This window comes from Rhodopseudomonas sp. BR0M22, from assembly GCF_010907035.1.
Classification (GTDB): Bacteria; Pseudomonadota; Alphaproteobacteria; order Rhizobiales; family Xanthobacteraceae; genus Rhodopseudomonas.
The window spans coordinates 1-56,900 of the sequence record NZ_QUMK01000018.1 but is presented as its reverse complement, the minus strand read 5'-3'; the positions used below and the strand labels follow the sequence as shown (position 1 = coordinate 56,900).

The following is a 56,900-nucleotide window of genomic DNA, read 5'->3' as shown; positions in this document are numbered from 1 at the left end:
CCGCGCCAGAATCCAGACGCGGGTATCGGTCCAGCCCGGCAGCAGGCTGGTGACGATGTCGCTCATCACGCCGTGCGGGATCACCGCATAGGCCTCGGTGAACACCGCGCGGCCGGTGTGGAGCGCGGTCTGAGGCGGCAGGCCGCCGCAGGCCGGGTTGTAGTTCGGGGCGTTCATCGGGCCTCTCCCATTGTTTCTTATTAGCAAGCCCCGCGATCAGGCGGAGGCTTCCGCGACCGGCGCATCCAGAATCGCCGCGGTGTCGGTGGTGACCTCGCCGTTCAGCACGCGCTTCGCCTGGGCCCGGTCGATGTCGCCCTCCCATGCGGCGATCACCACGGTAGCCACGCAATTGCCGACCAGATTGCCGAGCGCGCGGGCGATGCCGACGAACCAGTCGACCGACAGCACCAGCACCAGGCCGATCAGCGGAATGTCCGGCACCGCCGACAGCGTTGCGGCCAGCACCACGATCGCCGAGCCGGGGACGCCGTGAGCGCCCTTGGAGGTGAGCAGCGCGATGCCGAGGATCACCAGCAGATGGCCGAACGACAGCGGCGTGTTGGTGGCCTGGGCGATGAACACCGTCGCCAGCGTCAGATACAGCGAGAACGCATCGAGGTTGAACGAGTAGCCGGTCGGAATCACCAAACCGACGGTCGAGTCCTTGATGCCGAGCCGCTCCAGCTTGCGCATCACCTGCGGCAGCACGCTGTCCGACGACGCCGTACCGGCCACCACCGTCAGTTCTTCGCGCAAATAGGCCAGCAGCTTTATCAGGCTGAAGCCCGCCAGCCGCATGATGGCGCCGAGGATCACGAACACGAACAGCGCGACACCGGCATAGAACAGGCCGACCAGCATGCCGAGCTGCTTGAGCGAGCCGATGCCGTATTTGGCGACCGTGAACGCCACCGCGCCGAGCACGCCGAGCGGCGCCAGCCGGACGATGATGCCGATGATCTTGAACAGCACTTCGGTGATCCGCTCGATGCTGTCGGCCAGCGGCTTGCCGCGGTCGCCGAGCAGCGACAGCCCGGCGCCGAACAGGATCGCGATGATCAGCACCTGGAGTACGTCGCCTTTGGCGAACGCGTCGACGAAGGTGGTCGGCACCAGGCGCATCAGGAAGTCGGTGAAGCCGGTGACTTCCTTGACGTGGCTGCTGTAGCCGGCGAGCAGCGATGCATCCAGCGTCGCGGTGTTGACGTTCATGCCGGCACCGGGCTGGAACACGTAGGCCAGCACGATGCCGAGCGCGAGCGCCACCGTCGTCACCGCCTCGAAGTAGATCAGCGATTTCAGCCCGACCCGCCCGACCTTCTTCAGGTCGCCGGCGCCGACGATGCCGTGGACGACGACGCCGAACACCAGCGGCGCGATCGCGAACTTGATCAGTTTGATGAACAGGTCGCCGAGCGGCTTCAACGCGACCCCGACTTCAGGCCACAGCGCACCGACAACGACACCAAGCACGAGGGCGGCGACCACCTGCCCAAACAGCGACGCGAAAAACCGCTTCATCGGAATGTTCCCGGATCTGGAGCCTGCGAAACAATCACTGCTGAGTTTCTAGACGTCAAATATTTCGTCTGTCTTTATTGAGACGATCTGCATATCATTGGCCGATGGAAATCCGCCATCTCCGCTATTTCGTCGCCGTGGCGCGCCACCTGAATTTCACCGCCGCCGCGGACAGCCTCGGTGTCGCGCAACCACCGCTCAGTCAGCAGATCAAGGATCTGGAAGCCGAAATCGGCACCGCGCTGTTCGAGCGGACCACCCGCCGCGTCGCGCTGACACGCGCCGGCGAAGACTTCCTGAAGCAGGCACTCGCGATTCTGGACCGCGCCGAGACCGCCGTTCAGCGCGCCCGCTCGATCGGCGCCGGCACGGCGGGCATCCTCAATGTCGGACTGACGGGATCGGTGCTCACCGGCCCGCTGGGACGAGCGATCCAGCAGTTCTCCCTGAGCTGCCCGGACGTCGACCTCCGAATCCATGAGATGTCGCCGGACCGGCAGATTGCGGCGCTGAAATCCGGGCAGACCGACGTCAGCTTCCTGCGCACCCCGCCGCAGGACGTCGATATTTCGAGCGAACTGGCATGGCGGGAGTCGGTGCGGCTCGTCCTCCCGAAAGGCCATGCATTATCGTCGAAGAAGGTCACGCTCGCCGACCTCAGGAACGAGAGCTTCGTGTTCCTGCGCCTCCAGGACTCGCTGTTCGCGAAATATCTGTGGCAGTGCTGCTTCGAGGCGGGCTACGCGCCGCGCGTGACCCATCAGGCGATCGAGTCGGCGTCGCTGACGAGTCTGGTCGCGGCGGGCCTCGGCATCGCCATCATCCCGGAATTCGTCAGCAAGCTGGCGCATCAGGATGTGGTGTATCGGCCGATCGCCGGTCCGCCGATCCGGGCGGACGTCCACGCGCTGACCACCGGCGCCGCCAACGCACTCGCACGCCAGTTCGTCGCGCTGGTCCAGACCTTGGCGGGGAAGGAGCCCCGGACAACCGATCGCCCGCAGCGCCGTTGACATCGCCGAGGTCGATCACAGCTCGGCACGAATTCAGGACGGCTTCGCCGGTCCGCCGCCACCGCGATTCGATCGTCAAGCCGCAGGTGGCGTAGCCCGATCGGTCGGGGCTGGAATAGCAGGCGCCGACTTGCCCCCTGCCGAACCGATGCTGGGAGCCGGGTTGCCGATTTCCTGACGCGCCGAGGAGTAGATATCCCAAGTGGCGATGAACATCGCGGCGATCACCGGACCGATCACAAAGCCGTTCAGCCCGAACACTTCGATGCCGCCGAGCGTGGAAATCAGCACGACATAATCCGGCATCCGCGTATCCTTGCCGACCAGGATCGGACGCAGGAAGTTGTCGACCATGCCGATCACCAGCGTCCCCCACACGATCAGCCCGACGCCGTGCAAGAGCGAACCGGTGGCGATCAGATACAGCGCCATCGGCAGCCAGACGATGCCGGCGCCGACGGCCGGCAGGAGGGATAGAAACGCCATCACCACCGCCCACATCAGCGCACCGCTGATGCCGAGCACATAGAAGGCGAGCCCGCCGAGCGCGCCCTGGATCAGGGCGATCAGCATGTTGCCCTTGACGGTTGCGCGGATCACGACGGTGAATTTGTCGAGCAACCTCGTCTGGTGGTCGACGCCGAGCGGCATCGCGCGGCGAATGCGTCCTGCCAGGAGATCGCCGTCGCGCAGCAGAAAGAACAACAGATACACCATGACGAACAGATTGACCGTGAAGTCGAAGGTGCTCTGGCCGATGTCGAGCGCCTGCCCCGCCAGATACTGACTGCCGCGCAGCAGCACCGCCGACAGCCTCTCCTGCAGATCTGACAGATTGCCGACGCCGAACCGGCTGAGCAAATCGCCGACCCAGTCCGGCCGCGCCGCCATCAATTCGCGCATCTTGTTGAGCAGATCGAGATTGCCGGATTCGATCTTCGCGTATGTCGCCGCCGCTTCCCGCGCCAACGCCGCGCCGATGAGCGACAGCGGCAGCAGCACCATCAGCACGATGATCGCGACCGACGTCAGCGCCGCGAGATTACGCCGGAAGCCGAACGAGCGATTGAGGCCACGGTTCAACGGCGCGAACAGAATCGCGATCACAACGCCCCACAGCACCGCACCGTACAGCGGCCACAGGATCCAGCAGAACAGGACGGTCGCCCCGATCAGCAGCAGAATGAAGAAGCTGTTCTCCGAGGCACGCATTCACCGCATTCCCTTCACGACGTCGTTTAGCATAACGGTCGACACTGCCTTTGGCTCCGGCTGACTTACACAACTGGCGCGGCCAGTAAAAGTACTTGGTCTTGCGATCTGCGGCTCCGGCCCAGATCCACGCGCGCCGGCGGAGCCAGCTTGGCACATTCGCGGCCTGCTCTGACATGACCTTCCCCAGGGACGGTTCGGTGGCGAAAACCTCCGCCGAATTCACGCCCCGTATTGGTACGGAGTGCTGAATTAACGTTGCGACAAGCAGAGCGATCCAAAGCTTTTTTACACGCGACGACGTCGGACTGACGCTTCGTCCGAGGACAAGCGCACGCGGCCGGCATCCTCCCGCGTGCGGGCATCAACAATCACCAGCCCGCCGGGCAACTGGAAATCAGACCATGCTTTCAAGGTTCTCGATCCGGACCAAAATTACGTCGCTGGTAGCGACGTTGCTGATCGCTCTGTCCGGACTCGGCGGGCTCAGTCTGGTCAAGCTGAATTCGATGAACGCCAATACGGTGGATATCACCACCAACTGGCTGCCGACGGTGACGCTGCTGGGCCAGATGCGCGCAGAAGCCCTCGAATACCGGATAAAGCTGCGGGACCATCTCCTGGAGACCGACGACGCCACGATGGCTGCGATCGAAAAACAGATCGAGGCGACCGAAAACCGGATCAAGAGCGCACAGAAGCGCTACGAGGGGCTGATCTCATCACCCGAGGAGCGGCAGATTTACGAGGCCTGGCTCGAGGCCTGGAATCAATACCGGGCCGTTGTACCGAAGCTGCTGGAGCTGTCGCGCAAGGCCAACAACGGGCAGATTTCGGTCGAGGGCATGAGCCTGCTGAGCAAGACGCTGATGCCGCTCGGCGCGCGAATGGACGCTATTTTCCAGAAAGACATCGATCTGAACAACAAGGGCGCCGACGATGCCAGCGCCGCAGCTTCTGCGACCTATGGTTCGGCGTTCTTCATCGTTCTGACGATCCTCGGCCTGGCAATCGCAGTCGGCGTCATCTCCAGCGTGATGGTGATCCGCGACATCACATCCGGCATCGGTTCGATCATCAAGCCGATGCAGGCCCTGGGCCAAGGCGATCTCTCGGCCGACGTGCCCTATCGCGGCGTGCGCACCGAGATCGGCGCGATGGCGGATTCGCTGCAAATCTTCAAGGAGGCGCTGATCGCCAAAAAGGCCGCCGACGAGGCCGTCGCACACGAAGCCGAAGCCAAGATCGCGCGCGGCCAGCGTGTCGATTCCGCAACCCGGCAGTTCGAAACCGCAATCGGCCAGATCGTCGAGACGGTGTCGGCGGCTTCGACCGAACTCGAGGCATCCGCCGGAACGCTGACCGCGACCGCCGGGCACGCCGAGGAACTGACCACCGCGGTCGCGGCGGCATCCGAACAAGCCTCTGCCAACGTGCAGTCGGTGGCTTCGGCGACCGAGGAAATGTCGTCTTCGATCTCCGAGATCAGCCGCCAGGTGCAAGAATCCGCACGGATTGCCACCGATGCGGTCGATCAGGCGCGCAAGACCAACGACAGCGTCGGCATGCTGTCGACCGCCGCGGCCCGGATCGGTGACGTTGTCGAGCTGATCAACACCATCGCGGGGCAGACCAACCTGCTGGCGCTCAACGCCACCATCGAGGCAGCGCGCGCCGGCGACGCCGGCCGCGGTTTCGCGGTGGTCGCCGCCGAGGTGAAAGCGCTCGCCGAGCAGACAGCGAAGGCGACCGGCGAGATCGGCCAGCAGATTACCGGCATTCAAGCCGCTACCGATCAGTCGGTGTCGGCCATCAGGGAAATCGGCCTGACCATCGGGCGGATGTCCGAAATCGCCTCCACCATCGCGTCTGCGGTCGAGGAGCAAGGCGCCGCCACCCAGGAGATTTCGCGCAACGTCCAACAGGCCGCGCACGGAACCCAGCAGGTGTCGTCCAACATCACCGATGTCCAGCGCGGCGCGACCGAAACGGGCATGGCTTCGGGGCAGGTTCTGTCGGCAGCCAAATCGCTGTCGCAAGACAGCAGTCGCCTCCGAGACGAGGTCGCCCGCTTCCTCGAAACCGTGCGGGCGGCCTGAGCAAAGCCGTTCGCGGGATCAACCTGCGCCGCGCGACAGCCGTCGCGCGGCGTCTTTTTGATCCCCGACGATTTGCGGTTGTTGCATCGACGCTGACGACCGACACTCTCGACGCTTGCAGCCACGTCGGCGCCGTTCGTCGCCGACCGCTGTGGGCGATCGGGAGGTGACGCGATGAGTGAAGCTGTGGTGGACGATATCGTGGCGCTGCTGCCGCCGCTGCTGCAGACCCTCGAATCGCTCGGCTTCGTCGCGCGTTATCTGCACCCGCCGGAATTCAGCGACCTGCTGAAGCTCGCCGGCACACCCGAGGACGCGTTGCGCGCCGAGCTGCCGCGGCTTGCGAACTGGCCGGAGACGTTCACGCATCTCAGCATCCCGCTGCAGAGCGCTGGGGAGCAGGCGCTTGCCGCTTTTGCCGGCCTGCGTGCAGTCGACGCCGGCCAGGGCGACCTCGGTGACGTATTCCGGGCGCTCCGGCACCTGCCGCAGGCCTTGGAGGCGCTGTATCCGCTGGCGGCAACGCTGCCGCCGGTGTCCAGCTTCTTCCTCGAGCCGGCCAGCCAGCAGGACGAGGCGCTTCTGGCGCGGCTGACACAATCCAAGCATCCGGACAGCGGCGTGTTTCACCGGCTCAACGAGGTCGGCAGCCGCGGCGGTTATTCGCTTTATGTGCCGGAATATTACGACCCCGCGCGGGAATGGCCGCTGGTGATGGCGCTGCACGGCGGCAGCGGCCACGGCCGGATGTTTCTCTGGAGCTGGCTGCGCGACGCCCGCAGCCGCGGCGCAATCGTGGTGGCGCCGACTGCGAGGGGGCGAACTTGGGCGCTGAGGGGCGATGATGTCGACTCGCCCAATCTGGCCCGCATCCTCGACGAGGTGCGGGGGCATTGGCGGATCGATTCGTCGCGGCTTCTGCTCACCGGCCTCAGCGACGGCGGCACCTTCTGCTACGTCTCGGGCCTGACCAGCGACTCGCCCTTCACCCATCTGGCGCCGATCGCCGCGAGCTTTCATCCGCTGCTCGCCGGGCTAGCGGATTCCGCGCGGCTGAGCGGGCTGCCGATCCAGATCGTGCACGGCCGGCACGATTGGATGTTTCCGGTGGAAGTGGCCCGACAGGCGCACGAGGCGCTCGTCGCCGCCGGTGCCGACGTCAGCTACCGCGAAATCGCCGACCTCAGTCACAGCTATCCGCGCGAGGCCAACACCGCGCTGCTCGATTGGCTGAAGGTGCCGGCGGCGTAACGTTCAGATCGCGCGCCGCGCCAGTAGAGTCTGCCGGGCCAATTCCGATGCCCGGCCACGATCGGCGAATAGAGCCAGCAAAAATAGCACCAAACCACTGTGAAACAGGCCGGCGCCGAGAGCCGTCGGCGCGATCTGCCAGATCAGCACCGGTGCCGCCACCATCAGGGCAGGCGCCAGCACGTAGGCTGCACTCAGCAAAGGCGACGCAGGATATCCCAGCCGCCAGGCCACGGCGCCGAGCGCGGCAAACGCCAGCAGCGCCTTCACGCCGGCCATGAAGCGCAACAACAACACCAGCTCGGCATCACGCTGGGCCAGCCCAGCCGTGGCCGCATCGGGCGAGGCCAGCACCGCCGCGACAGCCGCGACCAGCGCTGCCGCGATCACCAGTACCGGACGCGGCATCGACCAGCACAACGGGGCGGCGGCGTGCGAGACGGGCAGCACAGAAGAATCGGACATTCGCGACATCCTCGGCTGATGATGGTGCTCGCAAGCGTAACGCGGCGGTTGCGGCGGCGGCAAATCACACTGCGGCGACGCGAACTTCAGCGTACCAACAGAGTCACCAGGACCGGCACCAGCAGAGCGGTGATCAGCGCATTCAAACTCATCGCGATGCCGGCGAACACGCCCGCGATGGCGTCGACCTGAAATGCCCGCGCGGTGCCGATGCCGTGCGAGGCGAGCCCCACCGCGAAGCCGCGCGCCCGGTAGTCGCGAATTCCCAGCCGGTTCATCAGCGGCGAGACCACGATCGCGCCGAGGATGCCGGTGAGGATCACCGCCACCGCAGTGAGCGACGGATCGGCGTGCAAGGACTCGCTGATACCCATTGCGACGCCGGCCGTGACCGATTTCGGCGCCAGCGACAGCACCACCGTCTCCGGCAGCCCGGCAAGCTGCGCCAGCCACACCACCGAAACGATCGCGGTGACGCAGCCGACCACCAGTGCCAGAGCCATCGGCAGGATCGCGGCCAGCACCAGCTTGCGGTTTTCATAGAGCGGCACCGCTAGCGCCACGGTGGCCGGGCCGAGCAGAAAGTGCACGAACTGCGCGCCGCTGAAATAGGTGGTGTAGGAGGTGCCGGTCGCCCACAGGAACACGCCGATGATCCACATCGCGTGCAACACCGGATTGACGAGCGGATTGCGCCCGGTCGCCTGCGACACCGCGTCGGTCGCCGCATACACCAGCAACGTCACCGTCAGCCACAGTAGCGGCGTCTGCGACAGGTACACCCACAGCGAGAACGGATTGGCGCTCATCGCGGCACCCACAGCGACAACAGCCGCGCCACCACCACGAACGTCACCACCGTCACCACCAGGGTGATCAGCACCGAGCCGGCCAACACCAGCATGATCGCGACGCCGTGGGCGGCGATCATGTCGAGCTGTTGGATCACGCCCACGCCCGCGGGCACAAACAGCAGCGACAGATGCGCCAGCATGCCTTTGGAGGCGTCTTCGACGCCTCCGTCAGCGAGTGGTCCGCGTGCCAGAGGCTTGATGTAATCGCGCGCCACCAACAGGCAGAACAGCAACATCAAGCCGAGCACTGGACTCGGCAACGGCAAGCCCAGCCCGCGAGCGATCACTTCGCCGGCGAGCTGGCACAGCAGAATCAGGCCGAGACTGGCGATCATCAGGTTCCCTCACGCGGAAAATCCGCGCGCACCGATGCGGGCTTCGCCGGAACCTGTCAATTGCGGGAGCCGGAACGGCTGCTATGCGGCCGGTCCCGGCGCCGTGGCATCCGGTATACGCCAGCCGCAAATCAGCTTCACCCGGTCCGCAGCCGAAGTCAGCCCTTCAGCCGCTTGTTGCACTCGCTCCAATAGCCGCCGCCTTTTTGAATCCAGCGCAGGCTGCCGGTGGTGTTGGCGGCCTTGTTGGCTTTCCATTGCTGCGCACAGGTGTGCAGCCGCGCGAGCGACGGCTTTTCCTGAGCGAACTTGGGATCGACCGCAGTCGGATAGACCGCGGGCCCCTGCGGCACCGCCGGCGCAGCGGCGCTGTTCGCTTTGGACTTCTTCTCGGGCTTGGCGTCGGACTTCGCCTCGGACGTGGTAGCCGCCGGCTTCGGGTCGGACTTCGACTCCGCGGGCTTGGCCTCGGCCGCCTTGCTGTCGCCGCTCGCGGCTGCGGCTGCGGCTGCGGCTGCGCAATGCTCCTTGCGGAAATCGTTCCACCCCTGCCCATTCAGGCTGCCGTCGGCCTTGGCCGCCTGATACTTCGCGCTGCACTCCTGCGCGGTCAGCGCCTGCGCAGGCGTGCCGGCGGACCACAACGTAAGCCCCGCCGCAATCAGTAGCGCCGCCCCGGTCTCGTACCTTCGAACTCTCATTGTCCCGTCTCCTTGGAATGCCACCCGCTGATATTCTATCCCGCGGCATGCAACTGACAATTGCGATCCGATTACCAGCGGCCATCGGCGACGAGCGCCATCGCGGCCGGCATGGCGATGCGCGCCGGACGCAATTGCCGACGGTATAATGATTTGCAATAAGGTCGCGTGCCTCAAAATCCAGCGCTCGCCGCCACGTCGTGGCGTTCCAAGACCTTCCAAGTGGTCGAGACCGTCGCGATCGGCTGTGCCGGCGGCGCCTTGTTCTATTGGGCACAACTCCCCGGCGGATTGATCACCGGCGCGATGATCGCAGTCGGCGCCGCCGGTCTTGCCGGACGCAAGATGGGGCTGCCGCCGCCGCTGTCGCACATCGTGCTGATGGCGCTCGGCGTCTCGCTCGGCTCGGTCGTCTCGCCCGCCATGGTGCACAATCTCAGCTCCTATCCGGTGACGATCGGCCTGCTCGCGGTGGCGACGTTCTGCGCCACCTTCGGCAGCAGCATCTACCTGCAGCGCGTCCATGGCTGGGACCGCACTTCGGCGCTACTCGCGGGCAGCCCGGGCGCGCTGTCGCAGATCATCATGCTGGCGACCGAACGCAAAGCCAACGTGCCGGGGATCGCCGTCGTCCAGGTGACGCGTGTGATCATCCTCACCAGCGCGGTGCCGATGTTGCTGGCACTGATCGGCATGGCCGGCCATGGCGCGCTGCCGTCGCGGGGGCCCGAAGCGACACCGCAGGTCTTGGCGATCCTGATCGCGGTCGCGGTCGGAGTTTCGATGCTGCTGCGGCTGGTGAATTTCCCCGCGAGTTGGATGTTCGGCGCCATGCTCGGCTCGTCGGTGCTGCACGGCGCCGGCTGGGTCGAGGGCACCCTGCCGCAATGGGCCTATCTGGCGGCGCTGGTCGGGATCGGAACCCTGATCGGGTCACGGTTCGGCGCCATCAAGCCGCGCACCATCCTCAGCTATATCGGAGCGGCGTTGGGATCGTTCGCGGTCGCGATCGCCATCTCGGCGGTGTTCGTGGTCGCCATCATGCTGACCACCCCGGTGAGGCTCAACGACCTGGTGGTGGCGTTTTCACCAGGCGCAATGGACGCCATGATGGCGCTGGCGCTGACCCTGCACATCGATCCGGTGTTCGTCGGCGCTCACCATTTGTCGCGCTTCATCTATGTGTCGATCGTCACGCCCGGCATCGTGCACCTGTTCGGCAAAAGCCCGGACGATCTCGACGACTGAAGATCACCGCCGCAGTCGCGCCAGGCCCCAGCCGCACAAGGCTGCCAGCGCCAGCGACATCAGCACGTTGTAGCCCGCGAAGGACAGGCCGAGAAAGCGCCACTGCACCTCGTCGCAGCGCACCACCTTGACCTTGTCGAGCTGCGCCAGCAGGCCGCCGGCCTTGCTGAGATCCAGGATCGGCCCCGAACAGTCGGACGGGCCGGCCCAGAAGCGCCATTCGACGCCGGCGTGATAGGCGGCGAGGCCTGCGTTGCCGAGCGCCATCAGGCCGAGCACCGCCAAGCCGGCGGCGAGCAACCAAACAGGCGCCCGGCGCCAGGCCAAGAAAGCCACCAGCAAACCGAGCGGAATATCGAGATAATAGGCATAGCGCTGCTCGAGACAGAGCTTGCACGGGGCCAGCTCCAACACCAGCTGCGAGAACCAGGCCAGGCCCAGCGCCGCCACGGCCACGACCGCCACGGTCAACGCAACGCCCCCGGCGATCCGGGCCGAATCAGCGCGCCGGGCGGTAGCCCCGCGAGTATCGAGAAGATCAGCGTTCACGGCGGTCTCCATCATCGGCCGGGGTCCTAACGCGGGGCCGAACGGCTGTCGAGACGAGCGCTGATCAAACCGCGGTGTTTCAGCGACGCTTGAAGGTCGGGTTGACCCCGACTCCGGGACCGCTATAGTCCGCGCGCTTCGCGGCCGGAACCAACCTTCGGCCGCGCAGGCCCCTGTGGCGGAACTGGTAGACGCGCTCGACTCAAAATCGAGTTCCGCAAGGAGTGCTGGTTCGATCCCGGCCAGGGGCACCATCGCGACGGCCGCACTATGCGCCTCTCCCTGACTTGGTGCCTCTTTCCTGACTCGTCTCCGCGCATGGCACCGCCTGCTGTCCGCGCAAGGTACCTCCGGCCGACCTTCTGTTGCACCGCGCAATGACCCTTGCGGCGCAGCATCGATCGTGGCGCTGAAGAGCGGCTTCGCGAGTGACATGCGGTTCCAGTTCAGTTATCCAATCAACTAAGTAATTCAATGAAGTCGATCGGGAAACTCGGGAGGGAGGTTCGCCGTCTTGCGACTCGACAGCGGCATTCAGGATCATTGCGACGTTCGGGGACTGCTCGATCATGACCAGTACAGTGGCGAATTCCGCAGATTGCTGTGCGTGGCCAAGAACGATGGCGTCAGTTACTCTGAATGCATCACCGCCGCCGAACTGATCCGTTCCAGCAGCGGGCCGGGCTGGCGGCAGGCCTGGGAAGAGCTCGCCAGATCGCATTTGCGGCGCGCCGAACAAACCCGTCGCAGCGGCAAGGACGCCGCAACCCAGAAGGCCTGGCTGCACGCGGCGAACTACTTCATGGCCGCGGCGATCGAAAGAACCCCCGAAGGCCCAGAACCTACGCTGCAGGCTTTGGCCCGGACCTGTCTGCGGCACTATCTCGAAAACCTGACGCCCCAGGGCGAAACGGTCGCGATCCCGTGGCTCGAGGGTCGCTCGCTCGAAGGCTTCTACCTGCCGATCGTGCCGCACGGCGCGGACCCTGGTCCGGTGGTGGTGTGTATCGCCGAGACCCGGCGTACCAAAGAAGAGATTCTGTCGCTGGTTCTGCGCTCCGCCCGACAACGCGGCATGGCGTTATTGTGTGTGGACCTGCCTGACGAGATGGCGGCGGGGTGCTGCGCCCCGGAAACCGGAATCACCGCGATCCTTGATTACCTGACGGACTCCCGCGGGATAGATGCGGCACGAATCGCGGTGATCGGAGACGGCAGCCCCTCTTCGCTGGTCACGCGGGGCATCGCGCGCGACGGTCGTGTCGCCGCCGCGGTCTGTGACGGCGGGTTATGGGACTTGTGGGCGACGCAGCAGACCGAGGCACGCGGCGCCGCGCTGGGCATGATGCAGAGCTGCGCCCGTCCCTCGGTACTGACCTGTCCGCTCCTGGTGCCACTGAGGGACGGCGACGGCATCGCCCCCGCCCACGCCCGGCATCTTTTGACCGAGCGTCATCCCGGTAATCGCGACATTCTGCTGAAAGTGTTCGGCGAGAACAGCGGGACGCCCTGGCCGATCGACGGCTATGATTGGATTCTGGTGGCCGATTTCGTTTTCGACTGGCTTTCTCGGCACCTGAAGGCCGATGACGCCGGGACCGGCCGCAGCCGCCCGATCGACACCCGCCTATAGGCCGCTGGCGAGTTTAACGGTCGCCTTTTCGAGGCGATTCTGCAGCTCGCCGAGCTGCAAGGTGAGCTGCTCCAGAGCCTCGCCGCCGGTCTCTTCGAAGATGAAACGATTGAGTTCCTGCTCTTCAGTCGCCAGCCCGGCGATCTGCTTGTAGGCCTTGTCGGAGAGAGACAGTTTGACCACCCGGGCGTCGTGGCTGTCGACCTGTCGCCGGATCAGACCTTTCTTCTCCAGCAGCTTGGACTGCGTGGTGATGAACGAAGGATCGACATGCACCGCCTTGGCGACATGTCGGATCGACACGCCCTCGCCCTGCTCGAGGTCCATCACAGCCATCAAGAGCGCGAATTGGGGTCCGCTGATACCCAACGACTTAGCCCGGAACTGGCGGATTTCATCCAGGAATATCGCGACGCTGGACACCGTCGAGGCAAAACGCCTCGCGATGTCCGGGTCGATCGTTGAGGCGCGTGACGCACGGACCTCGCGTTTGTTCTTCGTCGTCTGCATTGTCCGGCACGTCATCCCGCACGAGCACGGCCGCTCGTGCATAGCTCATCGCTCGATTAGGTTTCTACTGTACACAAATTCTTCAACTTATCATATCAATTCCGAACAAACTAAGCCCCCGCGAGCATTCGCCGTTCGCCCGGCAGGATTCTATAGTCCGTTTGCGTGCACAATGCTGCACGGACATCTGCATCGAGACAGACTGTTGATGCATGACTTGTGGGTTGGTCCGCATCGCCGCAAGGCGCACCGAGCCGCCGGCAACGCCTGTGTGATCGGGTTGCATCACTAGGCGGCCATCTCCGACGCCGTCGGTTCGGACCCGGCTCGATCGAGATGCATCAGCCCGACCGAAAGCCCCCTCGGAAATTGTGCACCGCCGCAGCCTTGTTGCACAAATGCAACGTGACCCGCCAAATCAGATTGCTGAGCAGATAAATGAATTTGCTAACGTGATGAAATCAACCATGATCCGCGCAGACGGGGTGGGGCAACACAAGTCGTCCCGTTGAGAGGTTTGCCACGCCGAGGCATCGGCGAACTTCGCGTCACAGGGCCACCTCGGGTTTCTCCCGCAGGAACCGGCTCCATCCACTTTGTTGACCTTGGAGGGTAGCAATGAACATCATCAAGCAATTGGCGCTGGGAACAGCCGCGGCGGTGATCGCCGTCGGCAGCGCCCAGGCCGCCGATCTTCCGTTGAAGGCGAAAGCCGTCGAATACGTGAAGGTCTGCTCGATCTACGGCGCCGGCTTCTACTACATCCCGGGCACCGACACCTGCATCAAGCTCGGCGGCTATCTCCGCGCCGACGTGACGATCGCGGGCGGCGCCGCCTACAATATGCCGGCCTGGAACGGCAACGCCGGCCAGATGAACCGTCTCACCAACGACTATCAGTTCCGCTCTCGCCAGGACATCAACATCGACACCCGCACCGCGACCGAATACGGCGTGGTTCGCACCTTCTTCGATGCGACGTTCAACTGGACCACGGGTGACGGCATCGCGGCCGGCTCGCTCGGCGTCTACTACGCGTTCGTGCAGTTCGCCGGCTTTACCTTCGGTAAGGCGGTGTCGCAGTTCGACACGCCCTGGACCGGTTATCCGGGCAACAACACCTCGTTCCTGATCGGCGGCTACGACGACGTCACCGGCGTCAACCAGGTGTCGTACACCGCGGAATTCGGCAACGGCGTGTCGGCTTCGATCTCGCTGGAAGATCAGTCGTCGTACCTGCAGTCGGCGCTGTACAACACCTCGACGGGTGCGAACTTCCTGGCCTACGGCACCAATTCCTACGCCGGCACGTCGGTCCCCGACATCGTCGGCAAGGTCCGCGTCGATCAGGCCTGGGGTCTGTTCCAGGTGTCGGCCGCCGCGCATCAGGTTCGCGCCAGCTACTACAACACCGCTCTCGAGACCTCGGGCCACCCGAGCGACACTTGGGGCTACGCGGTGCAGGGCGCCATCTCGCTCAAGAACCTGCCGACCGGCCCCGGCGACAGCATCAACTTGACCGCGACCTACTCCAACGGCGCGACCCGTTACGTGCTGGGCGGCGTGAGCCCGAACTCGTTCGCGATTTACGGCAACAACTCGGTGCCGGGCACCTACCAGAGCGTCGCCTTCGGCGTTGCGGCTGACGGCGTGTTCGCCGGCACCAGCAACCTGAACGGCACCGGCATCGAGAAGACCTCTGCCTGGGGCATCCGTGGTGCGTTCAACCACAACTGGAACCCCTACTGGTCGTCCTCGCTGTTCGGGTCGTACACCAAGATCGACTACAACGGCACCGCGACCGGTCTGATCTGCAGCGGTCTGGGCGCCAACGTGGCCGGCTTCACCTGCAACCCCGACTTCGCGATCTCTCAGATCGGCACCGTCACCCGCTGGACTCCGGTCAAGGGTCTGACCCTGTCGGGCGAAGTGATGTACACCTACCTCGATCAGGCCTCGTCGGGCGTGCTGCCGCTGACTGCTGCAGCCACCAAGCCGGCGGCGTTCTACGAGTTCAAGGATCAGGGCGTCTGGAGCGGCAACCTCCGCGTTCAGCGCAACTTCTGATCTCCGCTTTCTCGACGCAAGAATCTGACGAACCCCGGCGGGCAACCGCCGGGGTTTTTTCTTCGAACCGACCGATTATATCGGCACGTCCGATTGGTGGATTCTGGAAGCACTTCGTCGGGACGCAATCGATCCGTCAGAGGATGCGTCGCTGCGACAGCAAGCTTGGGTCTTTCCGCAGGTTGAGACTTTGATAGTCGCGTGGCCGCGTGCCGGACGGACCTCGGATCATCGCCGGATGGAAACAAGATAATTGATCAAATTACCTGTTGTAGTCATGTAAAATGGCCATATACTTCCGTTCAAGGCCGCCGGTGACCGGTGGCCGTCGAAGGAACCGAAAGCAATTTCTCCTTCATGAGACCTCCAGGAAACCTCCGGCAATGCCCTGCCGGAGGTTTTCGCTTTTTGGCGGCAGCACGGGGGGGCCGTCGGAGCACGGAGCAACGCCCAGAGCTGACATCGGCCTCCTGATAGACGAGCGCGGCCCTGCTCTGCAGCAGAGGCATGCCGCAGCAGATTTGGGCACGGTCCCTCGGCGGCCTTGAACGGCGCCCGCTGGCGGCCGAGTTTACACGCAAAATCAACAACCTGCGGATAGGACCGCGAACCGGAGACCATTGGAGAAGCACTCTGCGGCGACGGCGGGGCGCCGATCGCATGCCTCCTTCGCCATTGGTTGCATGGCTCTTTTTGGCCCAACCGGTAGACGAATTGTTTCGTTTTCCCGCCGCTCCTAGCAAGAAAGAGCCGTTGATGGTCAACGCCGACCGCATCCTTGCTCCCCAACTTCGCTCCAAGGTCATGACTGCAGCCGACGCTGCCGCGCTGATTCCATCCGGTGCGCATGTCGGCATGAGCGGCTTCACCGGCGCCGGCTATCCCAAGCTGCTGCCGCTGGCGCTCGCCGAGCGCATCAACGCGCATCACGCGCGGGGACAAAAGTTCAAGGTCAGCGTCTGGACCGGCGCCTCGACGGCACCCGAGCTGGACGGTGCGCTCGCCAAGGTCGACGGCATCGAGATGCGGCTGCCGTATCAGTCAGACCCGACCTGCCGGAAGCGGATCAACGCCGGCCGGATGGAATACATCGACATCCACCTGTCGCATGTCGCCCAACACGCCTGGTTCGGCTTCCTCGGCAAGCTGGACATCGCGATTGTCGAGGTCGCCGGCATTCGCGAGGACGGCAATCTGATTCCGTCGTCGTCGATCGGCAACAACAAGACCTGGCTCGATCTTGCCGACAAGGTGATTTTGGAAGTCAACGCCTGGCAGGACATCCGCCTCGAAGGCATGCACGATGTGTATTACGGCACGCAGCTGCCGCCGAACCGCAAGCCGATCCCCATCATCGCTTCCGGCGACCGCATCGGTGAGCAGTATCTGCGCTGCGATCCGGCCAAGATCGTTGCAATCGTCGAGACCAACCTGCCCGACCGCAACTCGGCGTTCTCGCCGCCCGACGAAACCTCGCAGGCGATCGCCGGCCACATCCTGGATTTCCTCGGTCACGAGGTGAAGAAGGGCCGGCTGCCGCACAATCTGCTGCCGCTGCAATCCGGCGTCGGCAATGTCGCCAATGCGGTGATGAACGGTCTGGAGGACGGGCCGTTCGACAATCTCACCGCCTACACCGAAGTGCTGCAGGACGGCATGCTGCACCTGTTGCGCAAGGGCAAGCTGACCCATGCCTCGGCGACGGCGCTGTCACTGTCGCCCGAAGGCTACGACGAATTCCTGCGCAACCTCGATTTTTACCGCGAGCGCATCGTGCTGCGGCAGCAGGAGATCTCCAACCATCCCGAAGTGATCCGCCGGCTCGGCGTGATCGCGATGAACGGCATGATCGAGGCCGACATCTACGGCAACGTCAACTCGACCCATGTGATGGGCACCAGCATCATGAACGGCATCGGCGGCTCGGGCGATTTCGCCCGCAACAGCTACCTGTCGTTCTTCATGACGCCGTCGGCCGCCAAGGGCGGCAAGATCTCCTGCATCGTGCCGATGACCTCGCATGTCGATCACACCGAGCACGACGTTCAGGTGATCGTCACCGAACAGGGGCTCGCCGACCTGCGCGGCCTGTCGCCGAAGCAGCGCGCCAAGGTGATCATCGAGAACTGCGCGCACCCGACCTTCCGGCCGGCGCTGAAGGAGTACTTCAAGCGGGCGCTGGAATATTCGCCGGGCCTGCACACTCCGCACATTATCGACGAAGCGCTGACCTTCCTGCCGAACTGGATGGCCAACAAGGCCGCGCGCGAAGCCTGGCGCGACGATGCCGTCGTGCAGGCCGACGCCTGGCGGTAAGGGACCGGCCACGTCCCTCTCTATGTCATTGCGAGCGAAGCGAAGCAATCCAGAGCTCCGCACCGAGCTGGATTGCTTCGTCGCTTCGCTCCTCGCAATGACGAGATGAAAATTATGATTACTCCGCTGCCTGCAGCTGTGTCGCCTTCTTTCGCGGTGCGATCCAGAATGCGTCGGGGCGCTCGAACAGGAAGGTCGCGCCGCTCTTCATCGCCAGCTTCCAGATGATCAGCGCTCCGATCACCCCGGCAATGTTGACCAGAATGGCGATCACGCCAAGATCGAGGAACGCGGCGTATTTCAACAGCAATGCCCGGCTTGTCGCCATCGGCAGGAAGAACGCCAGATAGATCACGATCGAATGCTCGCCGCAGAACCGCAGGCCGTCGAGCCAGCGCTTCTCCGCCAGCAACGTGCCGACCGTGATGATGGCACAAGCCCCCGCAAGGCCGAGCAGGAGCGAAATCACCGGCAGGTCGGCGGCGCCGACATGCACCAGAACGGCGTTGATCACCGCCCACACCGCAAGGCCGAGCAGCGCCAGCACCGGCCGCGCGCGTGCCGAATCCGACAGTGCGAACACCTGGCTGGCGAACAGATAGCCGGTGTAGAAATAAAAGAACCGCGCACAGAACTCGTCCGGCACCATCCAGCCGGTTGTGAGGTGCAGCGATTCCAGCAGCGCCGCAACGCCCCAGATCAGCAGCGGCGGCAGCCGCCGCGTAAGCTTGGTGACGACGAAAAAGATCGGCAGCAGATAGATGAACCACAGCGTGCCGAACGGATCGATGAACGACAGCGCGTAAAGCTTGGCGACCCCCGCCCAGCCCATTTCGGCAGCGAAGCTCGGCGCCTTGAAGACGAACTGAATCGTCACCCACAGCACGTAGAAGTAGGCGAAGTGGACGACCTTGCGGTCGAGATAGGTGCGCCAACCGCGATCGATCACCACTGCGAGAAACAGCCCGGAGATCAGGAAGAAGTCCGGCATCCGGAACGGGCGCGCGAACTCGACCACGTAATGCATGAAGCTGGTCTGGCCGGCTGCGGCCTCGACGCCGAGCACCGAATGCATCATCACCACCATGATGATGCAGATGCCCTTGGCGTAGTCGACCCAGTCGACCCGGCCGCGGTGCATGCGCGGAGCGTGTGTGCCGTTCGCCGTCATGGTTGTTCCCGTGTGATGCGGACGAGACGCATCTTCGGTGCGATCGGTTGCGTTAGTGTTGCCCTTGCCACCGATTATGCCGCATTTTCGGAATTGTGAGCACGGTAGGCTGTTTTGCCGCTGGATGGGGTTTCTGTTAACCATCCGCGCCCCGCACCGTTCGAGCCGCCTTTGACCCGCACCTTCGATACGCCACTTCCAATCGACGACGCGCTGGACGACCTTACCGGCGCGCTGAAAGCCAGCAGCACGGCAGTGCTGGTCGCGCCGCCCGGCGCCGGCAAAACAACCCGAGTGCCGCTGGCGCTGCTCGATGCACCGTGGCTGAAGAATCAAAAGATCATCGTGCTGGAGCCGCGGCGGATCGCCGCCCGCGCCAGCGCCGAGCGGATGGCCAAGACGCTCGGCGAGAAAGCGGGCGAGACGGTCGGCTACCGCGTCCGGTTCGGCTCCAAGGTGTCACGCGCCACCCGAATCGAAGTCGTCACCGAGGGCATCTTCACCCGGCAGATCCTCGACGACCCGGAACTCACCGGCGTCGGCGCGGTGCTGTTCGACGAATTTCACGAGCGCTCACTCGACGCCGACCTCGGCCTGGCGTTGGCGCGTGATGCGCAGCAGGGGCTGCGCGAGGACCTGCGCATCGTGGTGATGTCGGCGACGATCGATGGCGCCCGCGTCGCCAAGCTGCTCGGCGACGCGCCGGTCGTCGAGAGCCTCGGCCGGGCGTTTCCGGTCGAGACCCGCTATCTCGGCCGCCGCAGCGACGCGCCGCTGGAGCGGCAGATGGCCGAGTCGATCGCGCAGGCGCTGCGTGCGGAGCCCGGCTCGGTGCTGGCGTTTCTGCCCGGCGCCGCCGAAATCCGCCGCACCGAGACAATGCTGCGCGAGCGTGTGCAGGACCCGGCGGTGGAGATCGTACCGCTGTTCGGCGCGCTCGACGCCGCGGTGCAGGACCGCGCCATCCAGCCGGCACCGAAGGGCCAGCGCAAAGTGGTGCTGGCGACCTCGATCGCCGAGACGTCGCTGACCATCGAAGGCGTGCGGATCGTGGTCGATTGCGGGTTGTCGCGGGTGCCACGCTACGAGCCCGATCTCGGGCTGACACGATTGGAGACCGTCCGCGCCTCGCGCGCCGCGGTCGATCAGCGCCGCGGCCGGGCCGGGCGGATCGAGCCCGGCGTCTGCTACCGGCTGTGGGACGAGCCGCAGACCGCGTCGCTGCCGGCCTATACGCAGCCTGAAATCCTGTCCGCCGATCTGTCGTCGCTGCTGCTCGACTTGGCGCAGTGGGGCGTTGCCGATCCGTCGTCGCTGGCGTTTCTCGATCCGCCGCCGCAGCCGGCGCTGAAGGAAGCCCGCGAGTTGCTGCGCGAGCTCGGCGCGCTGGATTCCGACGGCCGCATCACCGAGGAAGGCGGCGCCCTGCGGGCGATGGCGCTGCCGCCACGGCTGGCGCGGATGATCGTCGATGCGGCGCGGTTCGGCTGCGCCGACGAGGCCGCCGAGATCGCCGCGATCCTCACGGAGCGAGGCCTCGGCGGCGACAGCGCCGACCTCGACCACCGCCGCGATCAATTCCGCCGCGACCGCTCGCAGCGTGCAACGAGCGCCCGCCAGATGGCGCAGCGCTGGGCTTCGTCACCCTCCCCGTCCCCGCAAGCGGACGGGGAGCTCAGCTCCGGCGTCCTGCTCGCCTTCGCGTTTCCGGATCGCGTCGCCAAGAATCGCGGCAATGGCAGCTTCACGCTGGCCAATGGGCGCGGCGCAACGATCGAGCAGACTTCTGTGCTGGCACGCGCACCGTATCTGGCGGTCGGCGAACTGACCGGCAGCGCCGCGCAGGGCCGCATCCTGCTGGCCGCGCCAATCACGCTGACGGAGATCGAGCTGCAGTTCGGCGATCAGATCACCGACGCCGACGAGGTCAGCTTCGACCGCTCCGCGATGGCGCTCCGCGCCCGGCGCCGCCGCGCGCTGCATGCGATCACGCTGTCGGAGGCGCCGCTGGCGCTGACGCCGTCCGAACGGACCGCGCGCGTGTTCGCCGATGGCCTGGTCGCCGCCGGCCTCGACCGGCTGCCATGGTCGAAGCAGCTTCAGCAATGGCGCGGCCGGGTGATGTTCCTGCGCAAGGCCGAAGGCGACCCCTGGCCGGATCTATCCGATGCCGCTCTGGCCGAGGCGCGCGAAACCTGGCTGGTGCCGATGCTGTTCGACAAGACCGGGCTGAAAGACATCTCGGCCGGCGATCTGTCCGACGCCCTGATGAATCTGCTGCCGTGGGACCTGCGCACGCGGCTCGACCGCGAGGCGCCGACGCATTTCGAGGCGCCCACCGGCTCGAAGCTGCCGATCGATTACGAGGCCGAACAGGGCCCGACCATCGCGGTGCGGCTGCAGGAATTGTTCGGCCTCACCGCCCATCCATCGGTCGCAGGCGGCGCGGTGCCGCTGGTGCTGGAACTGCTGTCGCCGGCGCACCGCCCGGTCCAGGTCACGCGCGACCTGCCCGGCTTCTGGCGCGGCTCCTACGCCGGCGTGCGGGCCGATCTGCGCGGCCGTTATCCGCGCCACCCCTGGCCGGAGGACCCCGCCTCGGCACCGCCGACCCGCCGCGCCAAGCCAAAAGGCACCTGAGCCGGCGCCGGCATTAATCCTTCGCTCACCGTTTTCGCCAAAAACAACCGGATGCATCGGGCGGCGTGGTCGCGTCCGACATCCGCGCATGTTCCAATCCGCGCGGCGACTGGTTGTGTGAGTAGGCGTCATGCGTAGCATCCTGATTTTCGCGGCGGCTCTCGTGGTGCTTGGCACCGCGATGGCTCAAATCGCTGACCGGATTGCGCCGGCGCCGGCCCAGGCACATGCGGCGCCCCCCAGCACCATCGCGATGGCGGCAGCTGCTTCCGAAAGCTATGGCCGTAGCGTCAGCATCGCTCGCGATCCGCGCGGCCACTTCCGCACCGACGGTCGGATCGACGGCCAGCGGCTCACGTTCATGGTGGACACCGGCGCTTCGGTGGTCGCACTCAACGAAAGCTCGGCGGCGCAGTTCGGCCTGCGGCCGTCGCGCGGCGACTACACCACCAAGGTTTCGACGGCGAACGGTCAGGTCAAGGCCGCGCGCGCCCGCATCGCCATGCTGGACGTCGGCGGGCTGATCGTTCGTGATGTCGATGCCCTGGTGCTTCCCGACGAGGCGCTGTCCGAAAACCTGCTCGGCCTGTCGTACCTGTCGAAGCTGAAGCGCTTCGCCTATGCGGACGGCCGGATGGTGCTCGAGCAATAGATGGCGCTTGAGCAATAGGCCCCCCTCCGGCCACGGACCAAAGCGCTGGGGTCAGCCTCGCTTCAGCATGTCTTTGGCCGCCAGCAGCCCGCCGCCGGCGATCAGCAGCGCCGCCAGAGCAAGCGCTGTGGTCGGCCGGGCGTAACCTGCCATGATCAGGAACGCGGTCGACAGTAGCGGCGTGGCGTAGGACGCCGCACCGAGCACGCGGATATCGCCGCGCTTCATCCCGATGTCCCACGCATAGAACGCCGCCCCCACCGGGCCGATGCCGAGCCCGATGATCGCCAACCATTGCAATAGGGTGTCGGGCCAGATCGTGGTTTCGATCACAGCATGCACCAGAGCCGCCAGGACAGCGGTGACAAAGCAGAAGCCGGCAACCGCGTCGGTCGGCACCGCGCTCAGCCGGCGCGACAGCACCGAATAGCTCGCCCACACGAAGGCCGCGACGAAAGCTGCCGCAAGCCCAGGCAAATAGGCGCGTTCGATCGCCGCGCCGTTACCCGTGAACAGCAGCACCGTACCGGCCAGCCCGAGCAGCGCACCGACCAGATGATGCGACTTCAATCGCTCGCCCGGCAGCAGCGACGAGAACAGCACGATCAGCAGCGGCCACAGATAATTCAACAGCCCGGCTTCGGCCGGCGGAGCCAGCCGCAACGCCAGGAAGTACAGCGCGTGATAGCCGAACAGCCCCCCGACGCCGATCGCCCAGACCAGCGGCGGCTGGCGCAGCGCGCGAACCGCCTGCGGCCGCACTATCCATCCGACCGCAGCGGCCACCGCACCGATCGCAAATGTCATCGCAGCGAGCTGGAACGGCGGAATGGTGCCGGTCGCAACCGTCATCACCGCCAGCAGCGACCACATCAGAATCGCCGACAGCCCGATCAACGTCGCAATGCGCGGCGTCATGGCTGCCCCCGTTCAAGGCCCATCGCAACGGCGCGAGATGCGCGCCGTGCGATGGTTGCAGCCCGATCGCCGAGCCTCACACCATGTATTGGCCGCCGTTGATGGTCAGCGTCGAGCCCGTGATGTAGCCGGCATCGTCGCCCGCGAGGAACACCACCGCACGCGCGATCTCCTCGGCTTCGCCGAGCCGGTTGCACGGGATCAGCGGCAGGATCGCCTTGTCGAGCACGTCCTTCGGCACCGCCTGCACCATCTCGGTATTGATGTAACCGGGACAGATGACGTTGACCGTAATGCCGCCGCGCGCATTCTCCAGCGCCAGCGCCTTGGTGAAGCCGATATCGCCCGCCTTGGCGGCCGAATAGTTCACCTGGCCGAACTGCCCCTTCTGCCCGTTGATCGACGAGATGTTGATGACGCGGCCGAACTTGCGCGCACGCATGCCCTCGATCACCTGCCGCGTCATGTTGAACAGCGAACCGAGATTGGTGTTGATCACCGCATTCCACTGCTCGAGCGTCATCTTGTGGAAGGCGCCGTCGCGCGTGATACCGGCATTGTTGATCAGAACGTCGACCGGTCCGAGTTCGGCCTCGACTTTCTTGACGCCTTCGGCACAGGCATCGAACGAACTCACGTCCCATTTGTATACCGGAATACCCGTCTCGCTCTTGAACTTCTCCGCTGCCGAATCGTTGCCCGCATAAGACGCTGCGACCTTGTAGCCCGCCGCTTTCAACGCCTTGCTGATTGCTGCACCGATACCGCGCGTTCCCCCCGTCACTAACGCCACTCGCGCCATTTCCAAATTCCTCCCGCAATTCCTTTGTCGTCTAGAACGCGATTGTGTCTTTTCAAATAAAAGGATGCTCGCCGACGAACATCAAGCAAAAACGCCCGGCAATCTGCCGGGCGTTTGAACAATCGTTCTTGCACTGCAACTGATAAGTTCGTTTACCGCAAATTTGCGGCACGCGTCGATCAGTCGCGAGCGAGACACATCGCGATGCCCATACCACCGCCGATGCACAGCGTCGCGAGTCCCTTCTTGGCGTCGCGCTTTTGCATCTCGTGCAGCAGGGTCACCAGCACGCGCGCACCGGACGCGCCGATCGGGTGACCGATCGCGATCGCGCCGCCATTGACGTTGACCTTCGAGGTGTCCCAGCCGAGGTCCTTGTTCACCGCGCACGCCTGCGCCGCGAACGCTTCGTTGGCCTCGATCAGATCGAGATCGCCGACCGACCAGCCGGCCTTCTTCAGCGCCGCACGCGACGCCGGGATCGGACCAGAGCCCATGATCTTCGGATCGACGCCGGCCTGGCCCCACGACACGATGCGGGCCAGCGGCTTCTTGCCGAGCTTCTCCGCCTGCTTGGCGGTCATCAGCACCACCGCGGCGGCGCCGTCATTGATGCCCGAGGCGGAGCCCGCCGTAACCGTGCCGTCCTTCTCGAACGCCGGCTTCAGCTTGGCCATCGCTTCGATCGTGGCGCCGTGGCGCGGATACTCGTCGGTGTCGACCACGATGTCGCCCTTGCGGGTCTTGATCGTCACCGGCGCGATCTCGTCCTTGAACTTGCCGGCCTTCTGCGCAGCTTCGGCCTTCTGCTGCGAAGCGACAGCGAATTCGTCCTGCTGAGCGCGCGTGATCTGCCACTGCCGCGCGACGTTCTCGGCGGTGTTGCCCATGTGGTAACCGTTGAAGGCATCCCACAGGCCGTCCTTGAGCATGGTGTCGACCAGTTCGACCGCGCCCATTTTCACGCCGCCGCGCAAATATTGCGCATGAGGCGCCATGCTCATCGATTCCTGACCGCCCGCAACGACGATGTCGGAGTCACCATTCATCAGCGCCTGGTAGCCGAGCGCGACCGAGCGAAGACCCGACCCGCAAAGCTGGTTAATGCCCCACGCCGGGCTTTCGACCGGAATACCGGCAGCGATCGACGCCTGCCGCGCCGGGTTCTGTCCCTGACCCGCGGTCAGAATCTGACCCATGATCACTTCAGAAACCTGCGCCGGATCGATGCCGCCGCGCTCCAGCGCGGCTTTGATCGCGACCGCGCCGAGCTCGTGCGCTGGCGTTGTGGCAAAGGCGCCGTTGAAACTTCCGACAGCGGTGCGAGCAGCGCTGACGATGACGACATCGTCCGACATGGACATCTCCTGGGCTTGGGTTTTTGACGGGCTCTTGGACGGCGGGACCTGGGTTGGCGTGCCGGTGTCGGCACGCATCCTGTGAAGCCGGCGGCGGCGTGTCAATCCGGCACACGCATCTTGGTGCTTCGATGCCGCTGAATTCACCCTGACACCGCCAGCCTGCCGGCACTGCACAAAACGGTAGCCGAAGGGCATTGAAAGTGCTTACTTTATTGCATTGCGTCTCAGCCTGCTGTCGGGAGGCGGCGGGTTCCTTATCCTCCGTGTGTGTGGGTGACATGGCGAAATCAGACCAACCGACCACGATCAAAAAATACGCGAACCGGCGACTCTACAACACCGGCACCAGTACTTACGTGACGCTCGAAGATCTCGCCGCGATGGTGAAGGACGGCGAGGACTTCCTCGTTTACGACGCCAAGACGGGCGACGACATCACCCGCAGCGTGCTCGCGCAGATCATCTTCGAGCAAGAGAACAAGGCCGGGCAGAACCTTCTGCCGACCACCTTCCTCCGGCAACTCATCCGGTTCTACGGCGACAGCATGCAAATGGTGGTGCCGAAGTATCTGGAGCAGTCGATCGACTCGCTGACGCGCGAGCAGGAAAAATTCCGCAAGCAGATGGCATCGACCTTCAGCATGACGCCGTTCGCGCCGCTGGAAGAAACCGTCCGCCGCAACATGGAGCTTTTCCAGCAGACCTTCTCGATGTTCGTGCCGCGCAAGCCGAGCCACGAATCAGGCGATGAAGCGCCCGCCGAAACCAGCAGTGGCGGCTCCGACAGCATCGAAGATCTGCGCCGGCAGATGAAAGAGATGCAGGACCGGCTCGAGCGGATGTCGATCGAACAGCCGAAGAAAGACGAATAGCGGCAAGGCTTGCTGCTCAGACAACTTTCCGGTTCTGATTCTATCAGAACCGGAAAGCTTCGATGACCTGTCAATCGAGTGGAAGCCGGGCCAGCCAGCGTTCGCGAGGCTCGGCCGTCCCGCTTAGTTTTGCTAATAGACCGCTTGACCGGCGAGGCTCGCAGCCGCTGCGGCGGCGATCGGCCACGGCCGACGCTGCGACGCCAGTCCGATCAACCGTCCCTGGATGTAGTCGCATCCCCAGTCGCGCAACAGCTGCGCGGATTCTTCGTCTTGCACCCATTCGGCCACGGTCTTGATACCGAGCCGTCGTGCCAGATCGATCAGCGTCTGTACGAAGGCACGGTCATCGGCCGAGCGCGCGATGTTCTGCACGAAGGCACCGTCGATCTTGACGATATCGACCCCGAGCGCGCGCAGATTGCGGAACGAGGTGTAGCCCGCGCCGAAATCGTCGATCGCGATCTTGGCGCCGAGACTCTTGAGCCGGTTGACGAACCCGCGGACTTCGTCGAGGTCGGGAATCGCCACGGTCTCGGTGATCTCGACGATCAAGCGCTGCGCGAGGCTGGGATGCGCAAGCATCAGCGATTCGATCCCCGCCCACCAGTCGGGATCTATCGTGGTATCGGGCGAGATGTTGAGGCTGAGCGAGACGTCCGGAGCGGCGGACAGCTCGGCCACCACCAGCTCCAGCACACGATGATCGACCAGCCGGATCAACCCTAATCGCTCGGCCACCGGGACGATATCGGGCGCGAGCAGAACCTGACCGTCGTCGGTCCTCATCCGCACCAAGCACTCGTAGAAGGCAGGCTCTCGGGACGACGCCGAGACGACGGGCTCGTAGGCCAGCACAATGCGCCGCTCATTCAACGCGGCAACGATCTCGTCGGTGACGCGGATGTTGACCCGGCGCTGCGTGTCGCGCTCGACGTTCGGTCGCCACATCGAAAACGAGCCGCTGCGGCGATGCTTGGCGGCGGCCAGCGCCTCCTGGGCGCGGTTGATCGCTTCCTCGGCATTGCGCGCGTGACGCGGCGCGCTCACCGCGCCGATCGACACGGTGGCCGACACAGGGCCGGACCGCGTCGGCACGATCTCGCCACCGACCGCCGCGAGAAATCGCCCCACCGCGATTTGCGCATCGTCGATGGAGCAGTTCTTCAGAACCAATCCGAATTTGTTGCCAGAGAACCGACCGAGCTGATCGCCGGCACGCAGCCGGCTGCGGATCCGCCCGGCGATCGTCGAGATGACTTCGTCGGCGACGTCGAATCCGAACGAATCGTTGACCCGCGCCAAATGGTCGATGCCGACCAGCATGAACGACAGGCTGGTGCGAAACCGCGCGGACTCTTCAATCGCCTCGGCGAGCGCCGCGATCAGATGAGCGCGGTTGAGCTCGCCTGTCAGGGGATCGTGCTGCGACAATTTCAGGAGCTGCTCGTCCCAGGCATGCCGCTCGTTGTTGATGCGAACGATGCCCTGAACACGCGACGGACGGCCATCGGGACCGGCGAACCAAACCCCGGTTTCTTCGATCCAGCAAACCGGCGCGGCGGTGGAAACACGGATGCCATACTCGATCCGGTACGGCACGCAGCCGGGTCCTACGGCCGCAGCGGCGTTCAGCAGCGCGTCGGAACGAACGCTCCGCGATGGCTCGAGCAGCGTCGAAAAGCTGGCTCCGGTGGCCAGCGTCGACGCCGGAATGTCTTGAAACAGATCCTCGACCGCCCCGGTCCAGGCCAACGCGTCGGTGGCCAGATCCCACACGAAGGCCGCTTGCCCGAGCAGCGACAGGATCGACGACGGAAAAAGATCGCTCGCGATCTGCGCGGTCGATGGGCGGGGCGCAGGAACGGCGGACGACACGACTGCCTCGTTTCGGGACGCTGTCAGGTGATTCTCCTGTGCAGGATAGGTCGGCAGACCCTCCGCACGCTAGGTCGATTCAATTAAGAATTCGGAAACCAAGTCCGATTCCAGGACAGGAACGAATGCCCGGACCTAGGTATATTACGAGGTACGAGCCTCCGGCACACGACTTGCGAAGACGGCATCAGGACGGGGTCACCCGTTCCGAAACGAGACAAGTGAACGCGGGTGCGAGAATGGCGAATATCTGGATCGACGACGGCAGCGACGTCCACGGCGCCTCGGCGGAACCGGATTGCGAAGAGGGCGAACTGATCGAGCCGTTGCCGATCCCGGTGACGCCGCCGCCGATGCGAACCCGCTACACCGATCGGCAGGTGCGGCCGTCTTCGAACTTCGTGGCACATTTGATGGCAATTGACGGCGGCTATCCGCAGACCCGCGACAGCCATCGGGCCGAGCCGGGCCAGGCCAATGCCGCTTACCGCGCGGCGCCGGGCCACGCCTTCAGCCCCCCGCCGTCCGGCTTCCGAACTCAACGGACATCGTGATCACCTAGCCGAAGCAGCTCAGCGGGCAGGCGACTTATCGGTGTCCTCTGGCGTCTCGGCGGATTTCACCGGCTCCGGTCGGTCGAGTAAAACTGCTTCCGCAATCGACGCCGCAGCGGCGGCGGACACAGAGGCCGGCTCGACCGGTTGCGGCGCCATCGCGGCCGACGGCAGCGCGGGCGCGGCGTGTTCGACCTTCTCGGACGGTTGAACAGCGTTGGCCGAGGATGGTTGGTCCGGTCTTGCGGCGACCTGACGAGCTGCACGCGCGGCCTTCCGATGCCGGCTGCGCAACGCAATGCCGCTGAGGAAATCGACCAGCGCGAGCATCACCAGCAGAAACACGGTCGGATTGGCAAACTGCGGCAACATCACAAATTCGGCCGCCGTGCCGCCGAGCACCAGCAAAGACAGCAAATGATCGGTGAGGTATTTGGCGCCGGGTCGTGCCGCCTTCATCACCTCGGGCAGCAGCAACAACACGCCGAGGGCCACCAGGACGTCGCCGAGCCGGATCGCCCAGGCCGCTCCCGACGGAAGCGCAAGACTCCAAAGCGGGGCGTCGAAACTCAGCCCCGGCATCAGAAACACGATGATGTTGCAGATCGCGACTGGAATCAGCAGCAGCGGAAAACCGATAATCGACATCGGCGAAGCCTGTGGTTCACGACAACCAGACGCGAGCGGGCCTTCGTCCGGACGCGAACGTCAACGCGTTAACGCAACACTTGGCACGAATTCAGACATCGGTCGGGGCCATTCACGATGCTGCCGCACAGATGCGGCTCGCGCTCGCGTGCACCCTGAGGGTCGGAGCGACACGCATGCCGCGCCGACCGGATCCGAGCAGAAAGCTCAGGAATCCTTCTTCTTCAGAACCTGGCGGCCCTTGTACATCCCGGTCTTGAGATCGAGATGGTGGGGGCGGCGCAGTTCGCCGGAATCCTTGTCCTCGACATAGGTCGGGCGCTTGATCGCGTCCGCGGACCGGCGCATGCCACGCCGCGAGGGCGAAGTTTTTCTTCTCGGAACGGCCATATCGGTAATCCTTAACGGAGGTTCCCTGGCGAAATCGGTGTCGGCGTCCACACTCGGACGGCCCGCTTGCGCGCAGGCGAAATGCGTAAGGCCGGGCTTATAACGGAAGCTGGATGGGATTGCTAGGGCGGTCGGCGGTCAAAATGCCGCCAAGTGAGTGGCGAGATTCGCGATTTTCCCGCCAGCACTGCCGCAGCTCGGCCGATCGGGCCCGCGCCACATAGGTAGCTGCAAGCCGCCGGACACCGGGGCCGGGCGTCTTGGCGCTCCGGATGTGGGGGTTCGGCAGGATCGCCGCCAACAGCGCCGCCTCCTTGGCGGATAATTGCGCGGCGGAGCGGCCGAAGGCGTAATCGGCGCCGGCCATCGCACCGAATTGGCCGCTCGGGCCCCATTCGGCGATGTTGAGGTAGATTTCGAGAATCCGCTGCTTGGGCAGCACGAAGTCGATCCACAGCGCCAGCGGTGCCTCCAGCGCCTTGCGGATGACGCTGCGCCCCGGCCACAGGAACAGGTTCTTCGCGACCTGCTGGGTGATGGTCGAGCCGCCACGGCTGGCCTCGCCGTCCTGCATGTCGTCGATCACGTCGCGCACCGAATCCCAGTCAATGCCGTGATGGCTGCAGAACTTGGCGTCCTCGGCCGCCACCACGCTGCGCGGCAGCGCCGGCGCGATGGTCTCGATGTCGATCCAGGTCCGGCTGACCGGCGCGCCGGTGGCCCAGCGCCACAGCATCAGCGTCGAGACCGGCTGGCCGCCGCCATACAGGATGGTGAGGAGATAAGGCAGGGCCAGCAGCGCGAGCCCTACGAGGATGACAATGCGAACCACACGCTTGGTGCGAGGCGCAAACGCAGCGGGATCAGACACGATCGCTCCCGGTGATGGCGTGGCCCCCTTGCCCTCCGCCGAATTGACGAAGCCGGTGCCATGATGAATGGTCCGGCCGAATTTTATCTGGAGCACTTCCGAATGGCCACCGGCACTTCCACGATCGACTTTGCCAAGCGGCTCGACACCACCGCCGAGGATACCGAAGCGCTGCTCGGCCGGCTGTTGTCCGACGAATTGATGTCCGACGAGATCGCCCGGCCGCGCCGGCTGATGGAGGCGATCCGCTACTCCACGCTCGGCGGCGGCAAGCGGCTGCGGCCGTTCCTGGCGGTCGAGAGTGCTGCGGTGTTCGGCATCGATCGCGCGGCTGCACTCTTGGTCGGCGCCGCGCTCGAGTGCATCCACTGCTACTCGCTGATCCACGACGATCTGCCGGCGATGGACAACAGCGATCTGCGCCGCGGCCGGCCGACGCTGCACAAGGCCTATGACGACGCCACCGCCATTCTGGCCGGCGACGCGCTGCTGACCTTCGCATTCGACATCGTCACCCGCGACGAAGTGCACAACGACCCGACCGTGCGCTTGATGTTGACGCGGGTGCTGGCGCGCTGCGCCGGGCTCGGCGGCATGGTGGGTGGCCAGATGCTGGATCTCGCCGGTGAAGGCCGGTTCGGTGATCGCGAACCGGTCGACGTTGCGCGGCTGCAGCAGATGAAGACCGGCGCGCTGCTTCGCTACGGCTGCGTCGCCGGCGCGCTCCTCGGTCAGGCCAACGCCGACCAGTATCGCGCGCTCGACGATTACGGCCGCGCGCTCGGCGAAGCGTTCCAGATCGCCGACGATCTGCTCGACGTCGAAGGCGACGCCGAAGCGCTCGGCAAGCCGGCCGGCGCCGACGCCGCGCTCGGCAAGACCACCTTCGTCACCCAGCTCGGCATCGACGGCGCCAAGCAGCGGCTGCGCGACCTGATCGCGCGCGCCGACCAGGCACTGGAGCCGTTCGGCGACCGCGGCGACGTGCTGCGCGCCGCCGCCCGTTTCGTCGCCGAGCGGAAGAACTGATCGACCGATGCCCCATCATCCGGACGACGATGTGCGTCTGCTTCGGTTTCGGAAGCTGCCGCGCGTCGTCCGGCTGGTGTATTCGCGGCCGCGGCTGTTCGCCTCGATCGCGGTCGGCATCGCCGCGGCGCTGTTGCTGCCGGGGTGGCTGCGGCCGGTGACGCGGGCGCTGATCGGCTGGGACGTGTCGATCGTCGTCTATCTGGTGCTGGCCTTTGCGATGATGGCACGCTGCAGCATCGCCTACATCCGCCGCAACGCGGTGCTGCAGGACGACGGCCGCTTCCTGATCCTGATGGTGACGGCGTTCGGCGCCTTCGCCAGCATCGCGGCGATCGTCTCCGAACTCGGCAACGCGCATCGCGGCGCCGCCGAATTGGCGCTCGCCACTTTCACGATCGCGCTGTCATGGGCGGCGGTTCACACCACCTTCGCGCTGCATTACGCCCACGAATATTATCGCGGCGACCGCGAAGGCGGCTTGGCGTTCCCGGGCGCCGAGGCGCACGCCGAGCCCGATTATTGGGACTTCGTGTATTTCTCGTTCGTGATCGGCATGACCGCGCAGGTGTCGGATGTCGGCATCACCGACAAGATCATCCGCCGCACCGCGACCGCGCACGGTGTGGCGTCTTTCGTATTCAACACCGCGCTGGTGGCACTGATGGTCAACATCGCGGCGAGCGCGATCTGACTTGCTGTTCGCAGGCGCCGCTCAGGCCGCGCGAGCTTCTTCTTCGTAAGCGAGATGGCGGACGATCTCGAGCAGACGATCGCCCGCGATCCGCTCGGTACTGAACCCGGTCTGCCGGCCGATATGACCGAACAGGTTTTCGTCCTCGCGCGAGCGGCCGAGAAACGCCATCGACCAGTTGCTGAACAGCCGCCCGGACGAGGCGGTGAAAGCGAGCACCTGAATGTCGCCGTGGCGCTCGTCGCGCAGGATCTTTTCGAACAGCGTTTCCACCGACTCGCACGGCCCTTCGAGCACCTGGGCGAAAAGACCGCGGTTGAACAGCAAGGCGCCGGTGATCGAGAGCCGCGGGTTGTTGCGGCGCGCGGCCGCCAGGATCGACTCGATCTCCTCGGCGATTCGCGCCGGCCCTCCGGCAATCAGGTTTCTACTGTAGTACACGCAGCGATACAGCTCGCTCGACATCTGCGATGCTCCCGGTCAGAGACTGACTTCCGTCGCCGCGTCGATCACGTTGCGGCTCTCGGCGAGAAAATGCTCGATCTCTCCCGGAGGGATCGGCCGGCTGATCAGATAGCCCTGCACGTCGGTGCAGCCGTCGGCTGCGACCCGCGCGAGCTGATCTTCGGTTTCGACCCCTTCGGCAACCGTCGCCATGCCAAGGCTGGCGCCGAGCGAGGCGATTGCGCGGACGATCGCGCGGTTACCGGGATCCTCGGAGGCTTCGCGCACAAACGACTGATCGATCTTGATCTTGTCGAACGGAAAGCTGCGCAGATAGCCGAGCGACGAATAGCCGGTTCCGAAATCGTCGAGCGATACCCGGACACCCAGTCCGCGAAGCTGCTGCAGCACGCCGAGCGCATTTCCTCGCGAATCGAGCATCACGCTTTCGGTGATCTCGAGCTCCAGTCGCCGCGGATCGAGCCCGCTGTCGGCGAGCGCCGACACCACGGTCGCCACCAGCGACCGGTTGGCAAACTGGATCGCCGAAATGTTGACCGCGACCATGTAGTCGCCCGGCCAGCTTGCAGCATCCCGGCAGGCGGTGCGCAGCACCCATTCGCCGATCGGACCGATGATCCCGGTTTCTTCCGCAATCGGAATGAAATCGAGCGGCGACACCGGACCGCGCGTCGGGCAGCGCCAGCGCAGCAACGCCTCGAAGCCGGCCACCCGGCGGCTCTGCAGATTGACCTGCGGCTGATACACCAGCGAGAACTCGCGCAGCGCCAGAGCGCGGCGCAGATCGGTCTCCAGCGCCCGCCGCGCCCGCATGCTCTCGTCCATCGCGGATTCGAACACGCGATATCCGGCGTAGCGTTCCTGCTTGGCGCGATGCAGCGCCAAATCGGCGTTCTTCAGCACCCCGTCGACGTCGATGTCGGCGTCGTCGAGCAGCGCGATGCCGACGAAAGCACTGACATTGATGAGCTGGCCTTCGAGCAGATACGGCCGGCTGAGCAAGTCGACCAGACGTTTGGCCAGGGTCACCGAGGCTTCCGGCTGATCTCGCCCCATCTGGATCACGCCGAACTCGTCGGCGTCGAGCCGGGCCAGCACGTCGCTCGGCGCCAGCGCCGAGCTGATGCGCTTGGCCACCAGACACAGCAGCGCATCGCCGATGGTGCGCCCGAGCGTGTCGTTGATCGCCTTGAAGCGATCGAGATCGATGGTCAGCACCGCGGCGTCGCAACGAACGTCCGCCGGCTGCGTCAGCAGATCGGCGAGCCGCTCGTGAAACACCAGGCGGTTCGCCAATTGGGTGAGCCGATCGATGCGCGACAGCTCGACACCGGCGATGCCCTGGCGCAGGCGCTCGCTGATATCGGCGGCGCTGATCAGCCAGCCGTCGGGAAATCCCGTGATGTCGATCCAGTAGATCCGTTCGTCCGGGAAAATGATCGGGCGCGACGCCTTGCCGCCGTCGTAGCTGGGGTCGAAGCCGAACCGCGACAGCAGCTGCTTGGACGGAATCGTACCAAAGGCGAGATCGAACGTCGGATTGGTCATCACGATCTCGCCCTCCGGCGAGATCAGCGCGAGCCCGATATCGATCGCCATGAACGCCGCCAGCGTCAGCCGAGCTTTGCCCTGCGACAGGTCGTGATCGTCCGCAGCCCCCGGCGCGTTGCCGCACGCCGGTGGCTCCAACAGATCAACCGTTCTGATGACCGAGACTACCCCCATAACCTTGAACAAAACGCGGGGAGTATTGCCAAAAGCATAATTACAACCAGACCGTCACAGCGACGGTGAATCGCTGGTTAGTTGGTCGGCACGGGTTTGAGACGAAAGTCGCACGTAATCCTACGAGTGCTGGCTCCGAAGGGCATTCGGACACCGCTTGACCGCCCGCAGCATCCGAGCGATGCAAGCATTTGCCGGCGAGCCCACACGAATTCAGCGTGGTGACGTGGAAGCCAAGTTTCAGATCTTTCTCACGCTGCTCGCGGTGCTGGCCGGAACGGCGCTGCTGGCCCGGCGGGTGAATATCGCACCGGCGATCCTGCTGCTGATCGCCGGCATCACGCTGGCGTTCATTCCCGGCATGCCGGCGATCGAACTGCCGCCAGATCTGATCCTGCTGTTGGTGCTGCCGCCGCTGATCTATTCGGCGAGCGTGGCCATGAGCTGGCGCGAGTTCTGCGCCAACCTGCGGGCGATCGGCCTGCTCGCGATCGGCTGTGTGATCTTTACCGCATGCGCGGTCGCGGCCGCGTCGCACTATCTGATCGGGCTGCCCTGGCCGGTCGGGTTTTTGCTCGGTGCAATCGTCGCACCACCGGATGTGGTGGCGCCGCTCGCGATCGCCCGCAAGCTCGGCCTGCCACGCCGGATCGTGGTGGTACTGGAGGGCGAAGGGCTCGCCAACGATGCCACCGCGCTGATCCTTTACCGTTTCGCGGTGGCGGCGATCATGACCGGCGCATTCTCGCTGACCAAGGCGTCCGGAACCTTCGTGGCGATCATGGCCGGCGAACTTGCCTTCGGCGTGGCGGTCGGCTGGCTCAGCCTGCGACTACGGCATTGGGTGCGCGATCCGCAGATCGAGATCACGCTGTCGCTGCTGACGCCCTACATCGCCTATTGGATTCCAGAACACCATGGCGGATCGGGCGTGATCGCCACCGTCGCCTGCGGGCTCTACATCTCGTGGAACGGCCCCTTGCTGATCTCGGCGGCGACTCGGCTGCAGGGCATCTTCTTCTGGGACCTGGTGATCTACCTGATCGAAGGAATGCTGTTTCTGCTCACCGGCTTCCAGCTCCGCGCGCTGCTGGAACGGTCCAAGGAGTTCGCCTTCGGCGACATCCTCACAGCCACGCTGCTGGTCGCCGCGATCGTGATCGCCGCACGCTTCGTCTGGGTGTATCCGGCGTTCTATCTGCCGCGGCTTCTCAGCCGCAGCTTGCGGGCGCGCGATCCCTACCCGTCGTGGCGCACGGTGTTCGTGATCGGATTCACCGGCGTGCGCGGCGCGGTGTCGCTCGCCGCCGCGCTGGCGCTGCCTTATGCGCTGCAGGGCGGCGAGACATTCCCCTATCGCGATCTGATTTTGTTCGTCACCTTCGGGGTGATCCTGATCACCCTGGTGGGGCTCGGCCTGACGCTGCCTGCGGTGGTGAGGCTGCTCGGCATCACCCATGTCGGCCATCGGGAGCAGATCGCCGAACACGACGACGAGATCGTCGCGCGGCGCGAAGCGCTGGCCGCCGCGCAGGCTTCGCTGAAGAAGATCACCGACAATCGCGAACTGACCGACGAGGTGCTCAAGCTGCTGCACGCAAGGCACCAGACCCGCGCCAGCCTGCTGCCCGATCCGATCGGCTCGCCGGACCATGAGGCCTCCGCGGTCGGCATCGCTCTGGTGCGCGAGCTGATCGCGGTCGAGCGCAAATTCATCCACGCCCAGCTCCGCGCCGGCAAGATCACCGACGAGGCGCGACGCCGGATCGAGCGCGACCTCGACCTCGAAGAGGCGAGCCTCGCGAACCGCGAGGCGGCGCCGGGGCCGCTGTAAGGGCGTCCTCCAGTGACCTTGCCCGGCTTAGCTTCTGCCGGAACGTCGAAATCGTGCTAATCTGCAGCCATGATGAAACCTGAGCTGGAACTATTGCTCGACCGGGTCGCGGCGTGGCCTTCGGCCGCCCAGCAGGATCTGCTGAACTCCATCGCCGAAATCGAGTCCCGCCACGATCTCGTTTACCGGTTGAGCGATGGTGATCGGATTGCCGTCGAACGCGGCTTGGCGGACCTTCGAGAGAGCCGGCTTGCCAGTGATGAAACTGTGGCCGCGCTGTTCAATCGCTTTCGGGCATGAAGGTTCGCTGGTCCGAGAACGCGGTCCACGAACTCGACGAGATCCTATCGTTCATTGCTGAGCGCAACGCATCCGCCGCCCGAGCGGTTGCGAACCTGATTTGGGAGCGAACTCGCCTCTTGGGCGAGTTTCCTCTGGCCGGCCACAAGACCGATCTGACGACCGTCCGTGCGCTATCCGTGGTCCGCTATCCGTTCGTGATCTTTCACAAGGTGGACGAAGCCAAGGATGAAGTCGTCATCCTCAGCGTCCGCAACACCGCAAGACGCGATCCCACTCGTTCCGAATGAGAGGATGTGCCGCGGCGGACTTACTCCGCTGCCGGCACCATCTGGGCGGCGCCGGGCTTCGGCGTCGCGGCGTAGCGCTGTTCGATGTAGTCGATCACCAGCGCCTTGAAGTCGGCCGCGATATTCTCGCCGCGCAGGGTGCGGAATTTCTCGCCGTCGACGAACACCGGGGCGGCCGGAGTTTCGCCGGTGCCGGGCAGCGAGATGCCGATATTGGCGTGCTTGCTTTCGCCCGGGCCGTTGACGATGCAGCCCATCACCGCGACGTTGAGGTTCTCGACGCCCGGATAGCGGCTTCGCCATTCCGGCATCTCGTCGCGGATGAAGTCCTGGATCGAACGCGCCAGCTCCTGGAACGTGGTCGAGGTGGTGCGGCCGCAGCCGGGGCACGCCGCCACCAGCGGCACGAAGGTGCGGAAGCCCATGGTCTGCAGCAGTTCCTGCGCGACCTGCACCTCCTTGGTGCGATCGCCGCCGGGCTCGGGCGTCAGCGAAATCCGGATGGTGTCGCCGATACCCTGCTGCAGCAGGATGCCGAGCGCGGCGGACGACGCCACAATGCCCTTCGAGCCCATGCCGGCTTCGGTGAGGCCGAGATGGATCGCATAGTCGGAGCGCGAGGCGAGATCCTGATACACGGCAATCAGGTCCTGAACCGCCGACACCTTGGCGGACAGCACCATTTTGTTCTTCGGCAGGCCGATCTCTTCGGCGCGGGCGGCCGACAGTAGCGCCGACTGCACCATCGCCTCACGGGTGACGGCGCGGACGTCGCGCGGATTGGCGCTGGCGGCGTTCTCGTCCATCAGCCGGGTCAGCAGCTCCTGGTCGAGCGAGCCCCAATTGGCGCCGATCCGGACCGCCTTGTTGTTCTTGATCGCAATCTCGACGATGTCGGCGAACTGGGTGTCGCGCTTGGCCTTGAAGCCGACATTGCCGGGATTGATCCGGTACTTGTCGAGCGCCTCGGCGCAGGCCGGGTATTCGGCCAGCAGCTTGTGGCCGATGTAATGGAAGTCGCCGATCAGCGGCGTGGTCAGGCCGAGCTTGCGCAGACCGTCGCGGATGTGCGGAACGGCCGCGGCGGCCTCCTCGCGGTCGACGGTGATCCGGACCATTTCGGAGCCGGCCCGAGCCAGCGCCGCGACCTGCTTGATGGTGCCCTCGATATCCGCCGTGTCGGTGTTGGTCATCGACTGCACGACGATCGGCGCGCCGCCGCCGACGGCGATGTCGCCGACCATGACCTGGGTGGTTTTATGCCGCGGCGCGGGGCCGGCGACGTCGTTCAGCAGCGGATTTTCGAGCTTGTTCATGGGGTCCAAATATCAGGTTTCGATGACATTCAGCAATCGATCAATCGGCGCAGGAACCCGGCCATGGCGGCCTCAAGCGGTCTTCGCCGGGCGGTTGACGAGGTACAGGCCGGCAATCACCAGCAGCGCCGCGAAGCCGAAGGCCGGGGTCAGCGGGTCGTGCATGATGACATAGCCCGCCACCACCCCGAATAAAGGGGTAATGAATGAAAAAGCCGACAATTTGCTGGCCGAATAGGTCTTCACCAGGCTGAACCAGAGCAAAAAGGTCAGGCCGACCACCCAAACCGACTGGTAGGCCATCAGGGTGATGGCGCCAGGGCTCGGCATTTTGGCGATGGATTCGCCTGAAATCAGGGCCGCGCCGAACAGCAGCGGAATCGAGACCGCGATCTGGTAGGCCAGCCCCTTCTCGGCCGGGGCCTTCTGCAGCCGGCTGGCCTTGACGATCAGGGTGGTGGCCCCCCACAGCGCGCCGCCGCCGACCAGCATCAGGTCGCCGAGCAGCACTTTGGCGTCGACGTCGGGCTGCGGCACGCCGATCGCCAGCGCGACGCCGGCGAAGCTCAGCGCCAATCCGGACCATTGCAGGGCGCTCAGGCGCTCGCCGAGGAAGTGGTAGGAGCCGAGCGCCACGATGAACGGGGCGGTGTACAGGAAGACCACGCCGCGGGTCGCAGTGGTGAGCATCAGGCCGCGATAGATCAGCACGAATTCGAGCCCGAACAGTAGGCCGGCGAACAGCCCGGCCTTCAGCGTGCCGTCGCGCTGGAACAGCTTGACGCCGCGAGCCCAGGCGATGATCAGCAGCACCACCATGCCGACGCTGGAGCGGATTCCGGCCTGCAGGAAAGGCGGGATTTCCGGCAGCACCAGCTTCACGGCGATCTGGTTGAAGCCCCAGCTGAAGCAGCACACCAGCATCAGCGCGATCGCGCCGGCGCTCAGCGGACGCCCCATGGTGCCGCTCACCGCAGCGGTCGTGCGGGCAGAGTGATTGGGTTCGAGGAAATCGCCCTGGTCGGGCGTAACGTCTTGATCGACATGGTGCCTCCGGCTTTTCGCCGTGTTGTGGCGGGCGCTGGCGCGCCACGCTCCTCCCATGGATCAAGGCGTAAACCGCGTCAGGCGGCTTGGCAATGGCCGCACAAGCCGGTGATCTCGACCACCGACATCTTCGGTGTGAAGCCGGTCTGACGCGCGGCTTCGTTGAGACGCTGCGTCACTTCGGAGGCGGGGACCTCGGCCACCGAGCCGCAGCATTCGCAGATAAGGAACGCAACGGTCGCCGCGTCGTCGTGGTCGTGGCCGCAGGCGAGAAACGCATTGCGACTCTCGATCCGGTGAACGAGGCCATTCTGCATCAGAAAATCCAGCGCCCGATACACCGTGATCGGCGCCGGCCGCGGCATCACCCGCGCTAGCTCGTCGATCAGCTCATAGGCGCCGAGCGGCCGATGGCTCGACAGCAGCGCACGCAGCACCTGCCGGCGGATCGGGGTCAGATTCTGCGATCGATCGGCACAGACGCGCTCCGCGTGCTCCAACCCCTCGGCCGAGCAACGCTCGTGGTCGTGCCCCGGCGCGGGGAAGGTCGGCTTCAGTGCGGTCATCGAACGTCACCACTCACTTGCCGGCGCCAAGCCGGCTCATGCTTCGTTGGCCCATCCTACACTGGGGATTCAGTCTCGTCTCGCAAGCCACCGGCACCTGGGAGGCATGCGCAACTGGATCGGACATATGCGACTTCCCATCTTGTGAAATAATAAGCTAGCTTATTTTATCGGATGCTTAGGAGATTGCCCCAATGTCCAACGGTCCGGGCGACCAGAACATCATTTTCGTGTTTGCCGAAGTGCAGCGGCTGATCCGCGCCTATGCGGACAAGCAGGCGTCGCGGCACGGCATCACGCGTGCCCAATGGGCGGTGCTGGCGAAGGTGGAGCGCGCCGAGGGGCTGAAGCAGTCCGAACTCGCCGAGCAGATGGAACTGCAGCCGATCACGCTGACCCGGCTGATCGACAAGCTGTGCGACAACGGTTGGCTTGAACGCCGGAGCGACGACACCGACCGGCGCTGCAAGCGGCTGCACCTGCGCGAGGCGGCCCGGCCGCTGCTCGGCAAGCTGGCCGAACTCCGCGCCGAACTCACCGCCACCGCGCTCGCCGGCCTCACGCCGGACGATGCGCAGCGCCTGCTGCGGCAGATGCAGATCATCAAAGAGAATTTGCGTGGCGCCCTCCAGCACCACTGCCAACGCGAAGAGACAAGACGGGAAGAGCGCTATGGCTGAACCGGCCCTGAAATTTCCGACCGAGCAGAAGGAACCCGCGACCGATCCGGCCGCCACCGCCGGCTCGGGACCGCGTAGCGGTGTCGGCGGCGCGCTGCGTCGCTATCGCCGGCCGCTGCTGCTGATCGTGCTGCCGCTGCTGGCGCTGATCGGCGGCATCACCTTCTATCTGGAAGGCGGTCGCTACGTCACCACCGACGACGCCTATGTGGGCGCCCAGAAGGTGCTGATCACGCCGGACGTCGCAGGCAAGATCGTCAAGGTCACCGTCAAGGAAGGCCAGCATGTCGAGCCCGGCGACGAGCTGTTCCAGATCGATCCGGTGCCGTTCCGCCTCGCTGTGGCCCAGGCCCAGGCCAAGCTGGCGGACGCCAAGACCAGCCACGACAACCTCGTCGCCAACGTCGAGCTGTACGGCAAAACGGTCGATCTGGTGGATGCCGGCATCGCGTTGAAGCAGCGTGACGTCGAACGCAAGACCTCGCTGGTGCAGAGCCGTGCCGGCTCGCAACTCGATCTCGACAACTCCACCGCCGCGCTGGTGACCGCGCAGGCGCAGTTGCAGCTCGTCAAGCAACAGCAGTCGACGGCCCTCAACCAGTTGCTCGGCGACCCCGCCCTGCCGCTGGAGAAATTCCCCGCCTATGCCCAGGCCAAAGCGGCGCTCGAGGACGCCGAGCGCAACCTCCGCCTGGCGACGGTGCGGGCGCCGATGCGCGGCACCGCCACCCAGGTCGACAACATTCAGCTCGGCCGCTTCGTCGCCGCCGGAACGCCGGTGTTCAGCGTCATCGACACCTCGCATCCTTGGGTCGATGCCAATCCGAAGGAAAGCGATTTCACATATGTGGCGGTGGGGCAGACCGTGACGCTGGACGTCGATGCCTTCCCCGATCATGCCTTCAAGGGCCGAGTGACGTCGCTCTCGCCGGGCACCGGCGCGCAATTCGCCGTGCTGCCGCCGCAGAACGCCACCGGCAATTTCGTCAAGGTGGTGCAGCGCGTGCCGCTGCGGATCGCGTTCGACGAAACCGACGCGATGGTGCGCCGGTTGAAGGCGGGCATGAGCGTGAACGTGTCGATCGACACCAATCACCGGCGTTCGCTGGCGGGCCTGCTCGGCTTCGGCCCCGCCAAGGCCGCGCAGGCTGACGACGACGCGCACGAGGCCAGGTAAGCGATGTCGAGCGCCGCTCATTCGTCTGCGGTTCCGGGCTTCCGCCGCAACATGGTGACGATCTGCGCCATGACCGCGACGATCATGCAGGCGCTCGACACCACCATCGCCAACGTGGCGCTACCCTATATGCAAGGCTCGCTGTCGGCATCGCAGGACCAGATCAACTGGGTGCTGACGTCCTATATCGTGGCGGCCGCGATCATGACGGCGCCGGTCGGCTGGATCGCCAACCGGTTCGGGCGCAAGCGCATCTTCATCATCTGCGCGGCCGGCTTCACCGCCGCATCGGTGATGTGCGGCCTTGCCCAGGACATCACCCAGATGGTGGCGTTCCGGCTGCTGCAGGGCGTGTTCGGCGCGGCGCTGGTGCCGCTGTCGCAGGCGGTGATGCTGGACAGCTACGCGCTGCACGAGCGCGCCAAGGCGATGTCGATCTGGGGCATGGGCGTGATGATGGGGCCGATCATGGGCCCGTCCCTCGGCGCCTGGCTGACCGAAACCTACTCCTGGCACTGGGTGTTCTTCGTCAATCTGCCGTTCGGCGCCATCACGGTGCTGGGCCTGGCGCTTTTCATGGAGGAGACCGACCAGAACCAGGAGCTCAAATTCGACTGGTTCGGCTTTGCCGCGCTGGCGGTCGGCATCGGCGCGATGCAGCTCGCGCTCGACCGCGGCGAACAGCTCGACTGGTTCAATTCGTCCGAGATCGTCATCGAGTCGATCGTGTCGGTGATCGGGTTCTATTACTTCTTCGCCCACTCGTTCACGACCAAGCGGCCGTTCATCCAGTTCGCGATCTTCAAGGACCGCAACTTCATCGGCGGCGTCATCTTCATGACGGTGATGGGGCTGGTGCTGTTCTCGACGATGGCACTGTCGTCGCCGTTTCTGCAAAATGTCGAGGGCTATCCGATTATGACGGCCGGCCTGCTGCTCGCCTCACGCGGCTGCGGCACCTTCGTGGCGATGATGATCGTCGGCCGGATCATGCGCCACATCGAGGCGCGCACCCTGATCGCCACCGGCCTGTCGCTGACCTGCGCGTCGCTTTACGTGATGACCGCCTGGACCGACCAGACCACCGTGTCGAGCGTCGTCGTCACCAGCATCGTTCAGGGTTTCGGCTTCGGTCTGGTGTTCGTGCCGTTGTCGACGGTGGCGTTCATGACCCTGCCAGGACAGCTCCGCACCGACGGCACCGCCATGCTGACGCTGGTGCGCAACGTCGCCAGCTCGGTCGGGATTTCAGTGGTGATCGCGAAGCTGTCGTCGGGCACCACCACGGCGCACGCGATCCTCACCGAGCACATCAACCCGTTCAACGACGCGCTGCAGATGCCGAACGTCACCGGCATGATCGATCTGTCGACCACCACCGGCAAGGCGATGATGGACGCGATCGTCACCATGCAGGCGCAGATCATCGCGTTCTCGCACGACTACGCGATGGTGATGTTCCTCACCGCCGCTGCGGTGCCGATGGCGATCATCATCGGCTCGACCAAAGCAGCGCTGCGCAAGCAGGGCGAAGCCGCAGCGGATCATGCGGCGGTGATGGAGTAATCATCACTAGCCAATCGATCAGGCTGCCCCCTGCCGATCGTGTTTTATTTTCCCAATCACTGATATAGGTTCAGCCGCCCTGCAGCGCCCAACGGCCCAAAAGGCTCTGGGCATCAGCGCATCAAATGTTGCGATGAAGATGGAAGGCTGCTTATGGGGAAGGTATTTCCACACGACAAGGCAAGCAATTCGGGCGGAATAGGGAGCTTCCTGCAGTCCATCTTCCGCAGACGAAGAGCGAAGCCCCTTCTTTGCTCTGAGTGTTTCGAGAATCAGGGAATAAAGCTTGATGCGAGGATGCTTGGAGTAAACGATCGATCCGTATGCAGGAATTGCAATTCCACGTCGGGCAAAAAACTGGGTCGAGAGGAGCTTGAAGCTCTCACGCATCGTTTCTTTGTTTGGGGAACCTTACATCGTTGCGAGTACGGGGCAGCTCCGATCATTCAATTCAATCAACAGCGGAACACGGAGATAGAAGCATCTCCTTGGTTTGAATCCGACTTGCGGTTGATTGAAAGAGTCTTGGGGGTTGGCTTTTTCTATTACGGCCCTCGATTGTGGATGGTTGGCGAGGTTGAGCCCCTGAAGGACTTAAGTAGCCCCGTCACCCAAACGTCAATCTTGAAGAGAATTACAACAGAGTATCCTGCGGCACCACTGAAAGCCGACGAGCTATTTTACCGGCTACGGATAGCGCCAAAAGCGCCTGCTGAACAAAGCGAATACGACAGCCCTCCGCTAGGTTGCGGCGGCATCGGACGATTGGATGCCCCAGGCTTACAAGTGATGTATGCTTCTCAAGATCTGGAGGTCTGCATTCACGAGTGTCGGGTGACGGCCGAGGACGAACTGTTTGTAGCGACACTCACGCCGTCAACCGACCTGCGATTGCTCGATCTGACCAGTCTCCTATTCGAAAAGGACGTTACCGAATTTGAGAGCCTAGACATGGCGGTGCATATGCTCTTCTTAGCGGGCAAGCACTCCTATGATTTGACGCGCAAGATTGCTCTAGCGGCACGCACGGCAGGGTTTGATGGCATCGTATACCCGTCGTATTTTAGCTTGCTCCGTACCGGAGGCATGCCCTTCGAAACAGTGTTTGGAATCTCTCATCGGCAAATTCCCGAACTGGCTGATCGGGAGAGGTCAAAGACGATTCCAAACATTGCAATCTTCGGGCGGCCGATCGCTGACGGCCGCGTTCGTGTCGTTGGGATAAATCGATTGATCCTCAATCGTGTCGAGTATCAATTCCACTTCGGTCCAGTTGGCTATCAAGTCGATCCAGAGTGACTAATCAAACTCGTCCGAGGCGCTCGTTTTGGCCACCTCCTTTCAGAGTGGTTTAGTTCACCTTCTCGATCGCCATCGCGACGCCCTGGCCGACGCCGACGCACATCGTGGCGAGCGCGAGCTTGCCGCCGCGCTTCTCCAGGCCGTGCACCGCGGTCAGCGCCAGGCGGGCGCCGCTCATGCCGAGCGGGTGGCCGAGCGCGATCGCGCCGCCGTGCGGATTGACGAAGTCGGCATCGTCCTTGACGCCGAGCTGGCGCATGCAGGCGATGCCCTGAGAGGCGAACGCTTCGTTCAGCTCGATCAGATCGAAGTCGCTGATCTTCAGCCCGAGCCGCTCCATCAGCTTGCGGGTCGCCGGCACCGGGCCGATGCCCATGATCCGCGGCGGCACCGCGGCCGAAGCGAGGCCGAGGATTTTGGCGCGCGGCGTCAGGCCGTACTTCTTCACCGCCGCGGCGGATGCGATCAGCAACGCGGCGGCGCCGTCATTGACACCGGAGGCGTTGCCGGCCGTGACGGTGCCCGGATTGCGCACGATCGGCTTCAGCTTGGCGAGGCCTTCGAGCGTGGTTTCGGGGCGCGGATGCTCGTCCTTGTCGACGGTGATCGGGCCGGCCTTGCCGCCCGAATACGTCACCGGCGCAATCTCCTCGGCGAAGTAGCCGGCCGCGATCGCCGCACCGGCACGCTGCTGGGAGCGGATCGCGAACGCATCCTGATCGGCGCGCGAGATCTGGAACTCTTCGGCGACATTCTCGCCGGTCTCGGGCATCGAATCGACGCCGTATTGCTGCTTCATCAGCGGATTGATGAAACGCCAGCCGATCGTGGTGTCGAAGATGTCGGCGGTGCGGGCGAACGCTTCGGTCGCCTTGCCCTGCACGAACGGCGCGCGGGTCATCGACTCGACACCGCCGGCGATCGCCAGATCGATCTCGCCGCCGCGGATCGCACGGCCCGCGGCTCCGACCGCGTCGAGGCCGGAGGCGCACAGCCGGTTGAGAGTCTGGCCGGGCACGGAGTCCGGCAAGCCCGCGAGCAGCGCCGCCATGCGGGCGACGTTGCGATTGTCCTCGCCGGCCTGATTGGCGCAGCCGAAGAACACCTCGTCCACCGCGCTCCAGTCCATGTCGGGGTGCTTGGCCATCAGCGCCTTGATCGGCACCGCGGCCAGATCGTCGGTCCGCACCTTGGCGAGAGATCCGCCGTAACGGCCGATCGGAGTGCGCACCGCGTCGCAGACAAACACGTCGGCCATCGAAACTCTCCCTGTTTTGCCGATCCGGGCTGGGGCGCCGGACTTGAAGCCGGTTTGTAGGAAGCGCCGCCGAACAGGTCAACGTGTCGCAGATCGCCGCGGGCGCGGTTGAAACCCGTGCATGGCTCGCCGCCCGAGGTAGGAACCAAGGGGCGAATTTTGCTATGCATCGGCCATGACCATCCGCCCCGACATTGCTCCGCTGCCCGCCGCCGCGCCACCCGCCGAAGCGCCGGCGAAAATGTCGCCGATGATGGAGCAGTATCACGAGATCAAGGCCGCCAATCCGGGACTGCTGCTGTTCTACCGGATGGGCGATTTCTACGAGCTGTTTTTCGAGGATGCCGAGATCGCCTCCCGGGCGCTCGGCATCACGCTGACCAAGCGCGGCAAGCATCTGGGCGCCGACATTCCGATGTGCGGCGTGCCGGTGGAACGCTCCGAGGACTATCTGCACCGCTTGATTGCGCTCGGCCACCGTGTCGCGGTTTGCGAGCAGACCGAAGACCCGGCGGCGGCGCGCGCCCGCAAGAGCGTGGTGCGGCGCGACGTGGTGCGGCTGATCACGCCCGGCACGCTGACCGAAGACACCCTGCTCGACGCGCGCGCCAACAACTATCTGCTGGCGATCGCGCGTGCCCGCGGCTCGGCCGGCACCGATCGGATCGGGCTGGCCTGGATCGACATCTCGACCGGAGAGTTCTGCGTCACCGAGTGCTCGACCGCTGAGCTGGCCGCAACGCTGGCCCGGATCAATCCGAACGAGGCGATCGTGCCGGATGCGCTGTACGGCGACGCCGAGCTCGCGCCCACCTTGCGCGAACTGGCTGCCGTCACGCCACTGACCCGCGACGTGTTCGATTCGGCCACCGCCGAACGGCGGCTCTGCGATTACTTCGCCGTCGCCACCATGGACGGCCTCGCCGTGCTGTCGCGGCTGGAGGCGACCGCGGCAGCGGCCTGCGTCACCTATGTCGACCGCACTCAGCTCGGCAAACGGCCGCCATTGGCGCCGCCGTCGCGCGAGGCGACCGGCTCCACGATGGCGATCGACCCGGCGACCCGCGCCAACCTCGAACTTACCCGCACACTCGCCGGCGAACGCCGCGGTTCGCTGCTCGACGCGATCGATTGCACGGTGACGGCCGCCGGATCGCGGCTGCTGGCGCAGCGGCTCGCAGCGCCGCTCACCGATGATGCCACGATCGCCCGGCGGCTGGACTCAGTGGAAGCCTTCGTGGGCGATTCCGGGCTTCGCGAACAAATTCGCAGCTCGCTGCGGGCGGCGCCCGACATGGCCCGCGCACTGGCGCGGCTCTCGCTCGGCCGCGGCGGACCGCGGGATCTGGCGAACTTGCGGGACGGCATCCGTGCCGCCGACGAGGTGCTGGTGCAGCTTGCGCAGCTCGCGAGCCCGCCGCACGAGATCGCCGGTGCGATGGCGGCGCTGCAGCGGCCGTCGCGCGAGCTGTGCGCCGAGCTCGGCCGCGCGCTGGCCGACGATCTGCCGCTGCAGAAGCGCGACGGCGGTTTCGTTCGCGAAGGCTTCGAGCCCGCGCTCGACGAGACCCGCAAGCTGCGCGACGCCTCGCGGCTGGTGGTGGCGTCGATGCAGGCGCGTTACGCCGACGACACCGGCATCAAGGCGCTGAAAATCCGGCACAACAACGTGCTCGGCTACTTCGTCGAGGTCAGCGCGCAGCACGGCGACAAGCTGATGGCGGCGCCGCTGAACGCGACCTTCATCCATCGTCAGACGCTGGCCGGGCAGGTCCGCTTCACCACCGCCGAGCTCGGCGAGATCGAGGCCAAGATCGCCAATGCGGGCGACCGCGCGCTCGGGCTCGAGCTGGAGATTTTCGACCGACTTGCCGCCTCGATCGACGCCGCCGGCGAAGACCTGCGCGCCGCCGCACACGCGTTCGCCCTGCTCGACGTCGCTACCGCCCTGGCCAAGCTCGCCTCCGACGACAATTACGTGCGCCCCGAAGTCGATCAATCGCTCTCCTTCGCGATCGAGGGCGGCCGGCATCCGGTGGTCGAGCAGGCGCTGAAGAAGGCCGGCGAGCCGTTCATCGCCAATGCCTGCGACCTGTCCCCCGGCCCGGCGCAGACCAGCGGCCAGATCTGGCTGCTGACCGGCCCGAACATGGCCGGTAAATCGACCTTCCTGCGCCAGAACGCGCTGATCGCGCTGCTGGCCCAGGTCGGCAGCTTCGTGCCGGCGAGCCGGGCGCGGATCGGCATCGTCGACCGGCTGTTCTCGCGCGTCGGCGCCGCCGACGACCTCGCCCGCGGCCGCTCGACCTTCATGGTCGAGATGGTCGAAACCGCCGCGATCCTCAACCAGGCGTCGGAGCGCGCGCTGGTGATCCTCGACGAGATCGGCCGCGGCACCGCGACCTTCGACGGCCTGTCGATCGCCTGGGCGGCGATCGAGCATCTGCACGAACAAAACAAGTGCCGGTCGCTGTTCGCCACGCACTACCATGAGCTGACCGCGCTGTCGGCCAAGCTGCCGCGGCTGTTCAACGCCACCGTGCGGGTGAAGGAATGGCGCGGCGAGGTGGTGTTCCTGCACGAGGTGCTGCCGGGCTCGGCCGACCGCTCCTACGGCATTCAGGTCGCCAAGCTGGCCGGCCTGCCGCCCTCGGTGGTGAACCGGGCCAAAGCGGTGCTGGCCAAGCTCGAAGCCAACGATCGCGGCCAGCCCAAGACGCTGATCGACGATCTGCCGCTGTTCGCCATCACGGCCCGCGCACCGGCCGAGGCCGCGCCGCCGAGCGAAGCCGAGCAATTGATCGACGCGGTCAAGGCGCTGCATCCCGACGAGATGACCCCGCGCGAGGCGCTCGAGGCGCTTTACGCCCTGAAGGCCAAGCTGCCGGGATCGTAGATCGGAGGATGGGTTGAGCGCACGCGAAACCCATCAAGGCCCAGCACGGATCAGATGGGTTCGCTGCCACTCAACCCATTCTTCGGACTGAGGGATAAGCGCGCCGGAAAAGCAAAATGGCCGGGACGAGCCCGGCCATTTCACCAACAACTCTTTGAGAAGACTTACTTCTTGGCCGGCGCCGGGGTGGCGGGCTTGGCCGCATCGGCAGGCTTCGCCGCATCCGCCGGCTTGGCCGCATCCGGCTTCGCGGCCGGCTGGTCCATGCGCTCGATCTTGGCGCTCTGGCGCAGCTTCGCAACGTAGTCCGACTGCGCCTTGCGGGTGACGTACTGCTCGATCTGCGCCTTGACCTGATCGAAGCTCGGCGGCTTGCGGCTGCGCTTTTCCTCGACCTTGATGATGTGCCAGCCGAACTGGGTCTTGATCGGCTCGGAGATCTTGCCCGGCTCTAGCGCGAAGGCGGCGGCGGAGAACTCCGGCACCATCTGGTCCTTGGTGAAGAAGCCGAGATCGCCGCCGTCGGAGGCGCCCGGATCCTTGGACTTCGTCTTCGCCAGCTCGGCGAAGTCGGCGCCCTTCTTCAGCTCGGCCTCCACGGCCTTGGCCTCGTCCTCGGTCTCGACCAGGATGTGACGGGCGTGGACTTCCTGTTCGCCGGAAATCTGCTTGGCGGCCTCGTCATAGACCTTCTTCATCGCCTCGTCGGAGGAGCCTGCCTTGCCCTCGGCGGCGAGCAGATCGTCCATCAGCAGCCGGGCACGGGCAAATTCGAGCCGCTTCTTGAACTCCGGCGTGTCCTGGATCTTCTTGTCTTCGGCGGCCTTGGCGACGATTTTCATGTCGATCAGGAAGGCCAGGACGTTCTCTTTCTTGGTCGCCGGATCGAGCTGGGCGAGGCTGGGCCCAAGCTCCTGCTCGGCGAGATCGACGTCGCTCTGACGGATCTCAGCGCCGTTGACCTTGGCGAGCACGGGGTTCGCATCCTCGGCGCGCGCGGCAGGGGCCGCCAGAAGCGCAAATGCGAGACAACCTGTCACAGCCGCGTTGACGAGGCCGGCGCGCAGGCCGGATGTGACTGCGTTGAACGCAGGTGTCATGGAAAATCCTTGTGTTGAAAGCCGGGGTGTCGGGGCGGCGAGACAGTCACCCAATCGCAGTGCCTTGGCAACGCGAAAACTCTGTCAAAATGATGAAATCCTTGAAAGGTCGGCGCGTTGACAACCCCCAGGCCCAGCCATATCTGTGCCGCCACAGGCTCGGGTCGGGCGGTCGTCGCGCGACCGCGCCCGGGCGGCCGGCTCTCGGATTGCTGGATTACCAATCATTTCGCGCGCGCACCTGTATCCTGATAGGTGCCCGAGCGTCACGATGAGTTGATAGTGGCTCGAGCGAACGGCATCACGGCTGCTAAGTCACAGCGCAACAACAGGAAGCTGGCATGATCGGCGCGCTCGCCCGCAAACTCTTCGGCTCCGCTAACGACCGCAGGGTCAAGGGTTACCAGTCTCGGGTTGCTGCGATCAATGCGCTCGAACCGGAGCTATCCAAGCTGTCCGACGAGGCGCTGAAAGCCCGTACTGCCGAATTCCGCGCCGAGCTCGCTGCCGGCAAGACCCTCGACGATCTGCTGGTGCCGGCTTTTGCCACCGTGCGCGAGGCCGCCAAGCGCACGCTGGGTCAGCGACACTTCGACGTGCAGCTGATCGGCGGCATGGTGCTGCACGAGGGCGACATCGCCGAGATGAAGACCGGCGAAGGCAAGACGCTGGTCGCGACGCTGGCTGTGTACCTCAACGCACTCGCCGGCAAGGGCGTGCACGTCGTCACCGTCAACGACTATCTCGCGAGCCGCGACGCCGGCTGGATGGGGCAGATCTACGGCTTCCTCGGCATGACCACCGGCGTGATCGTGCACGGGCTGGACGACGCCCAGCGCCAGGCGGCTTACGCCTGCGACATCACCTACGGCACCAACAACGAATACGGCTTCGACTATCTGCGCGACAATATGAAGTACCGGCTGGAGGACATGGTCCAGCGCGGGCACTATTTCGCGATCGTCGACGAAGTCGACTCGATCCTGATCGACGAAGCCCGTACCCCGCTGATCATCTCCGGCCCGCTCGACGACCGCTCCGATTTCTACAACACCATCGACACCTTCATTCCGCGCCTCGACAAATCCGACTACGAGGTCGACGAGAAGCAGCGCACCGTGACGCTGACCGAAGCCGGCATGGAGAAGATCGAGACACTGCTGAAGGACGCCGGCCAGCTTCGCGGCGAGTCGCTGTACGACGTCGAGAACGTCTCGGTGGTGCACCACGTCAACCAGGCGCTGCGCGCCCACACCCTGTTCCAGCGCGACAAGGACTACATCGTCCGTAACGACGAGGTGGTGATCATCGACGAGTTCACCGGCCGCATGATGCAGGGCCGCCGCTATTCGGAAGGCCTGCATCAGGCGCTGGAGGCCAAGGAACACGTCACGGTCCAGCCGGAAAACCAGACGCTGGCGTCGATCACCTTCCAGAACTACTTCCGGATGTACGACAAGCTCGCCGGCATGACCGGCACCGCGGCCACCGAGGCCGACGAGTTCTTCGACATCTACAAGCTCGAAGTGGTCGAGATCCCGACCAACCTGCCGATCTCGCGTCTCGACGAGGACGACGAGGTGTATCGCACCCAGCAGGAAAAATACGCCGCGATCCTGGCCGAGGTCGAGCGCGCCAACGCCCGGATGCAGCCGGTGCTGGTCGGCACCGCATCGATCGAGAAGTCGGAGGTGCTGGCCGATTATCTCCTCAAGCACGGCTACAAGCAGATCGACTTCACCGACCCTAAGGGGATGGAAAAGCTGTACGCGGCCGCCCGCGCGGGCAAGCCAGCGAAGCTGTTCGCGGTGCTGAACGCGCGCTTCCACGAGCAGGAAGCCTACATCGTTGCCGAAGCCGGCGTTCCGGGCGCAATCACCATCGCCACCAACATGGCCGGCCGCGGCACCGACATCAAACTCGGCGGCTCGCTGGAGATGCGGCTTCAGCAGGAAGCCGCTCACATCACCGACGAAGCCGAGAAGGCTGCGAAGATCGCCGAGATCAAGGCCGACATCGAGCGCTTCCGCGACATCGTTCTGAAAGCCGAGGACGAGATCGAGATCGAGCCCGCCAAGGGCAACAAGCCGGCCAAGACCGCCAAGCGCCCCGGTGGCCTGTACATCATCGGCTCCGAGCGCCACGAGAGCCGGCGCATCGACAACCAGCTCCGCGGTCGTTCCGGCCGTCAGGGCGACCCGGGCCGCTCCAAGTTCTTCCTGTCGCTGGAAGACGACCTGATGCGGATCTTTGGCTCCGACAAGCTCGACACCATGCTGACCCGGCTCGGCCTGAAGGAAGGCGAGGCGATCATCCATCCTTGGATCAACAAGGCGCTGGAAAAGGCACAGCAGAAGGTCGAGGCCCGCAACTTCGACATCCGCAAGAACCTGCTGAAATTCGACGACGTCCAGAACGACCAGCGCAAGGTGATCTTCGATCAGCGCGTCGAGCTGATGAAGGAAGAGAGCGTGGCCGAAACGGTCACCGACATGCGCCACACCTTCATCGAGGAATTGGTCGGCAAGCATGTGCCCGAGCACGCTTATGCCGAGCAGTGGGACGTCACCGGCCTGAAGGACGAACTCAACCGCGTCGTCGGCCTCGACATTCCGGTCGACGAATGGGCCAAGGAAGAAGGCATCGCCGACGAGGAGCTGATCACCCGTCTGGAGCGGGTGTTCGACGAGCACATGGCCGCCAAGGTCGGTCAGTGGGGCTCGGACGTGATGCGCTACGCCGAGAAGAGCATCCTGCTGCAGACGCTCGACCATCTGTGGCGCGAGCATCTGGTGATGCTCGATCATCTGCGCCAGGTGATCGGCCTGCGCGGCTACGGCCAGCGCGATCCGCTGCAGGAGTACAAGTCGGAAGCCTTCAATCTCTTCCAGGAGATGAGCTCTCACTTGCGCGAGGCGGTGACGGCGCAACTGATGCGGGTCGAGATCATTCCGCCGGATCAGCCGCAGGAATTGCCGCCGATGGAGGTCCACAAGATGGACCCCGACACCGGACAGGACGAGATGGCGTTCGCCAACGTCTCCCTGGCGCCGGCGCAGCCGGCCGACAAGGCGGCGCGCGATCCGAACAAGCCCGAGACCTGGGGCAAGGTCGGCCGCAACGAGGATTGTCCGTGCGGCTCCGGCAAGAAGTACAAGCACTGCCACGGCCGCTACGCGTAACCGCCGCAGGCCCGATCAAGACACGCGGCAATGCCCGGCCTCGCGCCGGGCATTTTGCTGTCTGAAGTTCAAACCCGCAGCCGTCATTCCGGGGCGCGCAGCAACGCTGCGCGAACCCGGAATCCGGAGATTGTTGAAATCCTGCTGGTGTCCCGAACGGCGAGATTCCGGGTTCGCAGGCTGCGCCTGCGCCCCGGAATGACGGAATGATAGCTCTCCGAAGACGGAGCGAGCCGCCTCAGCGGAACGCCGAGAACCGGTTGTCGAACGAATTCGACGACACCACCGGCGCGCCGCCCGCGATTGTCCCGGACGGTCTGGCCGCGGCAGACGAGGTGGTCTCGGCCGTATCGACGCTCGGCTTCAGCGACGGCCGCTGTTTCGCTTCGTTGACCTTCGGCACCGACGCGTGCGGGCGCGGCGCCGGTTCGTGCCGGCCGGAGACGCTGGGCGCCGAGGCGGCCCGACGGGTCGAGGCCGTGACTTCACCGCTCCGATGGGCCGGGCTGGACAGAAGCCCGCCGATTTCGTCCTTCGCGGCCGAGGCGACGTGCGCGCGCGGCGGGGTCGAAGCCACCGCGACGCTGGGCTCGGCCGGCGCGGCGCGCAGCAGGTTGTCGGACGGCCGCGGCGGATTGACGGTCGGCGGGATGGTGCCCGGCGCGCGATCGAACGAGGCGACCGACAGCGACTTGTCCTCGATGGAATCCGACAGCCCGGTCGATGCGTCCGGGATCTTCGAGGCGAACACATGGTTCATGCCGCCGTCGATGCCGGTGTTGAGGCGTGCCACCGGCGTTCCCTTGGCGATCAGCTCGGCGATCTTGATGTTGTCCTGCTTGTCCTTCTCGCGCACCGCTTCGGCGATGTCGGGCCGGACTTCGTAGGCCGGGCATTTGGCCGAAGCGTTGAACTGCAGCGGCCGGGTCGCGCCGGGCAGCGGCGCGGCGTCGAACACGTATTTATGCTCGCAGAAGTCGACCTTCGGCTCCTGCCGGGTGACTTCGAAATGATCGTAGCCTTGCTTCAGCATCTTCCAGAACGGCATGTTCGGGTTGTTGCGATGCTTGGCGAAGTTCACCGGCGTCATCTTGAAGGGGTACGCCTGGAGCTGGAAGGCGCGCTGGCCGCCGAAGAACGATTCGCGACCGAGCGCATAGATCTCGGCGATCTGTTCGTCCGTCATTGCGTAGCAGCCGCGCGACGAGCAGTCGCCGTGCACCATGAGCTGCGAGCCGGTGCGACCGAGCGACTTGTCGAACGCGTTCGGATAGCCGGTGTTGAACGACAGATAATACGACGACTGCGGATTCATCTGGCCGGGCGAGATCGAATAGAACCCCTCCGGCGCCTGCCGGTCGCCTTCGCGGATCTTCGGACCCAAGTCGCCGGACCAGCGGCAGATCGGATAGGACTTCAGCAGTTGGAAAACGCCGGTGCGGTCCTGCTTCCAGACCTCGAGCTCGGCTTCCTGCTTGAACAGCCGCACCAGGATGGGCGACTGCAGGTCCATGTTCTTTTCCTGAATCGCCGCGACCAGCTTCGGCGGCACCGGCTGGTTGGCCTTGGCGTTGGTGGCAAGCGCCATCTGATCGCTGTTGCAGCCGGCGAGCATCGGCATCGTGGCCAGCGCGGCAGTCAGCATCAGCGCGCGTAAAAGCGGGCTTTTCGTCACAACGAAGCTCCCCCGACGACCGGCAAACCCGCACCCCACATTCGAGCAGCTCGGCCGTCCAGCTTCCGCGCGGCCTGTCCGGCACCGAATCTTGCAGGATCCGGCGGATTCGACCGCTCGCATTTACCAAACTCTGCACCACGTCCGCGCCAACGCATTGGTGCTGTGTGCAGTCCGACAAGATTATCCTTAAGCCCTTGGGGTCGCAAGCCGATCAGGCCGGCGGCAGGGCGGTCCGGAGATCATGGTCAAGGAACATTGAATCGCGGGCGCGCGGCGAAACTGCGGCCGAGCGCCAAATCCCGGAGCAGCGGTGCGGATTTGGTTAAGATTTGATCAATGTGCCGCGCCGGCCTCAGGCGGGCCCGATCAGGCCAGCTTGCGGCCGATATCGAGGAATTTCTGCCGGCGCTGGGCGCGGATCGCATCGCGGCCCTGGCCCTTCAGCTCCGCGAAGGCGGCAGCGACTGCGTCGCCGGCGGTCGCGATCATCGCCTCCGGATCGCGATGCGCGCCGCCCTTGGGCTCGGCCAGGATCTGGTCGATCACCCCGAATTTCAGCAGGTCCTGGGCGGTGATCTTCATCGAATTCGCCGCTTCCTGCGCCTTGGTGCCGTCGCGCCACAGGATCGAGGACGCCGCTTCCGGCGAGATCACGCTGTAGACCGCGTGCTCCAGCATCAGAACTTTATTGGCGGTGGCGATCGCGATCGCGCCGCCGGAGCCGCCTTCGCCGATCACCAGCGCCACATTGGGAACGCCGAGCTGCAGGCAGGCGTCGGTCGAACGGGCGATCGCCTCGGCCTGGCCGCGCTCTTCGGCGCCGATGCCCGGATAGGCGCCCGCGGTGTCGACCAGCGACAGCACCGGCAGATCGAAGCGATCGGCCATTTCCATCAGCCGGACCGCCTTGCGATAGCCTTCCGGCCGCGCCATGCCGAAATTGTGCCGCAGCCGGGTCTCGGTGGTCGAGCCCTTTTCCTGGCCGATAACGCAGACGCTCTCGCCGCGGAACCGGCCGAAGCCGCCGACCAGCGCCTCGTCGTCGCCGAACTTGCGGTCGCCAGCCAAAGGTGTGAACTCGGTGATCAGTCCTTCGATGTAGTCGACGCAATGCGGCCGCTGCGGATGACGCGCCACCTGGGTCTTCTGCCACGGCGTCAGCGCCGCATAGAGATCTTGCAGCGCCTGCTGCGCCTTCTCTTCGATTTTCTCGATTTCCTCGTGGATGTCGCTGCCGGACGCCGCGAGCGTGCGCAATTCGTCGATCTTGGAATCGAGTTCCGCCACCGGCTTTTCGAAGTCGAGATAGCTGCGCATGGGCCCGGACATGACTAGAGCGATATGGGGAGGAAAGCTGCGGCCGATATGGCCGCCCGGCTTTTCAAGCCATCCGTGAGCCAAGTCAAGCGGCTGGGACAAGTGCCGCAGCGCCGCCCCCACCGCAGACGACGAAGCTCCTTGGGCCGGGGAGCCAGAAGCAGGCGGCAGAACCGGCACGATCGCTAGCCGGCTGCCGGCCGAACCGATCACGCGTCGGTAATTTGATTTTCAGCCGCCGATCTGATGGCTCAGCGCCGCCCCTGCTCTCACCAGAAAGTCCAACATGACTGCCTCAGACGACGCTCCCCATTCGACCGATCGCTTCATGTTCGGGCGCGCCCAGCGCTGGCTGCACTGGTCGATGGCCATTCTGATCTTCGCCGCGATCGGGCTCGGCATCGTCGCGGCCTACTACCCGTCGGGCCAGCAGCCGCGCCAGGGCCTGCTCGAACTGCATAAATCGATCGGCTTCACCATCCTGGCGCTGCTCGTCGTCCGCATCGCATGGCGGCTGATCAGCGGCGAGCCTCCGTATCGACGGCCGCTCGGGCACCTGACGGAGATCGCCGCCCGAGCCGGCCATCTGGCGCTGTATGGCCTGATGTTGTTCATGCCGCTCAGCGGCTATCTGTTCTCCGGCGCCGGCGGCTATTCGCTGCCGTGGTTCGGGCTGTTTCAGTGGCCGCGCCTGGTGCCGCGCGATCATGCCCTCTCCGAATGGGGCCAAATGCTGCACGACCGCGGCGCCTGGGTGCTGGGGGCGGTGCTGGCGCTGCATCTCGCCGCGGTGTGTTGGCATCAATTCGTCAAGCGCGACGAAGTGCTGTCGCGGATGACCGGCCGAGCTTCCGAGAGCTGACGCGACTCAGCGGCCTTCGCCGAGCGGGTGCAGGTCGCGCACCAGGCTCTTCAGCCGCTCCTCGACCACATGGGTGTAGATC

Annotated in this window: 50 protein-coding genes and 1 tRNA gene (1 of these 51 running past the window's edge); 24 read left to right on the top strand and 27 right to left on the bottom strand. The window is 65.0% G+C overall.

Annotated features, from left to right (window positions below; translation table 11 throughout):
• Together DY468_RS08045 and DY468_RS08040 are read right to left on the bottom strand one after the other, a co-directional pair.
• Nucleotides 1–177, bottom strand: partial view of a bifunctional allantoicase/(S)-ureidoglycine aminohydrolase gene (locus tag DY468_RS08045; RefSeq protein WP_164604042.1) — the start only. Its footprint begins 663 nt before the window's first position; 177 of the gene's 840 nt are visible here — the first part of the coding sequence; its start codon is at nt 175–177; its stop codon lies beyond the left edge, outside the window.
• Between the two features lie 39 nt (nt 178–216).
• Complete coding sequence (locus DY468_RS08040; RefSeq protein ID WP_164604040.1) at nt 217–1,524, bottom strand: dicarboxylate/amino acid:cation symporter; 1,308 nt, start codon at nt 1,522–1,524, stop codon at nt 217–219.
• Nucleotides 1,525–1,628: 104 nt separating this feature from the next.
• On the opposite strand from DY468_RS08040, the gene DY468_RS08035 reads away from it, so the two are divergent.
• The gene (locus tag DY468_RS08035) at nt 1,629–2,537 is read left to right on the top strand and encodes a LysR family transcriptional regulator (RefSeq protein ID WP_164604037.1); all 909 of its coding nucleotides are present in this window, start codon (nt 1,629–1,631) and stop codon (nt 2,535–2,537) included.
• Nucleotides 2,538–2,612: 75 nt separating this feature from the next.
• Here DY468_RS08035 and DY468_RS08030 read toward each other — a convergent pair whose 3' ends face one another.
• Nucleotides 2,613–3,749, bottom strand: a complete 1,137-nt coding sequence (locus tag DY468_RS08030; protein ID WP_164604035.1) for an AI-2E family transporter — start codon at nt 3,747–3,749, stop codon at nt 2,613–2,615.
• A 404-nt stretch (nt 3,750–4,153) separates the two neighbouring features.
• Here DY468_RS08030 and DY468_RS08025 point away from each other — a divergent pair, with 404 nt between their 5' ends.
• A complete protein-coding gene (locus DY468_RS08025) occupies nt 4,154–5,848 on the top strand; it encodes a methyl-accepting chemotaxis protein (protein ID WP_164604033.1) in 1,695 nt (564 codons plus the stop codon).
• Between the two features lie 174 nt (nt 5,849–6,022).
• The gene (locus DY468_RS08020) at nt 6,023–7,099 is read left to right on the top strand and encodes a carboxylesterase family protein (RefSeq protein ID WP_164604031.1); all 1,077 of its coding nucleotides are present in this window, start codon (nt 6,023–6,025) and stop codon (nt 7,097–7,099) included.
• A gap of 3 nt (nt 7,100–7,102) precedes the next feature.
• Here the strand turns inward: DY468_RS08020 and DY468_RS08015 are convergent, their stop codons facing one another.
• The 4 genes from DY468_RS08015 to DY468_RS08000 form a co-directional block, all read right to left on the bottom strand.
• On the bottom strand, nt 7,103–7,564 hold the full coding sequence (locus tag DY468_RS08015) for a hypothetical protein (protein ID WP_164604029.1): 462 nt from the start codon (nt 7,562–7,564) through the stop codon (nt 7,103–7,105).
• 86 nt (nt 7,565–7,650) lie between these two features.
• Nucleotides 7,651–8,373, bottom strand: a complete 723-nt coding sequence (locus DY468_RS08010; protein ID WP_164604027.1) for an LrgB family protein — start codon at nt 8,371–8,373, stop codon at nt 7,651–7,653.
• Nucleotides 8,370–8,753 carry a CidA/LrgA family protein gene (locus DY468_RS08005; RefSeq protein WP_164604025.1) on the bottom strand — a complete coding sequence of 128 codons (384 nt, stop codon included), beginning with the start codon at nt 8,751–8,753 and terminating at the stop codon, nt 8,370–8,372. Before DY468_RS08005 ends, DY468_RS08010 begins: the two co-directional genes overlap by 4 nt.
• Nucleotides 8,754–8,911: 158 nt before the next feature.
• A complete protein-coding gene (locus tag DY468_RS08000; RefSeq protein WP_164604023.1) occupies nt 8,912–9,454 on the bottom strand; it encodes a prolipoprotein diacylglyceryl transferase in 543 nt (180 codons plus the stop codon).
• A gap of 168 nt (nt 9,455–9,622) precedes the next feature.
• Here DY468_RS08000 and DY468_RS07995 point away from each other — a divergent pair, with 168 nt between their 5' ends.
• Nucleotides 9,623–10,702, top strand: coding sequence for an AbrB family transcriptional regulator (locus DY468_RS07995; protein WP_164604021.1), 1,080 nt, complete (start codon nt 9,623–9,625; stop codon nt 10,700–10,702).
• 3 nt (nt 10,703–10,705) lie between these two features.
• Here the strand turns inward: DY468_RS07995 and DY468_RS07990 are convergent, their stop codons facing one another.
• Nucleotides 10,706–11,251 carry a disulfide bond formation protein B gene (locus tag DY468_RS07990; protein WP_164604099.1) on the bottom strand — a complete coding sequence of 182 codons (546 nt, stop codon included), beginning with the start codon at nt 11,249–11,251 and terminating at the stop codon, nt 10,706–10,708.
• A gap of 169 nt (nt 11,252–11,420) precedes the next feature.
• Here DY468_RS07990 and DY468_RS07985 point away from each other — a divergent pair.
• Nucleotides 11,421–11,505, top strand: a tRNA-Leu gene (locus DY468_RS07985).
• Between the two features lie 260 nt (nt 11,506–11,765).
• Nucleotides 11,766–12,884 carry an alpha/beta hydrolase family protein gene (locus DY468_RS07980; protein WP_164604019.1) on the top strand — a complete coding sequence of 373 codons (1,119 nt, stop codon included), beginning with the start codon at nt 11,766–11,768 and terminating at the stop codon, nt 12,882–12,884.
• On the opposite strand, the gene DY468_RS07975 is transcribed toward DY468_RS07980, so the two are convergent.
• The gene (locus DY468_RS07975) at nt 12,879–13,394 is read right to left on the bottom strand and encodes a MarR family winged helix-turn-helix transcriptional regulator (protein ID WP_230759845.1); all 516 of its coding nucleotides are present in this window, start codon (nt 13,392–13,394) and stop codon (nt 12,879–12,881) included. The genes DY468_RS07980 and DY468_RS07975 overlap by 6 nt on opposite strands.
• Nucleotides 13,395–14,012: 618 nt before the next feature.
• Between DY468_RS07975 and DY468_RS07970 the strand changes: the two genes are divergently transcribed.
• Nucleotides 14,013–15,461 (top strand): porin, encoded by a 1,449-nt coding sequence (locus DY468_RS07970; RefSeq protein WP_164604017.1) that lies wholly within the window; start codon nt 14,013–14,015, stop codon nt 15,459–15,461.
• A 756-nt stretch (nt 15,462–16,217) separates the two neighbouring features.
• Nucleotides 16,218–17,777 carry a succinyl-CoA:acetate CoA-transferase ScpC gene (scpC, locus tag DY468_RS07965; RefSeq protein WP_164604015.1) on the top strand — a complete coding sequence of 520 codons (1,560 nt, stop codon included), beginning with the start codon at nt 16,218–16,220 and terminating at the stop codon, nt 17,775–17,777.
• A gap of 118 nt (nt 17,778–17,895) precedes the next feature.
• Here the strand turns inward: scpC and DY468_RS07960 are convergent, their stop codons facing one another.
• Nucleotides 17,896–18,948, bottom strand: a complete 1,053-nt coding sequence (locus tag DY468_RS07960; protein ID WP_164604013.1) for an acyltransferase family protein — start codon at nt 18,946–18,948, stop codon at nt 17,896–17,898.
• Between the two features lie 171 nt (nt 18,949–19,119).
• Between DY468_RS07960 and hrpB the strand changes: the two genes are divergently transcribed.
• Both hrpB and DY468_RS07950 read left to right on the top strand, forming a co-directional pair.
• Nucleotides 19,120–21,588 carry an ATP-dependent helicase HrpB gene (gene hrpB, locus DY468_RS07955; RefSeq protein ID WP_164604011.1) on the top strand — a complete coding sequence of 823 codons (2,469 nt, stop codon included), beginning with the start codon at nt 19,120–19,122 and terminating at the stop codon, nt 21,586–21,588.
• Between the two features lie 130 nt (nt 21,589–21,718).
• Complete coding sequence (locus tag DY468_RS07950) at nt 21,719–22,240, top strand: TIGR02281 family clan AA aspartic protease (RefSeq protein WP_164604009.1); 522 nt, start codon at nt 21,719–21,721, stop codon at nt 22,238–22,240.
• Between the two features lie 51 nt (nt 22,241–22,291).
• Here the strand turns inward: DY468_RS07950 and yddG are convergent, their stop codons facing one another.
• From yddG to DY468_RS07935, 3 genes are all read right to left on the bottom strand, one after another.
• Entirely contained in the window at nt 22,292–23,158 is an 867-nt protein-coding gene (yddG, locus tag DY468_RS07945; protein ID WP_164604007.1) for an aromatic amino acid exporter YddG, read from the bottom strand.
• 76 nt (nt 23,159–23,234) lie between these two features.
• Complete coding sequence (phbB, locus tag DY468_RS07940) at nt 23,235–23,960, bottom strand: acetoacetyl-CoA reductase (protein ID WP_164604005.1); 726 nt, start codon at nt 23,958–23,960, stop codon at nt 23,235–23,237.
• Nucleotides 23,961–24,139: 179 nt separating this feature from the next.
• The gene (locus tag DY468_RS07935) at nt 24,140–25,318 is read right to left on the bottom strand and encodes an acetyl-CoA C-acetyltransferase (protein WP_164604004.1); all 1,179 of its coding nucleotides are present in this window, start codon (nt 25,316–25,318) and stop codon (nt 24,140–24,142) included.
• A gap of 281 nt (nt 25,319–25,599) precedes the next feature.
• Here DY468_RS07935 and phaR point away from each other — a divergent pair, with 281 nt between their 5' ends.
• A complete protein-coding gene (gene phaR, locus DY468_RS07930; protein ID WP_164604001.1) occupies nt 25,600–26,193 on the top strand; it encodes a polyhydroxyalkanoate synthesis repressor PhaR in 594 nt (197 codons plus the stop codon).
• A 132-nt stretch (nt 26,194–26,325) separates the two neighbouring features.
• Here phaR and DY468_RS07925 read toward each other — a convergent pair whose 3' ends face one another.
• The gene (locus DY468_RS07925) at nt 26,326–28,071 is read right to left on the bottom strand and encodes a bifunctional diguanylate cyclase/phosphodiesterase (protein ID WP_164603999.1); all 1,746 of its coding nucleotides are present in this window, start codon (nt 28,069–28,071) and stop codon (nt 26,326–26,328) included.
• Between the two features lie 239 nt (nt 28,072–28,310).
• On the opposite strand from DY468_RS07925, the gene DY468_RS07920 reads away from it, so the two are divergent.
• Entirely contained in the window at nt 28,311–28,625 is a 315-nt protein-coding gene (locus DY468_RS07920) for a hypothetical protein (protein WP_164603997.1), read from the top strand.
• Between the two features lie 18 nt (nt 28,626–28,643).
• On the opposite strand, the gene DY468_RS07915 is transcribed toward DY468_RS07920, so the two are convergent.
• From DY468_RS07915 to mtgA, 3 genes are all read right to left on the bottom strand, one after another.
• Nucleotides 28,644–29,273: a hypothetical protein gene (locus DY468_RS07915; RefSeq protein WP_164603995.1), complete on the bottom strand. Its 630-nt coding sequence runs from the start codon at nt 29,271–29,273 to the stop codon at nt 28,644–28,646.
• Nucleotides 29,274–29,480: 207 nt separating this feature from the next.
• The gene (gene rpmF, locus DY468_RS07910; protein WP_011156094.1) at nt 29,481–29,663 is read right to left on the bottom strand and encodes a 50S ribosomal protein L32; all 183 of its coding nucleotides are present in this window, start codon (nt 29,661–29,663) and stop codon (nt 29,481–29,483) included.
• A 97-nt stretch (nt 29,664–29,760) separates the two neighbouring features.
• Nucleotides 29,761–30,534, bottom strand: coding sequence for a monofunctional biosynthetic peptidoglycan transglycosylase (gene mtgA, locus DY468_RS07905; RefSeq protein ID WP_349644257.1), 774 nt, complete (start codon nt 30,532–30,534; stop codon nt 29,761–29,763).
• A 102-nt stretch (nt 30,535–30,636) separates the two neighbouring features.
• On the opposite strand from mtgA, the gene DY468_RS07900 reads away from it, so the two are divergent.
• Entirely contained in the window at nt 30,637–31,563 is a 927-nt protein-coding gene (locus DY468_RS07900) for a polyprenyl synthetase family protein (RefSeq protein WP_164603994.1), read from the top strand.
• 7 nt (nt 31,564–31,570) lie between these two features.
• The gene (locus DY468_RS07895) at nt 31,571–32,257 is read left to right on the top strand and encodes a DUF1345 domain-containing protein (RefSeq protein WP_164603992.1); all 687 of its coding nucleotides are present in this window, start codon (nt 31,571–31,573) and stop codon (nt 32,255–32,257) included.
• A 21-nt stretch (nt 32,258–32,278) separates the two neighbouring features.
• Here the strand turns inward: DY468_RS07895 and DY468_RS07890 are convergent, their stop codons facing one another.
• Nucleotides 32,279–32,722 (bottom strand): BLUF domain-containing protein, encoded by a 444-nt coding sequence (locus tag DY468_RS07890; RefSeq protein ID WP_164603990.1) that lies wholly within the window; start codon nt 32,720–32,722, stop codon nt 32,279–32,281.
• Nucleotides 32,723–32,737: 15 nt separating this feature from the next.
• Nucleotides 32,738–34,321 carry a putative bifunctional diguanylate cyclase/phosphodiesterase gene (locus DY468_RS07885; protein ID WP_502706215.1) on the bottom strand — a complete coding sequence of 528 codons (1,584 nt, stop codon included), beginning with the start codon at nt 34,319–34,321 and terminating at the stop codon, nt 32,738–32,740.
• 307 nt (nt 34,322–34,628) lie between these two features.
• Here DY468_RS07885 and DY468_RS07880 point away from each other — a divergent pair, with 307 nt between their 5' ends.
• From DY468_RS07880 to DY468_RS07870, 3 genes are all read left to right on the top strand, one after another.
• The gene (locus tag DY468_RS07880; RefSeq protein ID WP_164603986.1) at nt 34,629–36,281 is read left to right on the top strand and encodes a Na+/H+ antiporter; all 1,653 of its coding nucleotides are present in this window, start codon (nt 34,629–34,631) and stop codon (nt 36,279–36,281) included.
• Between the two features lie 72 nt (nt 36,282–36,353).
• The gene (locus DY468_RS07875; RefSeq protein ID WP_164603984.1) at nt 36,354–36,581 is read left to right on the top strand and encodes a hypothetical protein; all 228 of its coding nucleotides are present in this window, start codon (nt 36,354–36,356) and stop codon (nt 36,579–36,581) included.
• Entirely contained in the window at nt 36,578–36,871 is a 294-nt protein-coding gene (locus DY468_RS07870; RefSeq protein WP_164603982.1) for a type II toxin-antitoxin system RelE/ParE family toxin, read from the top strand. The genes DY468_RS07875 and DY468_RS07870 overlap by 4 nt, the downstream gene beginning before the upstream one ends.
• Before the next feature lie 20 nt (nt 36,872–36,891).
• Here the strand turns inward: DY468_RS07870 and ispG are convergent, their stop codons facing one another.
• The 3 genes from ispG to DY468_RS07855 all read right to left on the bottom strand — a co-directional run bounded on the left by ispG (nt 36,892) and on the right by DY468_RS07855 (nt 39,800).
• Nucleotides 36,892–38,187, bottom strand: a complete 1,296-nt coding sequence (ispG, locus tag DY468_RS07865) for a flavodoxin-dependent (E)-4-hydroxy-3-methylbut-2-enyl-diphosphate synthase (protein WP_164603980.1) — start codon at nt 38,185–38,187, stop codon at nt 36,892–36,894.
• Between the two features lie 72 nt (nt 38,188–38,259).
• Nucleotides 38,260–39,147, bottom strand: coding sequence for a DMT family transporter (locus DY468_RS07860; RefSeq protein ID WP_164603978.1), 888 nt, complete (start codon nt 39,145–39,147; stop codon nt 38,260–38,262).
• Between the two features lie 164 nt (nt 39,148–39,311).
• Nucleotides 39,312–39,800: a Fur family transcriptional regulator gene (locus tag DY468_RS07855; protein WP_164603976.1), complete on the bottom strand. Its 489-nt coding sequence runs from the start codon at nt 39,798–39,800 to the stop codon at nt 39,312–39,314.
• Between the two features lie 194 nt (nt 39,801–39,994).
• On the opposite strand from DY468_RS07855, the gene DY468_RS07850 reads away from it, so the two are divergent.
• The 3 genes from DY468_RS07850 to DY468_RS07840 are packed head-to-tail and all read left to right on the top strand — an operon-like array spanning nt 39,995 to nt 43,223.
• Nucleotides 39,995–40,480 (top strand): MarR family winged helix-turn-helix transcriptional regulator, encoded by a 486-nt coding sequence (locus tag DY468_RS07850; protein ID WP_164603973.1) that lies wholly within the window; start codon nt 39,995–39,997, stop codon nt 40,478–40,480.
• Nucleotides 40,473–41,657: an HlyD family secretion protein gene (locus DY468_RS07845; protein ID WP_164603972.1), complete on the top strand. Its 1,185-nt coding sequence runs from the start codon at nt 40,473–40,475 to the stop codon at nt 41,655–41,657. Before DY468_RS07850 ends, DY468_RS07845 begins: the two co-directional genes overlap by 8 nt.
• Before the next feature lie 3 nt (nt 41,658–41,660).
• Nucleotides 41,661–43,223, top strand: coding sequence for a DHA2 family efflux MFS transporter permease subunit (locus tag DY468_RS07840; RefSeq protein WP_164603970.1), 1,563 nt, complete (start codon nt 41,661–41,663; stop codon nt 43,221–43,223).
• 18 nt (nt 43,224–43,241) lie between these two features.
• On the opposite strand, the gene DY468_RS07835 is transcribed toward DY468_RS07840, so the two are convergent.
• Entirely contained in the window at nt 43,242–43,613 is a 372-nt protein-coding gene (locus DY468_RS07835; protein WP_164603954.1) for a hypothetical protein, read from the bottom strand.
• 174 nt (nt 43,614–43,787) lie between these two features.
• Here DY468_RS07835 and DY468_RS07830 point away from each other — a divergent pair, with 174 nt between their 5' ends.
• Nucleotides 43,788–44,522: an RES family NAD+ phosphorylase gene (locus tag DY468_RS07830; RefSeq protein WP_246700916.1), complete on the top strand. Its 735-nt coding sequence runs from the start codon at nt 43,788–43,790 to the stop codon at nt 44,520–44,522.
• Nucleotides 44,523–44,574: 52 nt separating this feature from the next.
• On the opposite strand, the gene pcaF is transcribed toward DY468_RS07830, so the two are convergent.
• Nucleotides 44,575–45,783: a 3-oxoadipyl-CoA thiolase gene (gene pcaF, locus DY468_RS07825; RefSeq protein WP_164603968.1), complete on the bottom strand. Its 1,209-nt coding sequence runs from the start codon at nt 45,781–45,783 to the stop codon at nt 44,575–44,577.
• 175 nt (nt 45,784–45,958) lie between these two features.
• On the opposite strand from pcaF, the gene mutS reads away from it, so the two are divergent.
• The gene (gene mutS / locus DY468_RS07820; RefSeq protein ID WP_164603966.1) at nt 45,959–48,679 is read left to right on the top strand and encodes a DNA mismatch repair protein MutS; all 2,721 of its coding nucleotides are present in this window, start codon (nt 45,959–45,961) and stop codon (nt 48,677–48,679) included.
• Between the two features lie 164 nt (nt 48,680–48,843).
• On the opposite strand, the gene DY468_RS07815 is transcribed toward mutS, so the two are convergent.
• Complete coding sequence (locus DY468_RS07815; RefSeq protein ID WP_164603964.1) at nt 48,844–49,779, bottom strand: peptidylprolyl isomerase; 936 nt, start codon at nt 49,777–49,779, stop codon at nt 48,844–48,846.
• Between the two features lie 341 nt (nt 49,780–50,120).
• Here DY468_RS07815 and secA point away from each other — a divergent pair, with 341 nt between their 5' ends.
• On the top strand, nt 50,121–52,961 hold the full coding sequence (secA, locus tag DY468_RS07810; RefSeq protein WP_164603962.1) for a preprotein translocase subunit SecA: 2,841 nt from the start codon (nt 50,121–50,123) through the stop codon (nt 52,959–52,961).
• Between the two features lie 238 nt (nt 52,962–53,199).
• On the opposite strand, the gene DY468_RS07805 is transcribed toward secA, so the two are convergent.
• Together DY468_RS07805 and DY468_RS07800 are read right to left on the bottom strand one after the other, a co-directional pair.
• Nucleotides 53,200–54,636 carry a L,D-transpeptidase family protein gene (locus DY468_RS07805; RefSeq protein ID WP_164603960.1) on the bottom strand — a complete coding sequence of 479 codons (1,437 nt, stop codon included), beginning with the start codon at nt 54,634–54,636 and terminating at the stop codon, nt 53,200–53,202.
• Between the two features lie 369 nt (nt 54,637–55,005).
• On the bottom strand, nt 55,006–55,968 hold the full coding sequence (locus DY468_RS07800; RefSeq protein ID WP_164603958.1) for an acetyl-CoA carboxylase carboxyltransferase subunit alpha: 963 nt from the start codon (nt 55,966–55,968) through the stop codon (nt 55,006–55,008).
• Nucleotides 55,969–56,242: 274 nt separating this feature from the next.
• Here DY468_RS07800 and DY468_RS07795 point away from each other — a divergent pair, with 274 nt between their 5' ends.
• Nucleotides 56,243–56,818: a cytochrome b gene (locus DY468_RS07795; RefSeq protein ID WP_164603956.1), complete on the top strand. Its 576-nt coding sequence runs from the start codon at nt 56,243–56,245 to the stop codon at nt 56,816–56,818.
• The last annotated feature ends 82 nt before the right edge of the window (nt 56,819–56,900 follow it).

What these genes read in the sequence shown, in the direction of transcription:
- DY468_RS08025 (WP_164604033.1), top strand. Translation starts at nt 4,154, where the DNA reads ATGCTTTCAAGGTTCTCGATCCGGACCAAAATTACGTCGCTGGTAGCG.
- ispG (WP_164603980.1), bottom strand. Translation starts at nt 38,187, where the DNA reads ATGAACAAGCTCGAAAATCCGCTGCTGAACGACGTCGCCGGCCCCGCG.
- DY468_RS08040 (WP_164604040.1), bottom strand. Translation starts at nt 1,524, where the DNA reads ATGAAGCGGTTTTTCGCGTCGCTGTTTGGGCAGGTGGTCGCCGCCCTC.
- DY468_RS08005 (WP_164604025.1), bottom strand. Translation starts at nt 8,753, where the DNA reads ATGATCGCCAGTCTCGGCCTGATTCTGCTGTGCCAGCTCGCCGGCGAA.
- pcaF (WP_164603968.1), bottom strand. Translation starts at nt 45,783, where the DNA reads ATGGCCGACGTGTTTGTCTGCGACGCGGTGCGCACTCCGATCGGCCGT.
- DY468_RS07835 (WP_164603954.1), bottom strand. Translation starts at nt 43,613, where the DNA reads ATGCGTGAGAGCTTCAAGCTCCTCTCGACCCAGTTTTTTGCCCGACGT.
- DY468_RS08020 (WP_164604031.1), top strand. Translation starts at nt 6,023, where the DNA reads ATGAGTGAAGCTGTGGTGGACGATATCGTGGCGCTGCTGCCGCCGCTG.
- DY468_RS07885 (WP_502706215.1), bottom strand. Translation starts at nt 34,321, where the DNA reads ATGGCGATCGATATCGGGCTCGCGCTGATCTCGCCGGAGGGCGAGATC.
- DY468_RS07855 (WP_164603976.1), bottom strand. Translation starts at nt 39,800, where the DNA reads ATGACCGCACTGAAGCCGACCTTCCCCGCGCCGGGGCACGACCACGAG.
- DY468_RS07950 (WP_164604009.1), top strand. Translation starts at nt 21,719, where the DNA reads ATGCGTAGCATCCTGATTTTCGCGGCGGCTCTCGTGGTGCTTGGCACC.
- DY468_RS08030 (WP_164604035.1), bottom strand. Translation starts at nt 3,749, where the DNA reads ATGCGTGCCTCGGAGAACAGCTTCTTCATTCTGCTGCTGATCGGGGCG.
- DY468_RS08000 (WP_164604023.1), bottom strand. Translation starts at nt 9,454, where the DNA reads ATGAGAGTTCGAAGGTACGAGACCGGGGCGGCGCTACTGATTGCGGCG.
- DY468_RS07900 (WP_164603994.1), top strand. Translation starts at nt 30,637, where the DNA reads ATGGCCACCGGCACTTCCACGATCGACTTTGCCAAGCGGCTCGACACC.
- DY468_RS07850 (WP_164603973.1), top strand. Translation starts at nt 39,995, where the DNA reads ATGTCCAACGGTCCGGGCGACCAGAACATCATTTTCGTGTTTGCCGAA.
- DY468_RS07840 (WP_164603970.1), top strand. Translation starts at nt 41,661, where the DNA reads ATGTCGAGCGCCGCTCATTCGTCTGCGGTTCCGGGCTTCCGCCGCAAC.
- phbB (WP_164604005.1), bottom strand. Translation starts at nt 23,960, where the DNA reads ATGGCGCGAGTGGCGTTAGTGACGGGGGGAACGCGCGGTATCGGTGCA.
- mutS (WP_164603966.1), top strand. Translation starts at nt 45,959, where the DNA reads ATGACCATCCGCCCCGACATTGCTCCGCTGCCCGCCGCCGCGCCACCC.
- DY468_RS07890 (WP_164603990.1), bottom strand. Translation starts at nt 32,722, where the DNA reads ATGTCGAGCGAGCTGTATCGCTGCGTGTACTACAGTAGAAACCTGATT.
- DY468_RS08035 (WP_164604037.1), top strand. Translation starts at nt 1,629, where the DNA reads ATGGAAATCCGCCATCTCCGCTATTTCGTCGCCGTGGCGCGCCACCTG.
- DY468_RS07870 (WP_164603982.1), top strand. Translation starts at nt 36,578, where the DNA reads ATGAAGGTTCGCTGGTCCGAGAACGCGGTCCACGAACTCGACGAGATC.
- scpC (WP_164604015.1), top strand. Translation starts at nt 16,218, where the DNA reads ATGGTCAACGCCGACCGCATCCTTGCTCCCCAACTTCGCTCCAAGGTC.
- DY468_RS07800 (WP_164603958.1), bottom strand. Translation starts at nt 55,968, where the DNA reads ATGTCCGGGCCCATGCGCAGCTATCTCGACTTCGAAAAGCCGGTGGCG.
- DY468_RS07975 (WP_230759845.1), bottom strand. Translation starts at nt 13,394, where the DNA reads ATGCAGACGACGAAGAACAAACGCGAGGTCCGTGCGTCACGCGCCTCA.
- DY468_RS08010 (WP_164604027.1), bottom strand. Translation starts at nt 8,373, where the DNA reads ATGAGCGCCAATCCGTTCTCGCTGTGGGTGTACCTGTCGCAGACGCCG.
- phaR (WP_164604001.1), top strand. Translation starts at nt 25,600, where the DNA reads ATGGCGAAATCAGACCAACCGACCACGATCAAAAAATACGCGAACCGG.
- DY468_RS07815 (WP_164603964.1), bottom strand. Translation starts at nt 49,779, where the DNA reads ATGACACCTGCGTTCAACGCAGTCACATCCGGCCTGCGCGCCGGCCTC.
- DY468_RS07830 (WP_246700916.1), top strand. Translation starts at nt 43,788, where the DNA reads ATGGTTGGCGAGGTTGAGCCCCTGAAGGACTTAAGTAGCCCCGTCACC.
- DY468_RS07875 (WP_164603984.1), top strand. Translation starts at nt 36,354, where the DNA reads ATGAAACCTGAGCTGGAACTATTGCTCGACCGGGTCGCGGCGTGGCCT.
- DY468_RS08015 (WP_164604029.1), bottom strand. Translation starts at nt 7,564, where the DNA reads ATGTCCGATTCTTCTGTGCTGCCCGTCTCGCACGCCGCCGCCCCGTTG.
- rpmF (WP_011156094.1), bottom strand. Translation starts at nt 29,663, where the DNA reads ATGGCCGTTCCGAGAAGAAAAACTTCGCCCTCGCGGCGTGGCATGCGC.
- DY468_RS07795 (WP_164603956.1), top strand. Translation starts at nt 56,243, where the DNA reads ATGACTGCCTCAGACGACGCTCCCCATTCGACCGATCGCTTCATGTTC.
- secA (WP_164603962.1), top strand. Translation starts at nt 50,121, where the DNA reads ATGATCGGCGCGCTCGCCCGCAAACTCTTCGGCTCCGCTAACGACCGC.
- DY468_RS07920 (WP_164603997.1), top strand. Translation starts at nt 28,311, where the DNA reads ATGGCGAATATCTGGATCGACGACGGCAGCGACGTCCACGGCGCCTCG.
- DY468_RS07970 (WP_164604017.1), top strand. Translation starts at nt 14,013, where the DNA reads ATGAACATCATCAAGCAATTGGCGCTGGGAACAGCCGCGGCGGTGATC.
- DY468_RS07845 (WP_164603972.1), top strand. Translation starts at nt 40,473, where the DNA reads ATGGCTGAACCGGCCCTGAAATTTCCGACCGAGCAGAAGGAACCCGCG.
- DY468_RS07895 (WP_164603992.1), top strand. Translation starts at nt 31,571, where the DNA reads ATGCCCCATCATCCGGACGACGATGTGCGTCTGCTTCGGTTTCGGAAG.
- DY468_RS07880 (WP_164603986.1), top strand. Translation starts at nt 34,629, where the DNA reads ATGCAAGCATTTGCCGGCGAGCCCACACGAATTCAGCGTGGTGACGTG.
- yddG (WP_164604007.1), bottom strand. Translation starts at nt 23,158, where the DNA reads ATGACGCCGCGCATTGCGACGTTGATCGGGCTGTCGGCGATTCTGATG.
- DY468_RS07960 (WP_164604013.1), bottom strand. Translation starts at nt 18,948, where the DNA reads ATGACGGCGAACGGCACACACGCTCCGCGCATGCACCGCGGCCGGGTC.
- DY468_RS07860 (WP_164603978.1), bottom strand. Translation starts at nt 39,147, where the DNA reads ATGGGGCGTCCGCTGAGCGCCGGCGCGATCGCGCTGATGCTGGTGTGC.
- DY468_RS07935 (WP_164604004.1), bottom strand. Translation starts at nt 25,318, where the DNA reads ATGTCGGACGATGTCGTCATCGTCAGCGCTGCTCGCACCGCTGTCGGA.
- DY468_RS07915 (WP_164603995.1), bottom strand. Translation starts at nt 29,273, where the DNA reads ATGTCGATTATCGGTTTTCCGCTGCTGCTGATTCCAGTCGCGATCTGC.